The sequence below is a fragment of the Janthinobacterium pasteuri genome (genome assembly GCF_051380775.1).
In the GTDB taxonomy this organism is placed as follows: Bacteria; Pseudomonadota; Gammaproteobacteria; order Burkholderiales; family Burkholderiaceae_D; genus Janthinobacterium.
This window is the reverse complement of record NZ_JBNYXS010000004.1, coordinates 227,526-282,046: the sequence shown is the minus strand read 5'-3', so window position 1 is coordinate 282,046 and position 54,521 is coordinate 227,526. Positions and strand designations below refer to the sequence as shown.

Genomic DNA, 54,521 nt, shown 5'->3' with positions numbered 1-54,521 from the left:
AAGGCAAGTCCATCGACAATCCCTACCAGCGCATGGCCGAGATCGACCGGCGTTTCCGTGAGGATAAGCCGGCACTGGCGCGCTACAACCTCAAGGATTGCGAACTGGTCACGCGCATCTTCGCCAAGACCGAGCTGCTGACCTTCTTGCTGGAACGGGCCAGCGTAACGGGCCTGGCAGCCGACCGCAGCGGCGGCTCCGTGGCCGCGTTCGAACACCTGTACTTGCCGCTGATGCACCGGCAAGGCTACGTTGCGCCCAACCTGGGCGATGTCTCCGGCGACAACAGCCCGGGCGGCTTCGTCATGGATTCCCAGTCGGGCCTGTACGACTCCGTACTGGTGCTCGACTATAAAAGCCTGTACCCGTCCATCATCCGCACCTTCCTCATCGATCCCGTGGGACTGGTGGTGGGCACGCGTGGCGACGAAGCCGATACCGTGCCCGGCTACCGGGGCGCGCAATTTTCGCGCGTGAAACACTGCCTGCCCGCCATCGTGCAACAGGTGTGGCAAGGGCGCGAGGCGGCCAAGCGCGAGCGCAATACGCCGCTGTCGCAAGCGTTAAAGATCATCATGAACGCGTTTTATGGCGTGCTGGGTTCGAGCGGCTGCCGCTTTTTCGACCCGCGACTGGCCTCGTCGATCACCCTGCGCGGCCACGACATCATGCACCGCACGCGCGAACTGATCACCGGGCAGGGCTACCAGGTCATCTATGGCGACACGGATTCCACCTTCGTGTGGCTGAAAACGGCGCATAGCGACGAAGCGGCTGGCAAGATCGGCCGCGCCCTGGTGGCGCACGTCAACGCCTGGTGGGAGCGGCATCTGCGCGAAGAATTCGGCCTCGACAATGCGCTGGAGCTGGAATTCGAGACGCATTACCGGCGTTTCCTGATGCCCACCATCCGCGGCTCGGAAGAAGGCAGCAAGAAGCGCTATGCGGGCCTGGTGGGCAAGCCCGACGGCAGCGAACAGATGGTCTACAAGGGCCTGGAAACGGTGCGCAGCGACTGGACGCCGCTGGCGCAGCAATTCCAGCAAGAGTTATACCGGCGCATCTTTCAGCGCACCGCCTACCAGGACTATGTGCGTGACTACGTGGCGCGTACCGTGCGCGGCGAATGCGATGCCTTATTGGTTTACCGCAAGCGCTTGCGCCGTCCGCTCGGCGACTATCAGCGCAACGTGCCACCCCACGTGCGCGCGGCGCGCACGGCCGACGCCTACAACCTGGCGCAGGGCCGGCCGCTGCAATACCAGAACGGCGGCTGGATCAGCTACGTGATCACGGTGGCGGGGCCGGAACCGCTGGAAACGCAGCGCTCGCCCATCGACTACCACCATTACCTGACGCGCCAGCTGCAACCGGTGGCGGACGCGATATTGCCCTTCCTGGGCGATGATTTTTCGCGCCTCGTGTCGGGGCAGCTTGATTTGTTTTAGATCAATTTTACTGACCTGGGTTGCCAAGCTGAGGTAATATCGGCGCCTGCCAGGCCAGTCTGCGGGCGCTGTGCGCCGTGGCAGCGTAAAATACGCCTTGGCGAAAGAATAAGAGCTGCATGAAGAAGAAGATGGCATTCCAGACGAGAATTATTCGCAACAGGATTTTTCCCGCTGAAATGGCGCATAATTTAACACTATGTTGAACCAGCAGGCAGTAGCACTAGCCATCTGCCCGCTAATTTTTGAATGAATTGACACCATGACCGAGATTACGTCCTTAAGAGACATCCCGCAAAAAAATATCTTCCGCAAAGGCGACACCTTTGTGCTGTTCGGCGAGCTGTTCGGCCGCGGCTATGTGAATGGCTTGCTGGACGAAGCGCGCAAGGCGGGCATGAATATCGTCGGCATGACGGTCGGCCGCCGCGATGAGAACATGGCGCTGCGCCCACTGAACGCGGAAGAGCTGGCGGAAGCCGAAGCCAACCTGGGCGGGCGCATCATCAATGTGCCGCTGATGGCCGGTTTCGACCTCGACGCGCCGGCAGGCGAGCCGACGCCGACAGCCCTGCTGGCCGACATGACCCTGAAAAGCTGGCAAGAAGACAAGCTGGACTGGGCGCAGATCGAACGCTGCCGCGAAGCCGGCATCGCCCGTTTCAGCGCTTCCGTGGCAAAAGCCATGGCCGAGCTGGACAGCCTGATTCCTGATGGCAGCAATGTGTATTTCGCCCACACCATGGCCGGCGGCATTCCGAAAGTCAAAGTCTTCCTGGCGATCGCCAACCGCATCTACAAGGGCCGCGGCGAGCGCTTCATGTCCTCGCGCGCCTTGCTCGACAGCGATCTGGGCAAGCTGATCCTGATGAACTTCGACGAAGTCACGGCCAACACCCTGCAGCACCTGATCGACGGCAGCGCCGCCATCCGCGCCCGCATCGAGCAAACGGGCGGCCAGGTGCGCTACAGCGCCTACGGCTACCACGGCACCGAGATCCTGATCGACGGCAAGTACCAGTGGCAAACGTATAGCAACTACACCCAAGGCCTGGCCAAGATGCGCCTGGAAAACGTGGCCAAGGCCGCGTGGCAAAAAGGCATCAAGGCCACCGTCTTCAACTGCCCGGAAATCCGCACCAACTCGTCCGACATTTTCGTCGGCGTGGAACTGTCCCTGTTCCCCCTGCTCGACGCGCTGAAAAAAGAAGGCGGCGCGGCCTGGTCCGAAGAGCAGTGGAATATCTGCCAGGGCTTGCTGGAAGACGGCGTCTCGCTGCAAGACTTGCTCGACCGTATCGCCGCCTACAACGGCGACGCCACCAGCGTGCAGTTCCGCAACTTCGCCGCCTGGCCGATGGACAACACGCCAGAGCTGGCCGACGTCATGATCGGCACTTCGGACGACATCACCAAGCTGCACAAGGACCGCAAGGAATTGATCACCGACCACCTGAGTTCGCTGGTACTGGAAGGCACGGGCCCGCTGATGTTCCACGCCATGTCGGAGCCGCAAGCACCCGTCGTCTGGCTCAACCACGACATCATCGCGCGCCAGCTGGCCTCGGTGCATAACTGATACTGGCCCAGCCGCAGTGAGAAACGCCGTCCCGCGCTTTCGCTCGGGGCGGCGTTTCTACTTTGGGCTAACAACAGCAAGCGAAAAACTTGCCGAATTGTGACAAATAAGTGATAATGCGTCTCGCGCTGCCCGAGTGATGGAATTGGTAGACGTAGCGGACTCAAAATCCGCCGCCGCAAGGCGTGCCGGTTCAAGTCCGGCCTCGGGCACCAGAATTAAAGTAGAAAAGCACTGACTTCGGTCGGTGCTTTTTTCATTTCCGTCCTATTGTTTTTCCTGAATTTTTTACTGCATGCATTTCAACGCAAAGGCCCACCGCGCAGCCTTTGCGCTACGCACACGATGCATGGGATTCCCCTTGTCGCCAGTTGGCCACGCAAGGCGGCTTGCATCGTTTAAGTTCTTTCAACAACCAAACGGTCGCACCGGCAGGCGCGGCGCCATCACCGCAGATCAACGCTCTTCGCGAGAGTAGTCGCAGCCGGCGAAAGTGGTGCGCACCGCTTGCTGCAACTGGGCGTAGCACTCCGGCGCCAGATTGAAGCGCACATCAATCTGACCATCGTCGTCCATCTGCATGGCCGCCTCGGCATCCATCTGCACAGACCGTCGGTTCTGATGCAGAATCACGGCGTGCATGTGGCCATACCAGGGAAATTGCTGGCCGCAATATTCGATATACGGTTCAGCCATGGCCCCGCGCCACCGTTATCGTTTCCGCTACAACACAGATCACCAAGCACATCAGGCGTGGTTAAACTGCTCAGACTTGATTAATTCGCTTGATTATATGTATCCCAAATAATACATTCGTATGTATGAAAAGCATCCACACTACCGTCACTTTTGATGGGTGGTTCAGTAAACTGAAGGACAGGAAGGCTTTTTTTCGAATCCAGGCGTGCATTGACAGCGCCGAAGACGGCAACTTTGGAGATTGCAAGCCTGTCGGTGGCGGCGTCTCGGAAATGCGAATTGACTGCGGCCCAGGTTACCGCATCTACTTCACTCAACGCGGCATGGAAATCATCATCCAGCTCGCTGGTGGAGATAAGTCAACCCAGGCGAAAGACATCAAAACCGCACAGCAACTCGCACAAGAACTCTAGGAGGTCGTTATGGCAGAGAAACTAAATAAATGGGATAGCGCCCAGTACCTCAAAACTGAAGAGGACATGGTCGCCTACTTCGAAGCCTGCCTTGAAGAGGCTGGCGACGATGGATCCTTCATCGCCAAAGCGCTCGGCAATATTGCCAAGGCGCGCGGCATGACACAACTCGCCAAAGATACCGGACTGGGACGGGAGAGCTTGTACAAAGCCCTGTCCGGCGAAGGCAATCCAAGCTTCGACACAATACTGAAGGTAACGCATGCTCTTGGCCTGCAATTCCGAGCCGCTGCCCTCTCAGCTTAAAGAATCGCACGCAGGTCTGCCATTCCGACACACTCTCAGCCTTGAGCAGCGATGCTCAAGCTGACGACATCTGAGCCAACTCAATATTGATTAGTTGTAATTGCATTAATAGCAACCCCGCTTCCAACCAGGCGCCGTGGTTCATGTCGAGGTCGTGTCCGAATGGCTGACCCCGGCAGCCACTAAAAGAGCCAAAACCGGGTGTTACGCCGCAGCCGAAACTTCCTCCGCATCGACCGCCAGGGTCATCTCAAAAAGGCGCCGCATATAAGCATCCGCGTCATCGACCATGAACAACACATGCTGCTGGGCAAAGGAGTCCAGTGTACTGACGTCCCATTTCAAATTGCGCAATGCTGTCGGCGTGACGATGAAGCTTTCCAGAACGACCTTCTTGCCGGCGCGCTGGACGCGTTGCTCGATTTCCTTGATAGTGCGATGGAACAGAATTTTTTGGCTGGCCGGTCCTTCATGAATCAAGCCATGCGGCTCAACGAAAGCAACGTCAGCGTAGCCTGGGTTATGCATACAGCTATGCCTGACTACGACAGCCCCATGAAACTCCCTGCGTTGGCGATATTTCGATCATCCGATACAACGAATCCTGATATCGTGCTGGCCCGCCTTCTGGCCATGGTGATAGATGAGGGTGCATTTCTTGACGGAGTTTGGTAGCCGCTGGGACAAGGTCATTTCGTTATACCCCCAAGATGATCAGGCCCAGCCCGGCGAACGCCACGAGCGAATACAGCCCCTTCCAGCGTTTTTCGCCGAGGCGCGCCAGTTGGGCGCTGCGCCAGCCGTCGGCGACGATGCGCACCGAGTGCAAGCCCAGGAACAGCAGCAAACCGAGTATCAGCACGGTCATCGTCTTCTCCCCCAGTCAATACCAGCTATCGAGCATAAACGACACCGTGACCGATGCCGTCCGCGCAGATCAACGTTCCTCGCGATAGTAATCGCAGCCTTCAAAAGTGGTGCGCAGCGCCTGCTGCAGCTGGGCATAGCGTTCCGGCGTCAAATTGAAACGCACGTCGATCTGGCCGTCGTCATCCATCTGCATGGCGGCCTCGGCATCCATCTGCACGGACAAGCGGTTCGGATGCAGGATGACGGCGTGCATGTGGCCATACCAGGCAAATTCCTGGCCGCCGTACTCGATGTAGGGCTCGTCCATGCCCATGGCCGCGTCCTGCTCGTCATACTCGTCGGCGCGCTGCAGCATCAGGTAGACGGGCTCGCCTTTGCCGGCTGGCGCGGCGAGGGTGGTGATCAGGGTGTCGTCTTCATTGATAACGGACAACTCGGTGGCGGTAAATCCTGCGGACATGGCGTGCTTTCAACAAATGTATGGATGACGCCACCATAGCGCAAAAGACGCCCGGACAGAATACCCGCGACAAATAAAGCGTGCCGCCCCGTAACGGCATCGCCGCCTATAATTGTCTCTCCAAACTATTTCTACAGGAGACAGCCTTGACCGCAGCATCGCCCTACACCACCCGCCTGGCCATTCCCGCCATCGCCACCTACCAGCACCTGCGCGTTGCCGCCGGCCTGAGCGCGAAAACCACGGAGGCGGCGGCCAGGGGCTTGCCACACTCGCTGTTTGCCGTGCAAGTGCTGCACGGCGACGCCGTGGTGGGCATGGGCAGGGTCATCGGCGATGGCGGCTGTTTCTTCCAGGTGGTCGATATCGCCGTACTGCCGGCCCACCAGGGCAAGGGCCTGGGCAAGCTGATCATGCGCGAAATCCGCCAGTTCATCGACAGCGAGGTGCCGGAAAGCGCGTATGTCAGCCTGATCGCCGATGGCCAGGCGCAAGACCTGTATGCGCAGTTCGGTTTCAAGCACACGGCGCCCGCCTCGGTCGGCATGGCGCTGAAGCGCTAGGCGCCCGATGCCGGCCTGGCTGCTATCCAGCATGGCGCTGGCGCTGCTGTTGAGCGCTGCCGCCTGGCGCGCCGAACGCACGCTGCAGCGGCGCGGGCGCACGACGCGCTGGCTTTGGCTGGCGGCCATCGCCGCCTCCGTGCTGCTGCCGCTGGCATGGCTGCCCGGCGTGCTGGCGGCCATGCCGGCGACACAGTCGCAGCTGAAACTGGGCTGGTTTGTCTTGTCGGTGGGCATGTTGCTGCTGTTGGCGCTGCGCAGCGTCTGGCTGCTGTCGCACCAGCGCCGCTGGCAAAAAACATCGTTGCTGGGCACGCCCGTACTCCTCAGCGGCGGCATTGGCCCCTGCGTGGCAGGGCTGCTGCGGCCGCGCATCGTGATGCCCGTCTGGCTGTCGCTGATTCCGCCCCGACAACAGGCGCTGCTGCTGGCGCACGAGCAATGCCGGCTGGCCGGGCGCGATCCGCTGCTGCTGGCCATGGCGCATGCCTGGATCGTACTCATGCCGTGGAACCTGCCCCTGTGGTGGCAGCTGCACCGGCTGCGCTTTGCCATCGAGGTCGATTGCGACGCGCGCATGCTGGCGCAGGGCCACGCGCTGCGCGACTATGCCATCGTCCTGCGCCGGCACGGCCAGTATTATTCGGGCTTGACGGGCGCCTCGCCCATCGTGCTGAGCGACCCGCTGACGCTGCGGCGCCGGCGCCGGATCATGGGCAGATTTACCCGGGACCAGGCGGCGAACTTGCTATAGTAGCGGCAATGCCGCGCGTCACGCCCGCGCCCCTGGCCCATTCCCCCCAAAGAAATCAGAGAGATACCATGCTTTACCTGCTTGCCATCGTGATCGTCATCGCCCTGCTGTACTACGTCTTCAGTGGCCGCACGCCCGTGAAACCGCTGCACAAGCCGCTCATCTCCGTGCGCCAGTACGTGCCGGCGATACCTGCGGGCGCGCCGGCGCACCACTGGAACGATGAGGGACGCTTTGCGTCGGAAGTGGAAAACGAAGCTATGTACCAGCCCGCCATCGCCAAACTGGCCGGCGAGCATGGCCCGGGCAACGCGGAAGAAAAATGCCTGGCCCTGCTCGTCTGCGACGATGCCAATCCGTTCCAGGACAAGGCCATCGCCGTCTTCATCGATGGCCAGCTGGTTGGCTACCTGTCGCACAACGACGCCCTGCGCCTGCGCCGCAACCTGGGCCGCCAGGACCTGGTGGGCCAGCTGACCTCGTGCGACGCCGTCATCCGCGGCGGCGGCCTGTGGAATGGCAAGCGCCTGTCGTATGCCGTGTGGCTGGACTTACAGCCGTACAATTAAAACTTACGCCGCGCGCGCCAGCCTGACGGCGCGCGTGGCGATAAAGCTGGGCAGGTACTTTTCAATTTCAAAGCGCTGGTGGGGATGCATTTCCTCGTGGTAACCCGCCAGCACGAAGCCCGCCATCAGCTGGCCGCCGATCTGGCTGCCCAGGCCATGACCGAAGACCAGCGCCTCGCCCTTCTCCATGCGCGCCTCCAGCGCATCGGCATCCATATCCTCCAGGTCCGAGTACGGCAGCACGAAACGGGGCCGTATCAAGCCCTGCTGTGCCCATTGCGGGTCGCGGTCGCCGATGAATACGGCCGGGTTGAAGAAACTGCTCAGCAGCACGCCGCCATCGGCCAGCACACGCGCGCATTCGCGCCACACAGGGGCGATGTCGGGCACGTACTGGTTCGACACGGGGTGGACAATGACATCGAAGCTGGCGTCGACAAAACAGGCCAGGTCGCGCATGTCGCCCTGTACCGTGGCCAGCTGCAAGCCGTCTCGCTCAGCCACCATGCGGTCTTGCGCCAGTTGCTGCGCAGACAAATCGAAGACGGTGACATGCGCGCCGGCGGCGGCCAGCACGGGTGCCTGTTGCCCGCCAGCACCGGCCAGGCACAGGATGCGCTTGCCGCTTACCTCGCCCAGCCAGCCAGCCGGCAGGAGACCGGGTGTCAGATGGATCTGCCACTGCCCGGCGCGGGCCGCGGCGATGGTGGCGCTGTCGACGGGCTGCGACCAGGGACAGTTGCGTGCAGCCTGGGCATCCCAGGCTTGCTGATTATGCTGCAAGAAATTGTTACCTAAAGGCATCGTCATCCTTTCAGAAAAACAGGACGCGAATGTAGCATGACTCCAGGTAAGACGTCGCACTGGGCAGCTGGCGGAAAAAGGGATACGGGAAGGTAAGACAACCTGAGAAGTGAACTCCCGCCACGGCCAGCGTTGTTGCGTCACACAAAGAAGTGCCGACACGATGCTGCCGACGCCGATGCAGACCACTGGGAGGGCAAGGAGTTCACAACCATTATCGCTTGCTACGGGATGAGCATATTGATGCATATCAAGTAGGCCGGCATTTTCTGGCAATAGCATTGCAAATGACCATGGCGTGTCTCTTTTTGACCCACATCAAGCCCAGCATAAGAAAACCGCCATCCGGCACGGCAATGCTGGACTTGCCCGTATTGCCGTTCTAGCCTTGTTGTCATCCTGACTACCGAGCGACAACATGGCTTACAAATCCATCCTCGTCCACGCCGACCTGTCGCGCCATGCGCCGCAGCGCATCGCCATCGCGGCGCGGCTGGCGCACGCGCACCAGGCGCACCTGATCGGCGCGGCGATGACGGGCATGTCGCGCTTTACCCTGGAAAACAATCGCGGCATGCGCGGCGGCGCTGTGGCGGCGCAGATTTCAGCACTCCACGGTCAGGCAGAACGGGCGCTCGACCAGTTTGAAACGCTGGCGCGCCAGGCCGGCGCCATCTCGCTCGAGCGACGCCTGATCGAAGACGATGAAGATGGCGGCATGGCCGTCAGCGCCCGCTACAGCGACTTGACGGTGCTGAGCCAGCACGACGACAGCGAAGCCCTGCCCGGCGCCATGAGCGACCTGGTGCCCTACGTGATGCTCAACGCGGCCCGTCCCGTGCTGATCGTGCCGCGCAGCGGACAATACACGCAAGTGGACAAAACCGTCGTGGTGGCCTGGGATGGCAGCATGGAAGCGACGCGCGCCATCGGCCACGCCCTGCCCCTGCTGTGCGGGGCGCGCCTGGTGGTGCTGGCCCTGCTGCACCCGCCCGCCGGCCATGCGCAGCCGGCCCGCCATCCGGGCGCCGACATCGCCGCCTACCTGAGCCGCCATGGCGTGCCCGTCGAAGTGCGGCCGGCCGTCGCCACGGGCGACATCGGCGCGGCGCTGCTGGCCATGACCGCCGAAGTGCATGCCGGCCTGCTGGTGATGGGCGGCTACGGCCACGCGCGCTTCCGCGAAATCCTGCTGGGCGGCGTGACGGAAACCGTGCTGCGCCAGATGACGGTACCCGTGCTGATGGCGCATTGAGGTCAGGCGCGCCATGTCTGTTTGTTAAATAGCTATAATTGCCTGATTACTTACTTCAAGGCAATGTAGATGGAGCAACAACTAGTCAATTGGGGTAGCACCCTGGCGCCGTTTGGCAGCGATCTGCTGTGGACCGTCCTGCCGTGGATGCTGCTGTATGGCGTGATCGGCTTTGTGCTGGCGGTCGGCATCTGCTATCAGCTGGCCAGAAAATGCCTGCTGGTGCGCCGTCCGCCCACCTGGCATGTGGCCTCCAAACTCAGCTATGTGTTGATACTGGTCGCGCTGCCGCTCCTCGGCGGCGGGTTTGGCGCCGTACACAGCGTACACCGCGTGGTCAACCAGGCCCTTGAGCGCGACCTGCAGCCGGTGTTCGAGGCACAGATGCCGGCGCTGCGCGTCTACCTGGAACAGCAGGTCAAGCTGATCGCCCCGGGCCAGCCCATCAGCGTGCGCAGCCTGCTCGAGCCATTCGTGCAAGGCATGTATTACCGCCCCACATCCAGCAGTTACTGGGAACGCAGCAAGGCGCGGTGGATCAATGAATTCATTCTGCGCCGCGGCAGCGTGCTGCTGACGCAAGTGCTGCAGGAACAGCTGATCGCCAGGGTCGGCCTGCTCGGTGAAGCGCTCAAGGGCGCCAACTTTCGTGGCCAGGCGACCAGCGAACTGGCCACGCTGGGCACCGATCTGGCCGTGCGCCTGACCACCGATGTGGCGCGCCAGGCCGACTTCAGCAAACTCGACAAGTCAGTGCCGATGATTTTCATCGACGCCATCAAACGGCAGGCCAGCGCCTATTTCAACTCGCTCAAGATCACACTGGGCCTGTTCGCGCTGCTAGCGCTGCTGCTGGTGTGGGGCGAAATCATGTTATACCGCCACTATTACCTGCGCCGCCATCCGGCCACGGCCCTGCCCGTGGCGCCAATGTAAAAAAGCCACCCCTCCTTACGGATGGGGTGGCTTTCCATGAGCAGCTAACGCTTAGACTTTACGCTGGGCGACGGCGTCGACCACGCACAGGGCCGTCATGTTGACGATGCGGCGCACGGTGGCCGATGGCGTCAGGATGTGCACGGGCTTGGCGCAGCCGAGCAGGATCGGACCCACGGCGATGCCGTTGCCGGCAGCCGTTTTCACCAGGTTGTAGGCGATGTTGGCCGACTCGATATTCGGCATGACGAGCAGGTTGGCGTCGTTCTTCAGTGCCGAATTCGGCATGAGTTTTTGACGCAGCTTGCTGTCGAGTGCCGTATCGCCGTGCATTTCGCCGTCGATTTCCAGGTCCGGCGCACGTTCCTTGATGATGGCCAGGGCGGCGCGCATCTTTTGCGCCGAAGCGCTGTCGCTGGAACCGAAGTTCGAGTGCGACAGCAACGCTGCGCGCGGCGACAAACCGAAACGGGTCATCTCTTCGGCGGCCATGATGGTGATCTCGGCCAATTGCTCGGCATCCGGGTTTTCATTGACGTGCGTGTCGACCATTACCAATTGGCGCTCCGGCATGATCAAGACGTTCATCGCCGCGTAGACATTGCTGCCGGCGCGCTTGCCCAGCACCTGGTCGATGTATTTCAGGTGCAGCTGGGTGGTGCCGAAAGTGCCGCAGATCATGCCGTCGGCGTCGCCCTTGTGGATCATCATCGAACCGATCAGGGTGTGGCGGCGGCGCATTTCCAGCTTCGCGTATTCCTCGGTGACGCCCTTGCGGCTGGTCATGGCGTAATACGTGTTCCAGTAATCGCGATAGCGCTCGTCGAAGTCCGGGTTGATGACGTCGAAGTCGACACCTTGCTTGAGACGCAGGCCGAACTTCTGGATGCGCGCTTCGAGCACGGGTGGACGACCGACCAGGATAGGACGCGCCAGTTTTTCATCGACCACCACTTGCACGGCGCGCAGCACGCGCTCTTCTTCGCCTTCGGCGTAGACGATGCGTTTGAGTTCGGCCGGCGTGGACTTGGCCATCAGGAACAGCGGCTTCATGAAGGTGCCGCTGCGGTAGACGAATTGTTGCAGGCTGTCCGCGTACGCTTGCAGATCCTTGATCGGACGCGTGGCGACGCCCGATTCCTCGGCCGCCTTGGCAACGGCCGGCGCGATCTTGATCAGCAAACGCGGATCGAACGGCATCGGAATCAGGTATTCAGGACCGAACGACAGGTTGCTGATGCCGTAGGTGGTGGCGACGATGTCGGACTGCTCGGCATGCGCCAGGTCGGCGATCGCGTGCACCACGGCGATTTCCATTTCGCGCGTGATCGTCGTCGCGCCGCAATCGAGGGCGCCGCGGAAGATGTACGGGAAGCACAGCACGTTGTTGACCTGGTTCGGATAGTCCGAACGGCCCGTGGCGATGATGGCGTCGCTGCGCACGGCCTTGACTTCTTCCGGCAGGATTTCCGGATTCGGGTTGGCCAGTGCCAGGATCAGCGGGTTCGGCGCCATCTTGCGCACCATGTCCTGTTTCAGCACACCGCCGGCGGACACGCCGAGGAAAATGTCGGCGTCCGGGATCACTTCGCCCAGGGTGCGCAGCGGCGTGTCTTGTGCGAAGCGTTCCTTGTCCGGGTCCATCAGTTCCGCGCGGCCCTTGTAGACGACACCGGCCAGGTCGGTGACGTAGATATTTTTGAGGGGGAAGCCCAGGTCGACGATCAGGTCCAGGCAGGCCAGCGCTGCGGCGCCCGCGCCCGACACGACCAGCTTGCAGTCCTCGATTTTCTTGCCGACGGCTTTCAGGCCGTTCAGGATGGCCGCGCCGACGATGATGGCGGTGCCGTGCTGGTCGTCATGGAAGACGGGAATCTTCATGCGGTCGCGCAGCTGGCGCTCGATGTAGAAACACTCGGGCGCCTTGATGTCTTCCAGGTTCACGCCGCCGAAGGTCGGTTCCAGCGAGGCGATGATGTCAACCAGTTTATCGGGGTCCATCTCGTTGATTTCGATGTCGAAGACGTCGATGCCAGCGAATTTCTTGAACAGCACGCCCTTGCCTTCCATCACCGGCTTGGCGGCCAGCGGGCCGATATTGCCCAGTCCCAGCACGGCCGTGCCGTTGGTGATGACGGCCACCAGGTTGCCGCGCGCCGTATATTTATAGGCATTGGCCGGATCGATGACGATTTCTTCACACGGTGCCGCCACGCCTGGCGAGTAGGCCAGCGCCAGGTCGCGCTGGTTGGTCAGTTGTTTGGTCGGCGTCACGCTGATTTTGCCGGGGCGCGGGCACTCGTGATATTCGAGTGCGGCCAAGCGCAATTGTTGACGCAATTCTTCTTTTTTATCAGATGACGAATCCATGCTGTGCTGCCTTCCTGTTTGGTCGATCGGGTATTCCGGATTTTATCAGACCGATTCTTTCAATTAGCTAGGTATTTTCCGCTAGCCACAGTCTGATATCACGAAAACGCATAACCTAGCATTGTAAGGCCGTCCGGCGGCACAAACGCTCTAAACAGGAAAAACTATCAAATTTTATATTTCAATTAGTTTTTGTGATGATTCACCGGGAGCACGCCACAGCGGCAGCGCGGCGACGGCGCGCTCGATATCATCCATCTCGTCCGCACCCAGAGTCGTGTCGAACGGCGCGGACAGGATGCTGCGCATCAGCGCCAGGCGGCCTGTGGCTTGCTGCGCGTCGATGAAGCGCGTCGTCTCCGCGCAATACTGCGCGCGGCGCAGGGCATCGGCGCCGTCATCGTCGCCGTCGGGATAATAATGACGGCCGATGTGATGCAGCGACTGCAGCAGGAATTCAATTTCGCGCAAGATGCGCAGCGCATCCTCGCCGGACAGCACGATGCGGCGGTTGGCGGGCAACAGGGACGGTGGTGGGGTGATATCGTCAGCCATGGCAGCATCTTTCTTTCGGGGACAATCCGACAGCCTACGCGATTTTCCCTGCAGGCGACACCAGCCTGCCCCCCGGCGCAAAACACACGGCAATCAGCAATAACACCACCACACCGCCCGCCATCACCATCCACGCCTGGGCCAGGCTGGACGAGTGCTGGCGGATCAGGCCGGCAATGAACGGCATGCTGCTGGCGATGATGTAGCCGCCGCCCTGCACAAAGCCCAGCAGCGCGCCGGCGCCGGCCGGGTCACGCACGTGGTCCATGCTGACGATCAGCGACAGGGGAAACAGCGCGCCGATGCCGCAGCCCAGCAGAATCACGGCGGGCAGCGCCAGTTGCGCCGGTGCCACGATCAGGCAAGCCAGTCCCGCCAGCACGGACAGCAAGACGGCCAGCAACAGGATGCGGCGGTCGGGAAAGCGGTGGATGATGCTGGAAATCACCAGTCCCGCCAGCACTTCCACCAGGGTCAGGGCTCCGAGCAGCAAGCCGCTGTCGGCGGCACTCCAGCCCAGTTCCGTGTAAAACGGCGGCAGCCAGGCCAGCACCAGGGTGTAGGCACCCGTGCCGATGCCGAAAAACACCATCAGCAGCCAGGCGCGACCGCTGCCCACGGGCAGGCTGGCACCCGCGCCGCTGGCCACCTCCACGCGCGAAGCGGCAGCGCGACGCCACAGCAGCGCGGCGGCCACGGCAGGCAGGGCCCACAGGGCCAGCAACGCTTGCCAGCCCAGCGACTGCGCCAGCGGCGAGGCGGACGCGGCGGCAATGGCCGCGCCGCCCATGATGCCCGTCGTATAAAACCCCATCAACTGGCCCGCCCGCGCGGGAAAATGGCGCTTGATGAAGGCCGGCAGCAAGGCTTGCACCAGCGCAATGCCCAGGCCGCCCAGGGCTGCCGTGGCGATCAGCCCGCCGCTGCCATGCAAAGGCCAGCGCAGCGCGCAGGCGGCAGCGATGATGGCGATGCCCAGCGAGATGCCGCGCACCACGCCCAGGCGGCGCTGCAGCTGCGCACCCGCCAGCGCACACACGCCCATGGCGAACACGGGCACGGTGGTCAGCAAGCCCGCGTCGGTATTGCTGATGCCCGTGCTGGCCTGGATGCTGTCGAGCAAGGGGCCGATGGCGGCCAGGATGGGCCGCAGGTTCAAGCCCAGCAGGATGATGGCGGCCACCAGCAAGGCGGACGAGGGAGGCGGGGCAGAGATGGGGCGTTGGGATGGCATGGGATAGTAGTCCTTGCCTCGCAGGGAGGCACATGGTTTAATGCGTCATAGAATAACTCGATGAAAAGTATCTTAACATAGAGATAGAAATCTATCTTGATGTCGAGATAAATGCCTACCCATGACAACTACCCCGCAAGAACACACGCGCGCGCAATTTGCCGCAGCACAATGGCAACGCGAACTGCCGCAGATGGATACGAGCGCCATGCAGCTGGTGGGCCAGCTGGGCACGGTGGCGCAGCTGATGGCGCGCGACTGGCTCAATCCGCTGTTTGCCGAACATGGCTTGCAACCGGGCGAATTCGACGTGCTGGCGACCCTGCGCCGCTCGGGCGCGCCCTACAGCCTGACGCCGACGGCCCTGTACGAGGCGGCCATGCTGTCCTCGGGCGGCATGACCAACCGCATCGACCGGCTGGAAGCGGCCTTCCTGATCGAACGCCAGAAGCACCCGACGGACAGGCGCGGCGTGCTGGTGGCCCTGACGCCCCGGGGCCTGGCATTGATTGAACAGCTGGTGCTGCTGCACGTGGAGAACGAGCGCGCCATGCTGTCGCCTTTGAACGCGGACGAACAGCGCCAGCTCGACCAGTTGCTGGCCAAGCTGCTGCAGGGCATGGCGCAGGCAAAGAAAGTTTAGGAAAGCAGGCCCGCCAGCTCGCGCAGCGCCGCATTGCCGCGCCGTGCCAGGCGCTGCAGTTCGGCAGGGTCGCGGCTGTCGTACAGGGCCTGGACATGGCCCACGCTAGCCGCGCGCAAGTCGATATCGCTGTCGCGGTCGGGAACATGGGCGTCGGCCACATGCCCCTCGACCAGGGTCAGGTAGTAATGACGGGGCTTGCCCCACAAGTTGGCGGAAAACTGCAGCACCAGGCCGCTGTCGAACAGCAGGGCGCCGCTGCGGCCACCCTGCTCGAGCAGCACGCGAAACGCCGGCAAGGGCTGCTGCGCCGCGCGCAGAAAACCGGCCAGGTGCACCTGATAGCCGAGGCCCAGGCCATTCGCGCCCAGCTGGCCGCGCTGCAGATACGCCTTGAACGATGCCTGCACCGGCCGCTTGCCCCTGCGGAACAGGCGCTCGTCCTCGTACAGGCACAGCTGGCCGCCGTCGCTGACGGCATCGAAGCCGTGCGCCACCAGCTCCTGCGCCTCGAAAGTGGCCAGGCCAACGGCTTGCGGGTCGCGCAGCCAGCCATGGTCCAGCCAGGATTGCAACAGGAGGTGAATATCGAGGATGGGCATAGTAAGCGGCTCGGCAGTGACAAAGGCCTGTATTGTAGGCCAGCCTATAATAGCCGGGCCACACCACCATTCAACGCACACACTACGCCATGGCCCCACACGACGCGCTTTCCGAATTCGACCTGATCAAACACTATTTTGTGCGCCAGCGCCCCGGCCGCGCCACCCTGGGCATCGGCGACGATTGTGCGCTGCTCACGCCCGGCGCCGGCAAGCAGATCGCCATTTCCTCGGACATGCTGGTCGAGGACCGGCACTTCTTTGCCGGCGCCGATGCCCGCATGCTGGGCCATAAAACCCTGGCCGTGAACCTGTCCGACCTGGCCGCCATGGGGGCGCGCCCTGTGGCCTTTACCCTGGCCCTGGCGCTGCCCCAGGCCGAGCGCAGCTGGCTGGCCGGCTTTGCCGAAGGCCTGTTTACGCTGGCCGACGCCTTTGGCTGCGAATTGATCGGCGGCGACACCACCAAGGGCCCGCTAAACATCTGCATCACCGTGTTCGGCGAACTGGCGCCGGGCCATGCCCTGCGCCGCAGCGCAGCCGTGGTAGGCGACGACATCTGGGTCAGCGGCACGCTAGGCGACGCGCGCCTGGCGCTGGCAGGCTACCGCATGGAACAGGAATTGTCGCCAGCCGACCTGCTGATGGCAGGTGCGCGCATGCACACGCCCACGCCGCGCGTGGCGCTGGGCTGCGCCCTGGCCGAAGCGGGCCTCGCGCATGCAGCCATCGACATCTCGGACGGGCTGGTGGGAGACCTGGGCCATATTCTGAAGGCTTCGCAAGTGGGCGCCACCCTCGACGTCGACGCCCTGCCTGCCGGCCCCGTGCTGGCGCGGCAGGAAACCGGCCTGCGCCGCCGCTACACGGCCGCCGGCGGCGACGACTATGAACTGTGCTTCACGGCGCCCGCCTCGTCGCGTGACGCCATCGCTGCGCTGGCGAGCAGCTGCGGCACACCCGTCACGCGCGTGGGCAGCATCGAGGCGCAATCAGGCTTGCGGCTGGTGGATGCGACAGGCTTGCCGCTCGATTTGCAGTTATCGTCCTTCGACCACTTCAGCGATTAAATAAGCGCTAGCGCACCGCCACCCGCGCCAGCCCCGGCTGGTTCACCATCCAGTAGTGCTGGAAGGCCAGGCGGATGTTGTCGCGCAGCTGGGTGTCATCCCACGGTTTCGTATAAAAACGGTAGATGGCGCCCCGGTTGATCGAGTCGAGCACGGCTTCCAGACCTGTGTAGCCGGACAGGATGATGCGGATCGTTTCCGGGTACAGCTCTTTGACTTTGCTGAGGAATTCCGTGCCGCTCATGCTGGGCATGCGCTGATCGCAGACGATCACGTGCACGCGGTGCAGGGCGAGCATTTCGAACCCTTCGGCAGGCGTGCTGGCCGTGAGAATCTGATAACCCTCGGGACGGAACAGGCGGTGCAGCGACGACAGCACGTTGACGTCGTCGTCGACGATGAGCAGGGTTTGCGCTGGCTGGGCGGCCGGGTCGTGGCCGGGTGGCAGGCCCGCGCCGGCGACGATCATTTGCCCCAGTTCCAGCGCCGGCAGGGCACGGCTGAAATAAAAGCCCTGGATTTCATCGCAGCGGTTGCGCCGCAGGTATTCGAGCTGCGGGCGCGACTCCACGCCTTCGGCCACCACGCTCAGTTTCAGGCTGTGCGCCATGCTGACGATGGCCAGCGCGATGGCCGCATCATTCGGGTTGCTGGTGATGTTGCGCACGAAGGCGATGTCGATTTTGAGCTTGTCGATGGGGAAGCGCTGCAGATACGCCAGGCTCGAGTAGCCGGTGCCGAAATCGTCGATGGCCACCTTCACACCGATTTTCTTCAACTTGCCCAGCACGACGATGGTGCGCTCGGCGTTCGACATCAGCGCCGTTTCCGTCAGTTCCAGCTCCAGCAATTCGGGCGCCACATCGTACTGCGCCAGCGCCCGCGTCACTTCGCCTTCCAGATCGCCTTCGGCAAACTGGCGGCTCGACACGTTCACTGCCACGTGCACGGGCCCCACTTCGCTGTCGCGCCACTCGGCGATCTGGCGGCAGGCAGCCTGGATCACCCAGGCGCCCACCCGCACGATCAGGCCCGTGTCTTCCAGCACGGGCACGAATTCGGCCGGCGCCACCAGGCCGTAGCCGGGACGGCGCCAGCGCAGCAGCGCTTCCACGCCGCTGATGCGGCCCGTGCGCAAATCCACCTTGGGCTGGTAGTACAGAATGAATTGCTCGTGTTCGAGCGCATGGCGCAGCGCCAGTTCCAGGTCCAGGCGCGCCAGCACCTGCACGTTCATGCCGGCGGTGAAAAAGCGGTAGCCGTCGCGGCCCGCCTGCTTGGCGCCGCCCATGGCCGTATTCGCGTATTTAATGAGCGTTTCCGGGTCGGTGGCGTCGTCCGGATACATGGCGATGCCGATGCTGGCCGTCAGGGTGGCCGCGTGGCCGCGCAAGTCGAACGGCGCGCGCAAGGCTTCGCGCACCTGGTTGGCCACTGCCACGGCTTCCTGCTGGTTGCGGCTCATGGTGAGTATCAGCGCGAATTCGTCGTTGCCCAGGCGCCCCACCGTGTCGCGCAGGCGCACGCATTCGACCAGGCGGTTGCTGAACTGGCGCAGCAATTCGTCTCCCAGCGCCGCGCCCAGGGTGTCGTTGATGCTTTTGAAGCGGTCCAGCGCGATGAACAGCACCACGATGCGCCAGCTTTTTTCCTGCGCCAGTTCGACGGCCTGGGCCAGGGTCTGGTAAAACAGGCTGCGGTTCGGCAGTCCCGTCAAGCCATCATAATGGGCCAGGTGCTTCAGGCGCTCCTGCGCCTGACGCCGTTCGCTGATATCGCGCGCCACGGCGATCAGCAGCAGGCCACCCGTGGACTGCCCGCCCGCCACGGGCGCTTGCGCATACCAGTGCCAGCCCAGCTCCACGGGCACCAGGCTCAGGTCGCGCCGCACCAGTTCGCATTCCGTCACTTCCGTGGCCAGGTGGGCCTGGCCGCCCGGCAGCGCGGCCAGGGGCGGGGCCGGCGGCGACGGCAGCAAGGTGCCGGGCGCCAGCGACAGCAGTTCGGTGCGCGCATAGCCGAGCAGGCGGCACGCGCCGTCATTGGCGTCGACCAGCGTCATGCCCAGCACATCGACGAGGAAGATGGCGTCGGTGGTGGCGTCCATGGCGCCGCGAAAGCGCTGCAGTTCAGCCGTGCGCTGGCCCACCGTGCGTTCGAGCAGCGTGTTGTAGTGGCGCGCGGCGCGGTGCAGCAGCCGCACTTCCAGCATGTTGCGGATGCGCGTGAGCACTTCGAGCGCGTCAAACGGCTTGCTGATGAAGTCGCGCGCGCCCGCTTCCAGCGCCGCCAGCTTGGCATCCGGGTCGGCGGCAATCACCAGCACGGGCAAATAGCCTTCCAGTTCCAGCGGGCGCAAGGTATCCATCACGGCATAGCCGCTCATGCCGGGCATCACCAGGTCGAGGATGATCAGGTCAAACTGATGGCGCTGGTGCAGGCTGGCCACGGCGCGCGCGTCGAGGGTGCTGGTGATGGCCGTGTAACCGCCGCTGCCCAGCAGATGCTCGAGCAGGCGCAAATTGACTTCCTGGTCGTCGACGATGAGAATTTTCGCCGCATAGATATCGGCCTGGCTGATCATGGCGCGTCTGCTCCCTTCTGCCGGCGCTGCTGCGCCACATAAGTCAGGGTGCTGTTGATCGCCTCGGTAAATTCATCGAGGTTGATCGGCTTGGTCAGATAGCGGTAAAAGCCCAGCGCCATACTGCGCTCCACATCGCCCGGCATGGCATTGGCCGTCAGGGCGATGACGGGAATGTGCGCCGTACGCGGATCGGCGCGCAGCAGTTTCAACGCATCCGTGCCATTCACATACGGCAGATTGATATCCATCAAGATCAGCTGCGGCAGGTGCGTGCGCGCCATCTCCACGCCCAGGCGGCCATCCGTTGCCGTCAGCAGTTGCAATTGCGGACAGTAGCGCACGATTTCTTCGACCAGGGTCAGGTTGGCGGGATTGTCTTCCACGTACAGCAAGGTGACGGGGGCGCTATTGTCGAGCAGCGCGCAGGCCAGGTCCGGCCGCGGCAAGGCCGGGGCCGCGGGTACGGGCACGGCATCGACCACGCGCAGTTCGATCCAGAACGTGCTGCCTTCGCCGGGCGCACTCGTCACGCCGATACTGCCATCCATCAATTCCACCAGGCGCTTGGTGACCACCAGGCCGATGCCGCTGCCTTCTTCCGTGCCACCTTCCTGCCCCAGCCGGTTGAAGGGCTGGAACAGCAGCGCCAGCTGTTCAGCATCGAGTCCCACGCCCGTGTCGCGCACGCTGACGCGCACCCGCCCGCCCGCCTGCGGCGCGCAATCGATGGCCACCTGCCCCTGCTCCCGGTTGTACTTGAGCGCGTTCGACAGCAGGTTCAACAGAATTTGCTTGAGGCGCGTGCGGTCGGCCAGCACGTTCAGCGGGCAGGCATCGGGAAAGGCCATGCCGATGCCGCGCTGGCTGGCCAGCGGCGCGATCATGTCGCGGCATTCCTGCAAGATGGCGTCCAGGCCCACGGGTTCGAGCGACAGGCTGACCGTGCCCGACTCCACCTTTGCCAGGTCGAGGATTTCATTGATCAAGGTCAGCAAGTGGCGCCCCGATTTCAGGATATGGCCGGCGAACTCCTTCTTTTGCTCCAGGGTCGATGGCAGGCGGTCCGAACTGAGGATTTGCGCGAAGCCCAGGATGGCGTTCAGCGGCGTGCGCAATTCATGGCTCATCGACGACAGGAAGGCCGATTTGGCATAGTTGGCGCTGCGCGCCTCCTCCATCGCCATGGCCAGTTCGCCATTCGTCATTTCCAGTTGCATCGTGCGCTCGTGCACGCGCACTTCCAGTTCCTGGTTCAGGCGCATGACTTCCTGCTGCGCCTGGGTGCGTTGCTCGCCTTCGCGCGCCAGTTCGCCGTTCGAGCGCTCCAGCGCCTGCGTGCGCAGCTCGATTTCGGCCAGCATCTTGTTGAAGGAATCGACCAGCTGCGCCACTTCGTCGTCGCTGAGCTTGCGCGCGCGGCGCGAGTAGTCGCCCGTCTCGATCACTTCACGCGCCACGTCGGCGATATCGAGGATGGGCTGCGTGATGACGAAATCGAGGCGGCGCAGCAGCAGCAAGGCCACCAGCAGCGCCAGCACCGTCACACCCAGCGCGATTGCCAGGTAGTCGACCGTGCGGCCTGCCAGCTCATAATCGGCGCGCAGATACACGGTGCCCAGCAATTCGCCATTGTCGACGATGGGCTTGAACAGTTCCAACGAGCTGCCCTGGATGTTGACACCTTCCTTGCCCACCTTGGCCGGCAGCTCGCCCACGCGTTCATGTGCGCGGTAGCTGGCAAACAGGCTGCCATCGGCCTTGTACAGGGCGCCGGCCGTCACGCGCGGGCGGATGCGCATCAGGTTGAGGTTTTCCAGCGCCAGGCGCTCATCGTCGAAGGCCAGCGCGGCCGAACTCATGTGTCCCAGCAGCTCGGCCTGCGTACTGATATCGGCCACCAGGTTGCGGTGGTAGGCGCGCAAGTCGTAGACGACGATGGTGCCCAGCGAAATGACGAGCGCCACCAGGGTGGTCAGCAAGACCACCGACATCAGCTTGTGGCGGATGGAGCGCAGTCTGATCATCTAGGCTCCCCCCGTCTGCACGCGATAGGCGGCCAGCAGCATGCGCGCGCTGATGCGGATATGCGCCTGCGCCACGGGCTTCAGGGCCACGTCGAAGCGCACCTTGTCCTCGGCCATCACAAAATTGATCATGCTGCCCATCGCGTAGACCTCATCCGAATCGGACACCGTCAACAACGCCAGGCCACGACTGGCGGCCAGCATCTCCTGCAGGGCCGTTTTCTCCAGCGCGCCCAAGTACAGCACGTGCAGTCCGGCCAGCGCTTCGCCGCGGCGCACTTTTTTTACCTGCACGGCGCGGCCGTGGACGCTATGTCCGGCCACGCTCTGTTCGAGCTGTTCGGCCAGCGCATCGGCGCCCGCCACGCCGATCACCAGCGGCGCATCGGGCCGGGCAAAGCTGCCGTCTGGCCACTCGACATAGCCGGCAAATTTGTACAGATACGCGGCCTTGACCTGGCGTTCCAGCTCACCCGGCACCTGCGCTCGCGCATCGGCGCACAGCACGCCCAGGAGCAGCAATAGCCAGCCCCAGCGGGGGGAGCGGCGGCCGGCGCCGCGCACGGGGCGACGCAGGGGGCCAGGATGATGCCACCAGGAGCAGTTCAGAATTGCCATGACAACCGAGTAAAGATAATGCATACGAAGGCGCGGCACCATGCCGCGTGCCTGTTCGGGCGATGCGCACCAGGGCGGCGCAGCAACAGAGCGCCTGCCGGCCCAAAGTGGTAGCAAATGTATAAAAGAGTGTACGCATTTTCGCTGTTACCGGGGAAAGTTTCTTTTGCCGTCAGCCATGCTACAGTCTCGCCACCGTTTCCACCGCATGCAGGAGTCATCCATGAGCAACGCACTTGCCCCCCTCTCCACCGCCGTCGGCCTGGCCTTGCAGGCGAAGGGCCTGCTGCTGGCCACGGCCGAGTCGTGCACGGGCGGCGGCGTGGCGCAGGCCGTCACCGACGTCTCGGGTTCGAGCGCCTGGTTCGAACGGGGCTTCGTCACCTATTCCAACGGGGCCAAGAGCAGCATGCTGGGCGTGCCCGCCGAGCTGATCGCTGAACACGGCGCCGTCAGCGAGGAAGTGGCCGCCGCCATGGCACAAGGCACACTGGCCAAGAGCGAGGCTCAGGTAGCCGTCTCGACCACCGGTATCGCCGGTCCCACGGGCGGCGTGCCCGGCAAGCCCGTCGGCACCGTCTGCTTCGGCTGGGCCATGGACGGGCGCGTGCAGACGCAGCGGCTGGTGTTCGCCGGCGACCGGCAAGCCGTGCGCGAGCAGGCGGTCGCGCATGCCCTGCAGGAACTGCTACGCTTTATTCAATAGGCCCGGCGATGCAGGCGCGGTCGCGGCCCGCCTGCTTGGCCGCATACAGGGCGCTGTCGGCGCGCATCAGCAACTCGTGGCGGCCGGCGCCATGGCGCGGATACTCCGCGATGCCCGCCGAAAAGGTGCAGCCCGTCAAGCTGTGCGGCGCCTGCCGGATCAGCAGCTGACGGTAGCGCGCGGCGATATCGTCGATCTTGTGCGCGGCGATGCTGCTGTCGGCTTCGCGCAACAGCAGGCAGAATTCCTCGCCGCCATAACGGCACACCATGTCGCTGCCGCGCAGCTGGCTCTCCACCAGGCGTGCAAACTGGATCAGCACTTCGTCGCCAAAGTTGTGCCCGTAGGTATCGTTGACGCGCTTGAAGAAATCCAGGTCGATGATGGCGATGGTCACGGGCGCATCTGCATCGGCTTCGTGCAGGATGGCATTGAGGCAGGTTTCAAAATGGCGGCGGTTGTACAAGCCCGTCAGGTGGTCGCGCATGGCCTGCTCCTTCAGGCTGTCCTGCAAGGAATTGACATGCAGTATCTGGTGCGCCAGCTCGCGGTTCAGGTGCTCGAGCTTGACGTTTTCCGTCTCGCGCGCCGCCTGCAGCTCCAGCGCCTTGTCGCGCTCGGCTTTCAGGTTGTGCATTTCCTTTTCCAGGTTGCGCATCAGGCTGCGCGAGGCGCGCGCCGACTTGCTGCCAGCCTCGAAGGCGGCCTGGTATTGCTGCAGGAAACCGTACGCGGCCTGCCATTCGCCCAGCTGGGCATTGATCTCGGCCAGCCCGCGCAGGATCTGCTGCTGGTGAAATGGATTGCGCGTCCAGCTCAGCAGGCTATGTGCCTGCATCAGCGAGGCCAGCGCCTGCGCCGTCTGGCCCGCGTGCAAGTCCAGCTTGCCGCGCACCAGCCACGCATGCATCTGCTCTTCCAGGTCCTGGCCGCGGCGTGCATACTCTTCGGCCCGCAACAGCAGTTGCAAGGCGCTCTCGGGCTGTTGCAGCAGGATGGCAGCGTGCGCGGCGATGCAGAACAAGAAGGCGCGCACGGCCAGGTCTTCTTCCGGCCACTCGTAAAACGGTTCCACCAGCGCCAGCGCTTCGGCCGGCTTGCCCGTGGCTAGCAGGCACATGGCCAGGTTGGCCGAGACGATGGTTTGCTGGTATTTCAGCTTTTGCGTGCCGATGATCTCGAGCGCCTCGACCAGCAGGGGGATGGCGTCTTCGTCGTTGCCCAGGTCATGCTGCGACGACGCCAGGTTCGACAGGCTGTTGACCCGGTGCGCAGGGCTGCCAAAACGTTCGGCGATATCGAGCGCCAGCAAAAAATTGCGCGGGCCGTCCTGCGTATCGCCACGGTTCAGGGCATCGACGCCCAGACGCGCGTACAGCATGAACTTGTGCAGCGAGTCGGGTATCTGCGCGGCCAGGCTGCGCGCCTGCAGGAAATGCTGCTCGGCATCGGCAAAGTCGCCGCGCCGGCTTGCATACGCGCCCTGCAGGGCCGCCACTTCCATGCCCCCTTCCAGGTCGCCGCTATGCTGGAAATACGCGCGCAGGCGCTCGCACGATGGCTCGGCCTCGCCCGCGTAATACGCCAGCCAGCAATGATTGAGTTCCGCATACGCGCCACCGCGCGCATACTGTTGTCGTTGCGCCGCCGCCAGCGCCATCTGCGCCAGCCGGCGGGCCTGACGGCGGTTGCCGACCAGGCAAGACAGGGCTTGCTGATTCAGGCGGTCAATGTCGGCTTTATCGAGACTGGAGATCGGCACTGCGTCCTCGTTCACACTCCGGGGTGGATTTTTCACACAAAACTTGCTTTGTATCAATGGTATCCTGATTAACATCATAACCAGATTCGCTGTTCCGCATGGCATATTTGCAAAGGATTGTGGTAAAAATGCCAGTCGTGGCCTGGACTGGCGCCCGCGCCGCTGTCACGAATCTTTGATTGTCACTGATGCAACAACTTGGAGTAGTCGCAATGCAAAACACGGTACATTTCATCCTGCAGGGCAAGGGCGGCATCGGCAAGACCCTGGTATCGACCCTGCTGGCCCAGTGGATAGGCGGCAAGGACGACACGCCCTTGCGCTGCTATGACACCGATCAGGAAAACGCCACGTTCTCGCGCTACAAGGCGATGAACGTCAAGCATGTGCCCGTGATGACGGATGCGCGCAACATCGACCCGAAACGCTTTGACGCGCTGATGATCGACATCCTCGACACAGACGGCAACTGCGTGGTCGACAATGGCGCGAACACGTTTTCGCCGCTGATGGGCTACCTGCTGGAAAACGACTGCTTTTCGCTGCTGGAAGAATCGGGCCGCAAGGTGTATATCCACACCATCGTCGGCGGCGGCGATACCCTGCACGACACGGCCACGGGCTTTGTCGCCACGGCGCAAGCGACGAAAGTGCCGCTGGTGCTGTGGCAAAACGAACACTTTGGCCTGCTGCAATCGGCATCCGGCAAGCAGTTCATGGAATCGCAGTCGTATGCCGACAACCGCGCGCGCGTCAAGGGCTGCATTACCTTGAGCCAGCGCAATCCCGACACTTTCGGCGCGGACGTCAAGAAAATGAACACGGCGCGCCTGACGATGCAGGAAGTACTGCAGAACGACAAGTTCAACATCATGGAAAAACAGCGCATCAAGGTCGTCTACCGCGACATCTTCGAACAACTCGACAAGGTGCAATGGTAGATGGACCAGCACAAACTGCGCAGCCACGTGTTTGACAAGACGGGCATCAAGATCGACGTTGACGACCCGATATTCGCCCTGGTGGCGCTGAACGAAGCGGTGCTGGCGGAAACCGTCGAGCGCCAGCTGGCCCTGCTGGACTCTGCCACGCAAGCGCTGGCGGCGCAGGCGCGCGCGGCGGGCGGCTTGCCTGCCTTGCCGGCGGCAGCCATGCTCCAGCCGGCGCCGGAAGCGCCAGTAGCGGCGCCATCGCCGGCCGGACCGGCAGGCTTCACGCCGCGCGAATGGCGCCTGCTGGGTGCGGCCGCCATCGTCTCCATCGCCTGCGCGCTGCTGGTGCTGGGCGGCGCGGCCCTGCTGTATAAACTGTAGCTTCGACCGTTGCACCATCGCGCTGCGCCAGCCACGAGCGGGCCGCAGCGTCTTCCCCCCCACCCTAGCCTGGAAGCATGCATGAAACCGATCAAACTATTGGCCATTCCCGCCCTGATGCTGTCGCTGTACGGCGCCCCGCTCACCCTCGCCCACGCCGCCGGTGCAGCCGCTGCGACGGCAGCCACGGCCGTGCCAAATGTTGCCTACGAAAAATACACGCTGCCGAATGGCCTCGACGTGATCCTGGTGGAAGACCATAAATTGCCCGTCACGGCCGTCAATGTCTGGTACCACGTGGGTCCCGCGAATGAAGCGCCGGGGCTGACGGGCTTTGCGCATCTGTTCGAGCACATGATGTTTGCCGCCACCAAGCACGTTCCGCGTGGCATGGCCGACCAGTTGCTGGAAGGCGCGGGCGCCACCGATTCGAACGGCAGCACGGATTTCGACCGCACCAATTATTTCGACACGGTGCCATCGAACCAACTGGAACTGGCCCTGTGGGCCCATTCCGACCGCATGGGCTATCTGCTGGACGTGCTCGACCAGACGGCGCTGACGAACCAGCAGGACGTGGTGCGCAACGAACGCCGCCAGAGCGTGGAAAATGCTCCCTATGGCATCGTGCAGGAAGCCCTGTACCACCAGCTGTTCCCGAAGACCCACCCGTATTACGCCAGCGTCATCGGTTCGCATGCGGACATCCAGAACGCCAAACTGGCCGACATCAAGGAATTCTTTAGCAAATACTATGGTCCCAACAACGCCAGCCTGGTGATCGCCGGCGACATCGACAAGGCGAAGACCAAGCAACTGGTCAAGCAATACTTTGGCAGCTTCAAGAGCGGCCCCGCCGTGGCCAAGCCCGATGTCGTGACGCCGGCCATCACGCAGGAACGCAGAGTCGTGGTGCAGGACCGGGTCGAGTTGCCGCGCGTCTTCATGGCCTGGCTGACGCCGTCCGCCTACGCCAACGATGACGCGGAACTGTCGATGGCCGCGCACATCCTGGCCGGCGGCAAGTCCAGCCGCCTGTACAAGTCCCTGGTGTACGACAAGCAGATAGCGCAGGATGTGGGCGCCAACCAGAGTTCGAACGCCCTCACCTCCGTGTTTACCATCGACGTGACGGCCCGCCCCGGCCACCAGCCCGAGGAAATCGAGCAAGCCATGCAGGCGGAGCTGGAGCAGCTGCGTGCCAAGGGGCCCACCGAGAAGGAAATCGAGCGGGCCCGCAACAGCATCGAGACCGCCATGCTGAGCCAGGTGGAAAAAGTGGGCGGCAACGCCAACATGATGAACCAGTACAACCAGTACCTGGGCGACCCCGGCTACCTGGGCAAAGATATCGAACGCTACCGCCAGGTGACGGCGGCCGGCGTGCAGCGCGCCGTCGACACCTACCTGAAAAACCAGGCGCGCGTGGTGGTGTATGGCGTGCCGGGCACGCCGGACCTGGGCGCGGAAGTGCCGACACCGGCGCCGGGCAAGGTCAAGCCTGCGCCGGGCACGGCCATCAATGCGGACGAGCCGTGGCGTAACAAGGTGCCGGCCGCCGGTCCCGCGCCGAAGATCGTGCTGCCGCAAGCGACGTCCTTCACGCTGAGCAATGGCTTGACGGTGATCCACAATTACAACCCGGCCGTGCCGCTGGTGTCGACCCAGCTGGTGGTGAAAAGTGGTTCGGGCGCCAATCCGCTGGCGCAGCCGGGCTTGGCGGGCTTTACGGCGCAATTGCTGCAGGAAGGCACGGCCACGCGCAGCGCGCCGCAGATCGCCGACGACGTGGCGCAACTGGGTGCTTTTCTGGGCACAGGTTCCGGCGCGGATGCCTCGTTCGCCCAGCTGACGTCGCTGAAAACCACCTTCCCGCAAGCGCTCGACGTGCTGGCCGACGTGGTGCAGCACCCGCAATTCCCCTCGGCCGAGGTGGAACGCCAGCGCGCCAGCCGCATCGGCGAACTGGCGCAGCAGCGCGAAAACGCGGGGGCCGTGGCGGCCCGCGTGGAAGCGGCGGCCCTGTATGGCCCGCAACATCCATACGGCTATATCCAGCTGGGCACGGAAGCGGCCCTGAAAGCCACCAGCCGCGCCGACCTGCAAGCGTTCTGGCAGCAGCATTATGTGCCCAACAATGCGGCCCTGATCGTCTCGGGCGATATCGGCGCCGCGGAATTGAAGGCGCTGGCCGAAGCCAAGTTCGGCAGCTGGAAGGCGGGCACGGTAGCGGCGTCCGTGACAGCGGCGCCGGCCACGACGAAAGCCAGGCTGATCCTGGTCGACAAACCGGGCGCGCCGCAGACGGCCGTGCGCCTGTCGACCATCGCCGTGGCCCGCACGACGCCAGACTATGCGCCGCTGCAGGTGATGAACGCGGCGCTGGGTGGCTTGTTTACGAGCCGGCTGAGCAATAATCTGCGCGAAGAAAAGGGCTACACGTATGGCGTGCGCTCGCAATTCCAGTACCACAGCCAGCCGGGACCGTTCTCCATCGCGGCAGGCGTGCGCACCGACGTGACGGGTCCGGCCGTGTCGGAAACCTTCAAGGAAATCCGCGCCATGATCGCCAAGCCATTGACGGCCAAGGAATTGTCGAATGCGCGCAATTCGCAGGTGCTGTCGCTGCCGGGCCAGTTCGAGACGAATGCCAGCATCAGCGCCAGCATGGCCAACACGTATATCTACGGCCTGGGCCTCGACTACTACGCGACCCTGCCGCAGCGCTTTGCGGGCGTCACGGACAAGCAGGTGCAGCAAGTGGCGAAGAAATACCTGCAGCCGGAAAAGCTGATTGTCATCGGCGTGGGCGACAAGGCGAAGATCGCCCCGCAATTGAGCAAACTCACACTGGCACCCGTGGAATTGCGCGATGCCGAAGGTAACCTCAAGGAGGGTAACGCCAAGTAAGACTAGCGGCGCTTGAACAGCGCCAGCTTGTCGATGAACGCCGCCACGGCCACCCCGGCCGTGTAGGCGATCAAGTCGGCCCAGCCGAAGGTGGAACCCAGCACCAGGTGCCCCAGGGGATGCGCGCGCAGCTCGACGATCCACGGCGCCTGGACCAGCTGGCCACATTCGACGGCAAAACAGATCAGCAGCGAAGTCAGCGCCAGCCGCCACGTGCGCATGCGCGTGGCGATCGCGCCCAGCGCAAAGACGATCATCATGGCCCACAGGGCGTCGCCCGGATACTTGCCGAGCGCGGCGGGAAGGAATTGGGGATAAGCGCGCGAGGCCAGGCCCAGCGCGATGACAGCCACGGTCGCGCCCACCTGCAGCAGGCGGCGGCGTTCAGGTTTTACCAGGAACATATTTCCATTCAAAGGCACAATACGGGCCGAACCATTACGGCCCGTCCGATATTGTACTGCGCCTGCCGTGCCTGCCTGGCGCATATTTCGCCATGGCAACTTCAACCGGCGCCCTTGCGCCGCACCGCTCAGTCGCCCAGGCCCGCGTACAAGGCCGTGCTCAGGTAGCGCTCGCCAAACGACGCAATGATGGTGACGATGGTCTTGCCCGCGTTTTCCGGACGCTGTGCCACTTGCAGGGCAGCCCACAGAGCGGCGCCCGACGAGATGCCGACCAGCAAGCCTTCATCGCTGGCGGCCAGGCGCGCCGTGGCGAACGCGTCGTCGTTCTTGACGCAGATGATTTCGTCGTAGATGGCCGTGTTCAGGATCTGCGGCACGAAACCGGCGCCGATGCCCTGGATCGGGTGCGGTCCTTTCGTGCCTTTCGACAGCATCGGCGACGCTTCCGGTTCCACGGCAATCACTTGCACGCCCGGCTTGCGCTCCTTCAGCACTTCGCCGATGCCGGTGATCGTGCCGCCCGTGCCCACGCCGGCGACGACGATGTCGACTTGCCCATCCGTATCGCGCCAGATTTCCTCGGCCGTCGTGGCACGGTGGATGGCGGGATTGGCGGGATTGTTGAATTGCTGCAGCATCAGGTAGCGCGGGTCGGCCGCCACCAGCTCCTCGGCCTTGCGGATGGCGCCCAGCATGCCCTCGCTGCCGGGCGTGAGCACCAGTTCGGCGCCGTAGGCGCGCAGCAGGATGCGCCGTTCGCGGCTCATGGTGTCGGGCATGACCAGGGTGCAGCGGTAGCCGCGCGCGGCGCACACCATGGCCAGCGCGATGCCCGTGTTGCCGCTGGTGGGCTCGACGATGACGGTATCGGAATGGATCTTGCCCGCTGCTTCAGCAGCGACGATCATGGACAGGCCAATGCGGTCCTTGACACTGTGGGCGGGATTGTAGAATTCGAGTTTGGCCAGGATGGTGGCAGTGCAGCCGGCGGCGATGCGGTTGATGCGCACCAGGGGGGTATTGCCGATCAGTTCAGTGACGTCGTTGGCGATGTTCATGGGAATCTCCACAGCTATATCAGAAAATTCCAGTCTACCGCTTTTTCACGGCAGCGCACGTGGTGCGCTGCCGAAACTGAACAATTACTTAACGTCCAGCAATTCCACGTCGAAGATCAGTGCCGAGTTCGGCGGAATATCCCCATTGCCGGCGCCGCGCGGGCCGTAGGCCAGTTCGCCTGGAATGATCAGGGTGCGCTTGCCGCCCACTTTCATGCCGGCCACGCCCTGGTCCCAGCCCTTGATGACCATGCCCTTGCCGAGCGGGAAGTCGAACGGGCCACGGCCCACGGAGCTGTCGAACTTCTTGCCGCGCGAATCTTTCGCCAGGGGACGGTACAGCCAGCCCGTGTAGTGCACGGTGACGTTGCTGCCGGCGGACGCTTCCTTGCCCGTGCCAACCTTGTTGTCGATCAGAATCAATTTATCGGCGACAGGGCCGGGGCTCAGCGAGACGGCGGCGGCGGGAACAGGCGCTGGCGCCTGTGCCTGCGCCAGCGACGCGGCGACGGAGCAGATCAGGGCAAACAAAACGGAGCTACGCGTCATGATGTAATCTTTCAGTGAGTTTCGGTGAGATGCCTGCAGTCCAGATAGCGCAGGGACGACAATAATAGCAAACCGCTGCCCGAAGTTGAAAACCCTGTCACAAGACTTACACTTTCCACGCCCGCTGCCAACGCGCAAGAAGAACTGGCGCTGCCGGAATGGACTTAGAGGTCCGGCAAGGCTGAGGCCCCAGGCTGGCGCAAGCTTTTCAGCGCATGGGCGGCCGCCACCATGCCGAAACTGGCCGTCACCACCACGCTGGAACCGAAGCCGGCGCAATTCAAGCCTGTGACGCCGGCGGGCGTGCTGCCATCGATGGCGCACGCTTCCGCGCTCTCGGGCGTGCTCAACGGCTCCATGGAAAACACGGCGTCGACGTTGAATTTGTTTTTCACGCCACGGGGGAAACCATATTCGGTACGCAACAGCTTGCGGACACGCTTGAGCAGCGGCTCCTGCTCCGTTTTCGACAGGTCGCGCACGGCGATCAGGGTCGGGTCCGTCTGCCCGCCCGCGCTGCCGATGGTCAGCATGGGCAGATTGCGCGCGCGGCAATACGCGATCACGGCCGCCTTGGCCTTGGCATTGTCGATGGCGTCGACCAGATAGTCGAAATCGCGCCCGCCCAGCAACTGCTCCAGGTTATCGGGGGTAATAAAATCTTCGATCTGCGTGACCTGGCACAAGGGGTTGATCAGTTCGATGCGTTCGGCCAGGGCCGTGATCTTGGCCTTGCCGATGGTGTCGCTCATGGCCTGGATCTGGCGATTGATGTTCGATTCGGCAACATTATCGAGGTCGATCAGGGTCAGGCGGCCGATGGCGCTGCGCGCCAGCGCTTCGACGATCCAGGAACCGACGCCGCCCACGCCGATCACACACACGTGGGCGGCGCGGAAGCGTTCCAGCGCGGGGGCGCCGTACAGGCGGGCAATGCCGCCAAAACGCCGTTCAAAATCGATCTCGGTCAAGTCCATGGAAATTAGTTCATTGGTGGAGGTATGCATGGCGCCATTTTAACGGACACTGCGCTGGCGGATATTCTAAAATAGCCGAATTAGCACAGCGACAAGCTGCACTGTCGCCACGCCCCCACACCGCCCACCACGAGAACTCGCCATGACCTCTCCCCTGTTCGACTCCGTTCCCGGCTTTGACCAGCCCATCGCCGTGCTCAAGCATTGCCACGACAAGATCCGCAAGCAACTGACGACCCTGCAAAACCTGCTGGGTCATCTGGCGCAGCACGGCAACACGGCGGACGCGCAGCAGGCGGCCAAGGCGGTGCTGCAATATTTCAATAAAGCCGCCCATTTGCACCATGACGATGAAGAGCAAGATCTGATGCCCATGCTGCAAGCGACGGCCACGGGCGACGATGCGGCCCTGCTGGCGACCCTGGTGCCGGAAATCCTGGCCGACCACCAGCGCATGGACCAGGCCTGGCTGACCCTGCGCCCGGAACTGGACGCCATCGCGGCCGGCACGGGCACGCAATTGTCCGCCGATGGCGTGCGCGATTACGATGCCGCCTACCAGGCCCACATGACCAAGGAAGAAGGACAACTGGCACCCATGGCCAAGCGCCTGTTCAGCGCGCAACAGATGGCGCAACTGGGCACGGCCATGCAGCGCCGCCGCGGCATCGCACCCGATACGCCAGAAGCCCCCGCAGCGCCGGACGCGGCCGCCGTGCTGGCGGCGATGCGCACCGATTACGTGCAGTCCAGCCTGAACGAGACGGATGTGCTGGCCGATCCCATCGCCATGTTCCAGAAATGGTTTGCCGAAGCCGTCAAGGCGCAGGTGATGGAACCCAACGCCATGAGCCTGGCGACCGTCAGTCCCGACGGCAAGCCCAGCTCGCGCATCGTGCTGATCAAGCAGTTCGACGCGCGCGGCTTTACCTGGTACACGAATTACCACAGCGACAAGGGCCAGCAGCTGGAACACAACCCGCACGCCGCCCTGCTGTTCTTCTGGGGCGAGCTGGAGCGGCAAGTGCGCATCGAAGGTACCGTCGTGAAAACCACGGCGGCCGAGAGCGATGAATATTTCAATGTGCGCCCCGTACAAAGCCGCCTGTCGGCGATAGCCTCGCAGCAAAGCGCCCCCATCGACAGCCGTGCCACGCTGGAAAGCCATTACGCGGCCGTGGCCGCCGCTGTCGGCGACGCCCAGCCACCGCGCCCGGCCCACTGGGGCGGCTACCGTTTGCAGCCAGAGCGCATCGAATTCTGGCAGGGGCGCCGTTCGCGCTTCCACGACCGCATCGTGTTTACCCGCAGTGCTGACGGGCAATGGAGCATGCAGCGTTTGCAACCTTAAGCGCGCAGTCACGGCGACGCAAAGCAGGCTGGGCAATATAGGAGTAGGCTATGAGGGTAGAAGTTACTAAATAATATTGTTTCTCAATTTGCGGCCCCATCTGGAGCCGCTTCATTGGAGGCCATTTTGTTTGTACAAAACCAGCTCAAGACCTGGGTCGCCAGCATCCGCAGCAAGACCGCCTTGCCGCTCCGCATAGAATTGTGGAATGGCCAGCATGTCGACCTGTCCAGCGAAACGCCGCGCGTCACCATCCGGCTGCCGACCATCGCCTCGGCGCGCTATCTGCTGAACCCGTCGCTGGCCAATCTGGGCTCGGCCTATGTGGAAGGCAATATCGAAGTCAGGGGCACGGCCCAGGACATGATTTCCATCTGCAATGCGCTGGCGCACAATACCCTGAAACCGGAAGGCAAGCTGGCCCGCATCGTGCGCAGCTTTACGCACGACAAGAGCAAGGATGCCGAAGCCATCCGCTACCACTACGATGTGTCGAATGCCTTCTACGAGCAATTCCTCGACGCCGGCCTCGTGTATTCCTGCGCTTATTTTGAAGACGGTGATGAAACCCTGGCGCAGGCGCAAGTCAAGAAGATCGAACATATCCTGAAGAAAATCCAGCTGCAGCCGGGCCAGACCCTGCTCGACATCGGCTGTGGCTGGGGCGCGCTCCTCATCCGTGCCGCGCAGCAATATGGCGCCCGCTGCGTGGGCGTGACCCTGTCGGAAAACCAGTACGCGCTGGCGCGCGAGCGCGTGGCGGCGGCCGGACTCTCACACCTGATCGAAATCCGCCTGCAAGACTACCGCGACGTGACGGGGCAGTTCGACCGCATCACCAGCGTGGGCATGTTCGAGCACGTGGGCCTCAAGCATTTACCCGGGTACTTTGCCATCATCAACACGCTGCTGGCGCCCGATGGCATGGCGATGAACCACGGCATTACCTCCACCGACCCGGAGAATGGCGAAACGCCGTATGGCGGCGGGGAATTCATCGAGAAATATGTGTTTCCACACGGCGAGCTGGCGCACATCGGCAATGTGCTCAAGACCATGCAGCAAGGGGGGCTGGAAGTGCTGGACGTAGAAAACCTGCGCCGCCACTATGCGCGCACCTGCGCCCTGTGGACGGAGAACTTCGAAGCCAACGCCGAGAAAATTCGTCCTCTGGCGGGCGAACGGCGCTTCCGCATCTGGCATGTCTACCTGGCCGGCTGCGCCTATGCTTTCGAACAGGATTTGATCAGCCTGTACCAGATCGTCTGCGTGAAGGCGGGACGGCGCTCCACCACCCTGCCCTGGTCGCGCAACTACATGTATGCGCACGATGCCAGGCTCGCGCCCGTGCTCACGACCTGACAGTCGCGCGCGGTGCCGGGGACTGCCTCACTTCAGGCGCCCCGCATACATGGCGCGGAATTTCTCCACCTTGGGCGCGACGACCAGCGCGCAATACCCGTGCAAGGGATGCTGCTCGGCATAATTCTGGTGGTAATCCTCGGCCGTATAAAAAGCTTGCGCCGGCGCCAGTTGCGTGACGATAGGCGCATCCCACACGCCAGCCATTTCAGCAAGCACCTTGCGCGCTACGCTTTCCTGCCCGGCCGACTGGTAATAAATGACGGAACGGAATTGCGTACCGACATCGTTGCCCTGCCGGTTCACGGTGGTGGGATCGTGCAGGGTAAAAAAGATTTCCAGCAAGTCGTGGTAAGGGATGATGGCGGGATCGAATTCCAGGCGCACCACTTCCGCGTGGCCCGTCTCGCCCGTGCAAACTTGTTCATACGTGGGATCGGGCACGCTGCCGCCCGTGTAGCCGGACGCGACGCGCGTCACGCCGCGCACTTCCCCAAACACGGCAGCGTGGCACCAGAAACAGCCACCACCCAGTATCGCCACTTCCGTCTGTTGATGCATGATGTCCTCCCGCAATGCTGCTGTGACTTATCATTTCACTACTGTAACGCAAAGCGCCGTGGCCTGCAGCGCCGCTTGAAACGGCGCGTGGTGCACCGCACATACGGGCATGCCGACGACGATTGCGCTGGCGTGGCCGATTTTTGGCATAATGTCAGCAAATAGACAGGTCACCCATGAACACACGCTCTCCCCGCGCACCAGCGCAAGAATTCGATACGACACATTTCCGTCAGGCACTGTCGCAGTTTGCCACCGGCGTGACGGTCATTACGACGCGCCTGGCCGACGGCAGTTTCCGTGGCTTGACGGCCAGTTCCTTCAATTCCGTCTCGCTGTCGCCGCCCCTGGTGCTGTGGAGCCTCGGTTCCGTGGCGAACAGCATGCCCATCTTCAGCGGCAACTCGCATTACGTGATCAACGTGCTGGGCGCCGACCAGGCGGAACTGGCGACGCGCTTTTCACGCCGGACGCCGAATCCCTTCGACGGCGTCGAATACGAACTGTCGCGCACGGGCCAGCCCATACTGAAAGGCGCATCGGCCTGGTTCGAATGCCACAACCGCAGCCGCTATCCGGAAGGCGACCACGTCATTTTCGTGGGCGAAGTGGAACAATGTGCGTTTGCCGCCCAGCCGCCCTTGATCTACCACAATGGAAAGTTCAACACACCGCCAGCTTGAGCGGGACAAAAAAAATCCGCCGAGGCGGATTTTTTTGTTTTACAGGGTAAAGTTGTACCCGATGCTGACACTCACGGCAACCGGATCGAGCTTGATGTCCTGCGTCTGCCCCGTCGAGAATTTCGCCCTGGTTTTCAGGTAGGTCTTGACCACGGCCACGTCAGCAAACCAGCGCTCGTTGAAGGCCACGGTACTGCCGACCACCAGGCTGCCTGTCAACTTGTTGTCCATGCGGTAGGTGACTGGTTTTCCACCCGGATCCAGCAAGGCCGTCATCTGGCCGGAGCCTGTTTCTTTCTGGAAATAGGCATACGTCAAGCCCGCACCCACGTAAGGGCGGATCATCGCATTGGGCTGGAAGAAACGGTACTGGATGAAGGCCGTTGGCGGCAAGACTTCCGCCGTCCCCAGCTTGCCCGTGCCCTTGATGGCGCCATCGCCAATCAGGTCGTGCTTGTATGGCACGCCCAGGATCATTTCAGCGGAAATATTGTCCGTGAGCATGTAGGCAAAGGTCAGGATGGGCTTGGTATCGGGCTCGACGTTGGCCTTGGTGCCCGGCAGTGCCGGTGCGGAAATGTCGCCACTGTCAACATGCGGCGTGATCTTGTTAATGCCAGCCTTGACCATCCAGGTGCCTGCGCTTTGCGCCGAAGCGCCCGTCGCCATGGCCATTGCGGCGGCGGCGGCCAGCACGCGTACGGCGGTATTCAAATGATTCTTCATCTTGTCTCCTGATTCAGTATGTGCGGAGTGTTCCGCTATCGAGTCTTGTCGCTGGCAGCGCCAGCCACGTCGCGCGGACGCGGCCGATGCTGCCATTTTTTACAGCCAGCCCCGCACGACCATGTCCTTGGCCACATACCGGGCCAGCAACAGGTTGTTGAACGGCGTAGGATGCACATCGTCGGCATACGAGTAGTGGCTGACGTCGCCTGCTTTCAGGTTCGTACCAATGCACACCAGCGAGCTGCCCAGGATATTGCCTGGTGCGCTCAAGTCGCACGCCGTCTCGCTGACGTTGGTCAAGCCATACGGGCCGGGATTGACGCCCTGGTCATGGCTGACTTTAAACACGTCGACCAGCAAGACTTTCGCATTGCCGCTCAGGCCGCCGCTCAGTTCACCATTGAAGGCGCTGACCATGGCATTGATGAGCGCCTTGGTATTGGCATCCTTGCTCAAGCCCGATGGCGTACCGGCCACGTCCGGCAGGTTGTTGACGATGACATAGTTGGCGCCCTTGGCGATGATCTGGTCCTTGACCAGCGCCACCAGTTCGATGCCCGCTTGTTTCATGGCGGCAACCAGCAATGGCCCCTGGGCCGCAGCGTAATCGGCGCCGGCCTTTGCGCCGGCAGCATTGCCCGTCACCGTCGCGTCGGCTTGCGCCTTGGCGACCAGCGGGCCAAACACAGCAGGCGCAGCTACTGCGGAATTACCCGGCTGGACAGCAGCAGCGGCAACAGCGGCCTGCACGATAGATGTCGACGTGGCGCCAGGCGCCACACTGGCGGTCGCTACTGCCGCGCCAATGGCTTGCGCCGCCGTGGCGGGATTGGTCGAGCTGCCCACCAGAGCGGTGACCAGGTTGGTGGCAAAGGCTTTTGCACCCGCATCCCCGCCTGCCTTCGTGCCCGCGGCCGTCGCGCCCGCCTGCAATGCGCCCAGCTGGAACAGCACGTCGTTACCGCCAGCCATCACGAACACGGCTTCCGTGCCGCTGAATTTGCCGCCCGATACAGCCAGGTGGTTCGCGATCTGCGTCACCACGGGTACGGTCAAGGCGCCCAGGGCGCTGCCCGTCAGTTTGTTGTTCGGGCCAACCGGATTGGTCACGCGCGAGCCGCCCATGGCGTAGCCGAAGCAGCCGGCATGCTTCACGCGCGGCACGGCGAAGCCTTGCGCCGCATTGCCTTCCAGGCCAGTCTCGGCGGCGCATGGCGCGGCCAGACCGAATTGCGCGGCCAGGTGCTCGGTCCAGTTCTTGCCCGTCAGTTCAGGATTGATCTTGGTATTGTCACCATTGATGGTGAACTTGCCGCCACCTTTCGCCGCCACCGTGCCCACGGCATACGAGCCGACATCGGACAGGCTGTCGCCGAACGACACCTGCGCCGTGTATTTGACTTTCAAGGCTTGATCACCGCCACTGGCGCCACCGCAACCTGCCAGGACAGCCGCAGCCAGCACGGCAAGTGCGAATTTTGTTTGATGCATTTTGTCTCCTCGGTCTTTTTTCTGGTTTCTAAACGAACGGGCGTGCTATTCGCTACCCAACTAATATGCCATCGTTCCGTAGGCTTGTATAGAAAATATGTTTTAAAAATCAACGAAATAACAACACTGCCAGCGCCCTGTCACGACAGGGCGATCGCATGAATTATGGGGGATTTAAGATGTTTCGTGGCAAGCATCGCTATTGCGCTGCATCAAGAAAAAGCCCCTTTCGGGGCTTTTTATCAGTCGGACAGGAATTGCTGCAAGATACCACTTGAGCCGAACGCGGCACGCCGCAAACGGTCATTCACACCCAGCCACTCGGGGCCGGTGGGAGGTGCTTCGACGAGTATCAGCTCGGCGCCGACCTGGTCCATCGTGCGCAGCGAGGCATACAGCGCGTGTGCGTAATTTTCCGGGCTGGCCGCCAGGCGCACGCTTGCGCTGGCGGGCGGCAGGTCCGAGTAATGGATCAGGGCCACGCGGCGCCCGTCATTGAGCAGGCGGTTCAAGGTGGCGCTCACGTCGTCGCTGTGCTGCATCGCAACAGGCGTGTGTGGTGCGTAATGCGATTCCAGGGTGCCCGAAGCACGCGGCGCGGCTGCATCGGCGATGGCCGGTGCGCGGCCAATGACGGCGGCGATCTGTGCGCTGCTGATATGACCGGGACGCAACAGCACGGGACCGTGCGTGGCCAGGCGCGACAGGTCGATGATGGTCGACTCGATGCCCACGTCGCTCTGGCCGCCATCGAGAACCAGGCCCAGCAAGCCGCTGTCCAGTTCCGCCGCGAATTCATCGCGCACATGCTGCGCCGTGGTGGGGCTGACATTGCCGAATTTGTTTGCCGACGGCGCCGCCAGGCCACCCTTGCCGCCCTTGAAGGTGCGTAGCAATTCGATAGCCACCGGGTGCGACGGGCAGCGCAAGCCCACCGTATCCTGGCCGCCGGAGACGGCGTCGGGAATATGCGCGGCGCGCTTGAGGATCAGGGTCAGCGGACCGGGCCAGAAGGCGGCCACCAGCTGCTGCGCCTCCACCGGAATGTCATCGGACCAGTGCGCCAGGTCGGCACCGGGCGCCACATGCACGATGACGGGGTGATCCGATGGCCGGCCCTTGGCTTCGTAGATGCGCGCCACGGCGACCGGATTTTCAGCATCGGCGCCCAGGCCGTACACCGTTTCTGTCGGGAAAGCGACGAGGCCGCCCGCTTCCAGCACGGCGGCGGCCGCAGCCAGGTCTTGTGCGGGCAAGGTCACGGCGCGATTCCCAGGATCAGACAAGCGTCACGCAGGCGCTGCTGCGCCTCTTGCAAGGTGGCCGCGATGAAGGTCAGGTGGCCCATCTTGCGCCCGCGACGCGGATCGTCCTTGCCATACAGGTGCAAACAGGCGCCCGGCAGCGCCAGCACCTGGTCCCACGCCGGTTCGCTGGCCACATCGCTGCCGTCGGCAAACCAGGCGTCGCCCAGGATGTTGAGCATCACGGCCGGCGAATGCTGGCGCACGTCGCCCAGCGGCAAGCGCGCCATGGCCCGCACCTGCTGCGCGAACTGGCTGGTGACGCAGGCATCCATCGTGTAATGGCCGCTGTTGTGCGGACGCGGCGCCATTTCATTGACCACCAGGCTGCCATCGTCAAGCACGAAAAACTCGATGCACAGCACGCCGACATAGCCGAGTTCCGCGACCATGGCTTGCGCCGCCCGCTGCGCCCTGGCGGCGCAATCGTCCGACACATTCGGGCCCGGCACGGTGGTGGTAAACAGCACGCCGTCGCGGTGCACGTTTTCGGCGATCGGATACACGACCGATTCGCCGTCCACGCCGCGCGCCGTCAGCACCGACACTTCGTACGCCAGCGGCAGCATTTTCTCCAGCAAGCAAGTTACCTCGCCCATTTCGGCAAAGGCGGCCCGCACCTCGTCGCGCGTGCGCACGCGGAACTGGCCCTTGCCGTCATAGCCCATGCGGACGGTTTTCAGTATGCCTGGCAGCAAGTCGTCGGCGATGGCATCGATGTCAAGCTGCGTGGCGATGACCATATGCGGCGCCGGCAGCACGCCGGACTTGGCCGCGCAGGCGACAAAGAAACGCTTTTCCGCGATGCGATCCTGCGCCACCGACACGCCGTGCGCATCCGGCGCCACGAAGACGTGGCCGGCCAGGCGCGACAGGCTGTCGGCCGGCACGTTTTCAAATTCCGTGGTGACGGCCAGGCATTGCGCGGCCAGGGCGTCGAGGCCGGCGACATCGCTGTAGCCGGCATTCACCAGCCGCTGCGCCACCTGCCCCGCAGGGCAGGCGTCCGACGGTTCCAGTACGGCAACCTGATAGCCCATGCTCTGGGCGGCCTGGGCAAACATGCGGCCGAGCTGGCCGCCGCCCATCACGCCCAGCCACGCCGGTGGGTTGGCGGCGGGCAGCAATGGGGAAGTCGATTTACTATTCATTATTTTTCAAACACATTATTCAGGCAAGACCATGGCCTTGGCGGCGGCCGTTTGCGTGGCACGGAAAGCTTCGAGCTGGTCGGCCAGGGCGTCGTCATTGGCGGCAAGCATCGCCACCGCCGTCAGCGCAGCATTCGCCGCGCCCGCTTCGCCGATGGCGAAGGTGGCCACCGGCACGCCCTTGGGCATTTGCAGGATGGACAGCATGGAATCTTCGCCGCGCAGGTATTTCGATGGCACGGGCACGCCCAGCACGGGCACGATGGTCATCGCCGCCACCATGCCAGGCAGGTGGGCCGCGCCGCCGGCGCCGGCGATGATGGCGCGCAAGCCGCGCGCGCGCGCGCTTTTCGCGTACGCATACATCTCGTCGGGCATACGGTGCGCGGAAATGACTTGCGCTTCGTACGGCACGCCAAACTGTTTCAGGATGGCAACCGCATTCTGCATCACGTCCCAGTCCGAGGACGAGCCCATGATGACGCCGACCAGCGGCGTGGGGTTCAACTTTTGCTCACTCATTTCAGGCCTTCAACTTCTCGCCGGTCAGGCGTTCGATGGCTTCGAAGTACTTGGCCTGGGTTTTTTCGATGACGTCGGCCGGCAGCGCTGGCGCCGGTGCGGTCTTGCCCCAGGTCAGCGTTTCCAGGTAGTCGCGCACGAATTGCTTGTCGAACGACGGCGGCGAGATGCCCGGCTGGTAGGAATCGGCAGGCCAGAAGCGCGACGAGTCAGCCGTCAGCACTTCATCCATCAAATGCATGACGCCGTTGTCATCCAGGCCGAATTCGAACTTGGTGTCGGCGATGATGATGCCGCGCGTGGCCGCGTATTCGGCGGCCGTCTTGTACAGTTGAATGGCGACGTCACGCATCTTGGCAGCCAGTTCGGCTCCGATGCGCTCTTCCATTTCAGCAAAGCTGATGTTTTCATCATGCTCGCCCAGCTCGGCCTTGGCTGCCGGGGTGAAGATCGGCTCCGGCAGTTTTTCCGCCTGTTGCAGGCCCGCTGGCAGCGCGATGCCGCAGATGCTGCCTGACTCCTGATAGTCTTTCCAGCCCGAACCGATGATGTAGCCGCGCACGACCGCCTCGACCATGATGGGTTGCAAGCGCTTGGCCACCACGGCGCGACCCTTGACTTGCTCCACTTCCTCTGCTGCCACCACGGATTCCGGCGCCACGCCGGTCAGGTGGTTCGGCACGATGTGGCCCAGTTTCTCGAACCAGAAGTCGCTCATCTGGTTGAGTACCTTGCCCTTGCCGGGGATAGGCTCGTTCATGACGACATCGAAGGCCGACAGGCGGTCCGTGGTGACGATCAGGATCTTGTCGTCGCCAACGGCGTAGTTGTCGCGGACCTTGCCGTGGCCCAGCAATGGCAGGGAGTGGATGGAAGTCTGATAGAGGCTGTTCATAGCGGGGGAATAGTTGGATGAAACGAAACCGGCAGGCAGGGAAGGCGCCCGCCGGTCGAGAAAATCGGGCACGGAGATGCAGCTTCCGGCCCGTTCCAGACAGAATTTTACTTCACAATTTGCGACAGCTCGCCGGCCTTGTAGCGTTCGGCCATTTTTTCCATTGTGATGACCTTGATCTTCGAGGCCTGGCCTTCGCAGCCGAACGCCTGCATGCGGGCACGCACGATCTGCTCGGCAGCAGTGCGGGCTGGCTTCAGGAAGTCGCGCGGGTCAAACTTCGACGGGTTCTCGAACAGGTACTTGCGCACCGCTGCCGTCATCGCCAGGCGGATGTCGGTGTCGATGTTGATCTTGCGCACGCCGTGACGGATGCCTTCCTGGATTTCTTCCACTGGCACGCCATAGGTTTCCTTCATGTCGCCGCCAAATTCGCGGATGATGGCCAGCAATTCCTGCGGCACCGACGAGGAACCGTGCATCACCAGGTGGGTGTTCGGGATGCGCGCGTGGATTTCCCTGATGCGGTCGATGGCCAGGATGTCGCCCGTTGGCTTGCGCGTGAATTTATACGCGCCGTGCGAGGTGCCGATGGCGATCGCCAGGGCGTCGCACTGGGTGCGCTGCACGAAATCGGCCGCTTGCGCCACGTCCGTCAGCAGTTGCTCGCGCGTCATGGTGCCGTCGGCGCCGTGGCCGTCTTCCTTGTCGCCCTTCATGGTTTCCAGCGAACCGAGCACGCCCAGTTCCGCTTCCACCGTCACGCCGATGGCGTGCGAGAATTTCACCACTTCACGCGATACTTCCACGTTGTATTCGTACGAGGCGACCGACTTGCCGTCCGCTTCCAGCGAGCCGTCCATCATCACGGACGTGAAGCCCGAGCGGATGGCGGCCATGCAGACGGCCGGCGACTGGCCATGATCCTGGTGCATGACGACGGGAATATGCGGATACGCTTCGACGGCGGCGTCGATCAGGTGGCGCAGGAAGGCTTCACCGGCGTACTTGCGCGCGCCGGCGGACGCTTGCATGATCACCGGGCTGTTGAGCGCATCGGCGGCAGCCATGATGGCTTGCACTTGCTCCAGGTTGTTGACGTTGAAAGCAGGAATGCCATAACCGTTTTCGGCAGCATGGTCCAGCAGTTGACGCATGGATACGAGAGACATGGTAATACTCCAGAGAACAATAGAAACTGTTGCGGCGCTTCGCGGTCGATAACCGCGCCGGCGCCTGAATTCTTGGGCTTTTATTCAAACTCGCCGACTGTCACAATCTTCAATGCATTCGTGCCGCCCACCTGGCCCATCGGCTCGCCCCAGGTGACGACGATCATGTCACCCTTCCTGACGATGCCCTGCGCCACCAGCAGCTCTTCCGCCTGCTTCAGCACTTGCGCGCTGGGGGCGTTCTGCATCAGATGATACGCCCGAACATTGCGGTACAGCGCGGCTTTGCGCAAAGTGGTGACACTGGGCGTGAGCGCGTAGATCGGCGTGTCGATGCTGTGGCGGCTCATCCACAAGGCGGTGGAACCGGATTCCGTCAGCGCCACGATGGCTTTCACGCGCAAGTGATGGGCCGTAAACAGCGCGCCATACGCGATCGACTGGTCGATGCGGGTAAACGTAACGTTGAGGAAATCGGCATCGAGCTTGTTGTATTCGGACTGTTCCGCTTCGACACAGATGGCGGCCATCATTTCCACCGTCTCGATCGGGTACTTGCCCGAGGCTGTCTCGGCCGACGTCATGACGGCATCCGTGCCATCGAGCACGGCATTGGCCACGTCGGACACTTCGGCGCGGGTCGGCACGGCATTGACGATCATCGATTCCATCATCTGCGTGGCAGTAATGGCCAGTTTGTTCGACGCGCGCGCCATCTTGATCATGCGTTTTTGCAAGGCCGGTACGGCCGCGTTGCCCACCTCGACGGCAAGGTCGCCACGCGCCACCATGATGCCGTCGGAAGCGTCGAGAATTTCTTGCAGCGCAGGAATGGCTTCCGCGCGCTCGATCTTGGCGATCATCATCGGCTTGTGGTGGTACGGTTCGCCCGCGATATTGGCCAGCTGGCGCGCCATTTCCATGTCGGTTGCGCATTTCGGGAAGGAAATGGCCAGATAGTCGGCCTGGAAACTCATGGCCGTCTTGATGTCTTCCATATCCTTGGCCGTCAGCGCAGGCGCTGACAGGCCGCCGCCCTGGCGATTGATGCCCTTGTTGTTCGACAACTCGCCGCCGATCTTGACGGTGGTGTGGATTTCGCTGCCGTGGATGCGCTCGACGATCAGCACGATGAGCCCGTCGTTCAGCAGCAGCACGTCACCCTTGTGCAGGTCGCGCGGCAAGGCCTTGTAGTCGAGGCCAACCCGTTCCTGGTTGCCCAGTTCGCCATTCTCGCCCCACTTGGCGTCGAGGATGAAGCGCTCGCCCGCTTCGAGCTGAATGCGCGTGTTTTCAAACTTGCCGACGCGAATCTTCGGACCCTGCATGTCGGCCATGATGGCCACTTCGCGGCCGCACTCGGCCGCCGCCAGGCGTACCAGCGCGGCGCGATCGATATGGTCTTGCGCCTTGCCGTGGGAAAAATTCAAACGCACCACGTCGACACCCGCACGTATCATCTTCACCAGGATATCGAAGTCAGTGGAGGCGGGGCCAATTGTTGCTACAATTTTTGTACCACGTGGCATAGGAGTCCTTGTGCGCGAGCGAAGGTGAGCAAGGCCGGCTCGATGCTGCATCCGGCAAGGTAAAAGCGCAGCGGTCAGGCTGCGCTTGGTACTAAACTGCTGACTGCAGCGCCTTAAGCGGCGCGTTGCATCAAGATCTCAACTGCTGGGAGGGTCTTGCCTTCCAGGAACTCCAGGAAAGCGCCGCCGCCCGTCGAGATATAGCTGATTTTATCGGTAATGTCGTATTTGGCAATCGCTGCCAGGGTGTCGCCACCGCCAGCGATGGAAAATGCTTTCGACTCGGCAATGGCCAGCGCCAGGGTCTTGGTGCCGTTGCCGAACTGGTCGAATTCGAACACGCCGACTGGGCCATTCCACACGATGGTGCCGGCAGCGGCGATCTGCTGCGCCAGCAGGGCGGCCGTTTTCGGGCCGATATCGAGGATCATGTCGTCGTCCGCCACGTCGGCCACATCCTTGACGGTGGCGGCGGCCGTGGGCGAAAACTCCTTGGCGCACACGACATCGACGGGAATCGGCACTTGCGCGCCGCGCTTGGCCATGATCTCGATGATGGCCTTGGCTTCTTCGACGAGTTCCGCTTCCACCAGGGACTTGCCCACGTTCAAGCCAACGGCCTTCATGAAGGTGTTGGCGATGCCGCCGCCGACGATCAGATTATCGACCTTGTCGGACAGGGCTTTCAAAATGGTCAGCTTGCTCGATACTTTCGAACCGGCAACGATGGCCAGCAAGGGGCGGGCCGGCGCGTGCAAGGCCTTCCCCAGCGCATCGAGTTCGGCGGCCAGCAGCGGACCGGCGCAGGCGATGGGGGCGAACTTGGCGATGCCGTGCGTGGATGCTTCGGCGCGGTGGGCCGTGCCGAACGCGTCATTGACGTAGATATCGCATAGCTTGGCCATTTTTTGCGCCAGCTCATCGCTGTTTTTCTTTTCGCCCTTGTTCACGCGCACGTTTTCCAGCAGGACCACCTGGCCGGCAGCCAGCTTTTCCAGGCCGGCACCATCAATCCAGTTTTGTTTCAGTGCAACTTCCTGGCCCAGCAGCTCGGACAAGCGCGCGGCCACGGGTGCCAGGCTGTCGGCCGGCTTGAACTCGCCTTCCGTCGGACGGCCCAGGTGCGACGTCACCATGACGGCGGCGCCAGCGTCGAGCGCGGCGCGGATGGCCGGCACCGAGGCGCGGATGCGCGTATCTTCGGTGATCTTGCCACTGTCATCTTGCGGGACGTTCAGGTCGGCACGGATAAACACGCGCTTGCCTTGCAGTGCATTTTGGGCGATCAAATCTTGCAGACGGATGAAGTTGAGAACAGCTGACATGGCGATCCAGATGACGAGTGGAAGGAAGTGCGCTATTTTACCGCAATGACCAGACCAAATCCCCGATTTGTCCTGCTTTACTGAAAAACATGCAACAGTCGCAAGCCCGTGAAAACCAGCATGCCAAACACGATGGTTTGCAGCATATTGCGGCGGATCACGAAAAAGAGCGTAGCGGCAATACCCGACAAGAGTTTCAAATTCTGCAATTCGAAGTGCACTTGCTGCCCCTCCATCAGCATGTCGGGCGCGATGATGGCCGCCAGTGCGCAGGCCGGCGCATAGCGCAGCATCTCGTTGATCCTGCGCGGAATGCTGATGTGATGGCCAACCAGCCAGAACGTGCTGCGCGTGGCGGCCGTGGCCACCACCAGCACGGCGATGGCGATCCACACATCGGTCCTGCCCCAGTCCAATCCGTCAAACATGGCGTTTGTTCCATTTCTCGGTCAATTCTTCCACGGCCATGGCCGACAGCATGCCCGCCAGGACGGCCACCAGCAGACCCAGCTTGTATGGCAAGCCAAACGCCAGCACGGCCACCGTGCCCGCCACCAGCACGCCGCACAGGGCCGCGCGGTTGAGGATCAGGGGCACGGTCACGCACAGGATCGCCAGGGTGCCCGCAAAACCCAGCCCCCATTCGGCAGGGACGACGGCCCCCAGCACGATGCCGATCAAGGAACCGGTTTGCCAGGCCATCCAGTTGGGGTAAATCAGCCCCTTGAGGAAGGGCAGCTTGGCCGGATCCGGCGTTTCATGGGGATAGCGCTGCAGGAACAGGCCCACCGTGATATCGCCCGCCACATAGCCGAGCGCAAAGCGCTGGCGCCATGGCAAATGCGCGAAATGGGGCGCCAGCAGCACGGAAAAGATGACAAAACGCAAATTGACGACGAGGGCCGTGGCGAAGATCACCCACACGGGAGCGTGCGCGGCCAGCAGGGGAAGGGATGCGAGCTGGGCCGAGCCAGCAAAGACAAACAGGGTCATCGCCCCCGCCTGCGCCACCGTCAGGCCGCTTTTCACCATGGCCACGCCCACCACCATGCCCCAGGCGGCAATGCCCAGCAGGCTGGGCGCGCCCAGTTTCAGGCCGGCGCGCCAGGCGTCCTTCAGCAGACCGTCGTCCTTGTCGGCCATGACGGCGCTCACGCGGGTGTCGCGGGTGTTCATGCGCCCCCCCGGCAAGCGGAGTGTGGCAACTGCACAACAATGGTGCGCGCAATACGAAAAGTATGAGCGCTACGCAACGGTGATACCGGCAAGGCAAATCCAGTCAGTGTGGCGCTGCAGCTGCCAGTTTGTCGCAAAAACCCGCGCCGCAGCCGCAGATGATCAAGCCGCCATTTTAGCCATGATTTTTGCTGTCTGCCTGAATCCGTTAAAATCGTGCTTTTGGCAGCAGCCGATTTCCTTCCATACAGCCTCACGGAGCATGACAAGATGACAAAAACCACCCAGCCAGCGGTCGAACTCGACAGTAAAGACTTGCCAGCCCACTGCCCTAACCCGGCCATGCCGCTGTGGTCGTCGCATCCGCGCGTGTTTCTGGAATTCAACAAAGACGGCATCGCCAAGTGCCCCTACTGCGGCACGGCGTATACCCTGAAGGAAGGCGCCAGCGCCGGTCATCATTAAACTGCCCAGCGGCGCGCCCCCAGCGCGCCGTTTTTATTTGTATCAACTTAGTTGTAGCGATCAAGCCGGAGTCGTCATGAAACGTCTGAAAGAACTCAATGGCAGTGCCGCCGAAGTCGAAGCGGCGTTCTACGATGCCTTGCACCGCGCCGACCTCGAAGCGCTGATGGCGCTATGGGCCGACGATGAAGAGATCGTCTGCATCCACCCGCGCGGCGCGCGCCTGATCGGCCATGCCGCCATCCGCGCTTCGTGGGAGGCTATCTTGACGGGCGGCGGCCTGCACATCGTGCCGGCACAGCTGCATGAAACGCACAACTTGATGAGCTCGGTGCACACCGTCATCGAAGGCGTCACCGCCGAAGAAGGTGGCCCGGCGCATCTGCTGGCCACGAATGTGTACGTAAAAACGCCGCGCGGCTGGCGCATCGTGCTGCACCACGCCTCCGTCGCTCCCGGCGGTGCGCCGGCCGATGCCACGGGCGCGCAGATCCTGCACTGATGACTTTGCCTCTTATTTACAACGCCCCCTATACCGCGCCACTCTGGCTGCCTGGCGGTCACGCGCAGACGATTTATCCGGCCGTGTGCATCGCCAAGCCGGCCGTGGTCTTCCGTCGCGAACGCTGGCAGTCGCCCGATGGCGACTTCCTCGACGTCGACCTGGTCGACGGCCAGCCGGGCCAGCCCTTCGTGGTGCTGTTCCACGGACTGGAAGGTTCATCAAACAGCCACTACGCGCGCGCCCTGATGGCCGAGGTGGCGGCGCGCGGCTGGTCGGGCGCCGTACCGCATTTTCGCGGCTGCTCGGGCGAAGCCAACCTGGGGCCCCGTTTTTACCATTCGGGCGATGCGCAGGAAGTCGACTGGGTACTACGCCAGTTGCGCCCGCGCGCGACAGGCAAGTTTTACGCGGCCGGTGTTTCGCTGGGCGGCAACGCCCTGCTGTGCTGGCTGGGCCAATCGCAGCACCAGGCCGATTTCATCGATGCGGCCGCCGCCGTGTCGGCCCCGCTGGACCTGGCGCAAGGGGGCAAGGCCCTGTCTTCGGGCGCCAACCGGCTCTACACGCGCATGTTCCTGAACACGCTCAAACCGAAGTGCCTGGCCAAGCTGGAGCAGTTTCCCGGCCTGTTTGCGCGCGATGCCATGCTGGCCGCGCGCGACTTGCACGCCTTCGACAATGTCGTCACGGCGCCGCTGCACGGCTACCGCGACGCCGACGATTACTGGCACCGCGCCAGCGCCAAGCACGTCTTGCCAGACATCACCGTGCCGACGCTGGTACTGAATGCGCAAAATGATCCTTTCCTGCCCGGGCGTTACTTGCCGCGCCGAGCAGCGCCGCAGGTAATGCTCGAGTATCCGCGCCACGGCGGCCATGTCGGCTTTGCCGCTGGCAAGTTGCCGGGAAGCACGCGCTGGCTGCCGCAGCGCCTGATCCACTTTTTTGAAGGCGGCAACACGGCGCCCTCTTCCCCGCAAAGCTGTCACGCTGATAGCTCGCAAACGCACATGGAAAACGCACCACATGGATGAACTCGTCAAGCAGGCGCTGGCCAAATGGCCGAACGTGCCCCACTGCTACGGCTGGCTGGGCCTGGATGCCCGCGGCAATTGGCGCATGCGCGACCAGCAGGCGCAACAGCAACAACTGCCCGGCGACAAGATCGCCCACGCAGCCCTGTTGGGATTTATCAACCGCAATTACGACCATGACGAACGCGGCTGCTGGTTTTTCCAGAATGGCCCGCAGCGCGTCTACCTGAACCTGGAAGCGACGCCGTACATCGCCCGCAGCGATCCGCAGCACGGTTTTGTCTTGCAGACAGGCGCGCCACTGGCGGCCATCGATGCCGCCTGGCTGTGCGACAACGGTGCGCTGATCCTGCGCCAGGGCGATAGCGTGGCGCAAGTCGATGACCGCGACATGGCGCACGTGCTGGCGTCGCTGCGCATCGACGGGCAGGTGGCTGGCGACGAGGCCCTGCTGGCATGGCTGGAAAGTGGTCGGGGAAACTTGGTGTTGTTGCATGACGGCAAGGAGATTGCCGTGCAGCCGCTGGTCTATGCCAGCGTGCCGCACACCTTCGGCTTCCAGCGCGCGCCGCAGGCGGAGTAGCCGCTAGCCCTTCTGGTCCTTGATCTGTTCGCGGCGCTTTTCCTGCAGTTCACGCTCGCGCGCATCGATCACGGCCTGGTCATAGAAAGTCGCGTCCGTCGATTTGCGGGCAATCGTCAGCTGGTCCAGCGCCGCCATCGTGGCGCCCTGCAGCACGTAGGATTCGGCCAGCGCCATGTGCTGCAAGGTCATCTTGCCCTGGTCAGCATAGGATTTCGCCAATAAATCATACAGTTCCGGCTCTTCCTTGTAGAGCTGCACCTGATCGCGCAGGTACAGGGTAGCCTGCTCCAGCTTGCCGGCAGCCATCAACGCTTCCGCATACTGATGGGCAATGCCGCGCGAGAGGGGAAACTGCTGGCGCGCCGCGTCGGCCGCCTTCAGGGCTTGCTGCGCCACCTCCTTCTTCTGCGCCGGCATCAACAGCACTTCCAGCCCCATCGCCGCCAGCAGCGAATTGGGGGCCTGCGTGCCACCCGAGGTAAACACATTCGGCCCGGCCGGCTGGTGCAGGGCGGCATTGGCCGCGTCGAGTTCCTTCTGCGCGTCAGCCGGCTTGCCCTGCTTGACGGCGACAAAAGACAAGCCGTAATGGGCGGCCACCACCTGGAAACGGCTTTGCTGTTCCAGCTGCGTCTTGAAGACCGCCTTGGCATTCAGCAGGCCTTGCACGCTTTCATCCTGCAGCACGCGCGCGCGGGCGCGGGCCAGGTGAAAACTCAGGCTGTCCGGACGCTGCTTGTAGGGCTGCTCGCGGATGCGCGCCTGGATGTCGGCGATGCGCTCCGTCGTCAGCGGGTGGGTCTGCAGATAGGCAGGCATCAGGTCGCTGTACGAACGGCTGGCCGCCTGCATGCGGCCGAAGAAGGCTACCATGCCGGTGGTATCGAAACCGGCTTCGCCCATGATCTGGAAACCGATGCGGTCCGCCTCGCGTTCGGCATCGCGGCCGAAATTGAGCTGGCGCTGGATCGCCAGGCCCTGGCCGGCGGCAAACACGCCCAGCGCCACATCGCCGCCCGCGCGCGATGCCAGTGCCGCCAGCAGCATGGCCGCCAGCGGCATCAGGGCATCCTGGCGCTGCTGGCCCAGCATGCGCGCGATATGGCGCTGCGCCACGTGGCCGATCTCGTGCGACAGCACGGAAGCCAGTTCCGCCTCCGTCTGCGCCGCCAGCACCAGCGCCGAATGCACGCCGATGAAACCGCCGGGCAAGGCAAACGCGTTCAATTGGGGATCGCGCACGGCAAAGAAGAAATAGTCGTAATTCGTTTCACCACGCACGCTGGGGCGCGCCGCCACGAGGGCGTTGCCGAAGGTATTCAGGTATTCCAGCAAGGGAGCGTCGTCCAGATAGTCGCGGTCGCCGCGGATGCCGCGCATGATTTCCTCGCCGATCTTGCGCTCCATCGCCGGCGACAGGTCTTCGCGCGAGGTATCGCCGAGGTTCGGCAGATTCGGCGCCGGCGGCACGGCCAGCGGCGTCCAATTGGCGGCCGGCTTGGCGGGCACGCTGGGGACAGGCGTGGCCGGCGCGGACGTATAGGTTTGCGCCAGCGCAAACGGCGTTGCCAGCCACAATGCAGCCAGCGTGGATGCGCGCCGGGAGCGGCGCAACCATGCAGCACCGGCGTTTTCAAGGTCGATCGAAAGGGTAGTTTTTGAATTCACGGGTGCTATCATACCTTGTTAGCGGCGCCCATTCCCACGCGACAAGCATGTGCCACGCCAGTGGCATGACGTCGTGGCCCGGCGTGCCGCATCTCCACTCCTCACCTATTTTTGACGCCATGACAACAGCAGACAAGCAAGTCCCCACCGGGGAACTGACCCATTTCGACGCCACAGGCCAGGCCCATATGGTGGACGTGGGCGCCAAGGAAGACACGCGCCGCAGCGCCGTGGCCGCCGGCACCATCCGCATGCAGCCCGCCACGCTGGCCTTGATCATGTCCGGCAACGCCAAGAAAGGCGACGTGCTGGGCATCGCCCGCATCGCCGCCATCATGGGCGCCAAGCGCACCAGCGACCTGATACCCCTGTGCCACCCGCTGGCATTGACGCGCGTCACCGTCGACTTTGAAGTGGAGGTAGCGGCCAACAGCGTGCACTGCCGCGCCCAAGTCGACACCACGGGCAAGACGGGCGTCGAGATGGAGGCGCTCACTGCCGTGCAGATCGGTTTATTGACGATCTATGACATGTGCAAAGCCGTCGACCGGGGCATGGTCATGACGAATGTGCGCGTGCTGGAAAAGCATGGCGGAAAAAGCGGGGACTGGACGGCGGCGTTGTAATCATGCTGCCTGGCGCGCAAGATGGACCTTGAGCCGGCGCAAATCGCTCAGCAGCCACGCGGCGCATGCCAGGCACAGCACGATGATGGCGATCGACAGGGGCAAGTGAAATTGCGCCTGTCCCGCCAGCGCGAAACCGGCGTGTATCAGGAAGGTGCCGACGCCCAGCGCGGCGCAGACGCCCGCATACAGGGTCGCCTGCGGGGTGCCCAGCAACACATGCCTGTAACCGGCCAGCACCACGGCAATCGCCGCCAGGTTAAACACCAGGAAACCCTGTATGCCGCCTGGCACATGGAACATTTCCCATTCGCGCCAGTACGCTGCATCGACCTGATGCAGGATTAATGACAGCATCGTCCAGAAGTAGCTGCGCGGCATAAGATTTATATTCGTCAATATTGACGCAATTGTAAAGCCTGACCCGACTGCCGGCACGCGTACATGGCACTTTTCAATGCCAGTATGAATTTCATTGATATAAGTGCTTTTTCATCAAGAAATCATGCATACTGCGAACCGACAATATCAGATGAGTATCGCATGACAAGCAACAATCCCGCCGCAGAAAGCAAGCTCCAGGACTTCGAATTCGAGGCGATGAATCTGCAGGTGGGCGGACGCATCCAGTTCATCACGCACCGCACCATCAAGCCCATCCAGCATTTCTCGACCCTGATCGGCTATGTGAAAGACGAGTATCTGATCGTCAAGATTCCCATGGAAAACGGTGCGTCCATCGTGCTCAACGAGGGCGACAAGCTGACCATCCGCGTGTTTTCCGGCGTCACCGTGTGTTCGTTTGCGTGCAGCGTGCTGCGCATCTTTGGCCGCCCCCTCAATTATGTGCACCTGAGCTTTCCCGACGCCATCCAGGGCACCAGCCTGCGCACGGCCATGCGCGTGAAAGTGGACATTCCGGCGCAGCTGAGCTACCGCGACGTGCCGGCCGTCCCCGTATTCATCGTCAACCTCAGCGTCTCGGGCGCGCTGATCGAGGCGCCCAGCATGCTCACGCCGGACGACGAGGGCGTTGCGCTCAGCTTTACCCTGCTGGTGCAGCCGAACAAGCATCAGATGCGCGTCAATACGCGCGCGCGCATCCAGAACGTCAGCGTGGGCAAGCCGTCGAATCGCAATGCGGCCGACGTCACCGAAATCTATACATATGGCGTGCAATTCATCGACCTGGAACCCACCCACTACACCTTGCTGCAAAACCTCACCTATGAAGCGCTGATCGCGGACCGGCAAAAAATCGTCTGACACGGGCGCGCCAGATGCCGTTCACTGCGTCGCCACCACCTTGGGAATATTGTTCCTGGTAATGGCTTCCTTGACCGCCGCATTCGTCACGCTGGTGCTGTTAAACCAGCTCAGACTGCTGGAGCCGACCTGCAGCTCCATGCTCACCGTCTGGCCACCGATGCCGCTGCCCATGTCGCCCGCCAGGGTCAGCTCGATATTGCCCTTGTCGACTTTGGCGCTGGCTACTTCGCGCGTCGGGCTAAAGATGGGGATGATGCTGGGCACGGCCTGGGTGGGAGTGCTGCAAGCGGTCGCCAGGCCTCCGTTTTCCTGCACGCACAGGGCCACGGCTGTCTTCAGCGGCGCGGCCGCCGCCAGCACGTTGCTGACCTTGGCCCGCATCGTATAGTCGCCGTACTGGGGAATGGCCACGGCCGACAGGATGCCGGCGATGGCCACCACGATCATCAGTTCTATCAGGGTAAATCCGCTCTGCGCGCGCATCGTATCCTCCCATTGTGCATTGTGCGTGCCGTGCACGGTGCAAGCGCCATGCCAGCAGCGCGCCCGGGCAGCGGCGGTACACGTGGAAAGAAAAGTGACACATTTGGGCAGGTTCGGACCAGCGCCGTCGGCCCAGGCCGGGAAGCGGCCTGTCTTGCGGACAAAAAAAAGGAGCCGAAGCTCCTTTTTGTACTGCGTGAACCTGGCTGGAATTACAGCATGGCTTTCAGCAGACGCGCCATTTCCGACGGGTTTTTGGTCACGGTGATGCCGCAAGCTTCCATGATTTCCAGCTTGGCTTGTGCCGTATCGGCACCGCCCGAGATCAGCGCGCCGGCGTGGCCCATGCGCTTGCCTGGAGGAGCGGTCACGCCAGCGATGAAGCCAACGACCGGTTTTTTCATGTTGTCTTTGATCCAATACGCAGCATTGGCTTCGTCCGGACCGCCGATTTCGCCGATCATGATGACCGCGTCGGTATCTGGATCATCATTGAACATCTTCATGATGTCGATGTGCTTCAGACCGTTGATCGGGTCGCCGCCGATGCCGACTGCCGACGATTGGCCCAGGCCCAGTGCGGTCAGCTGACC

57 protein-coding genes, 1 tRNA gene and 1 pseudogene (2 of these 59 cut by a window edge) are annotated in these 54,521 nt (G+C 62.9%); 25 read left to right on the top strand and 34 right to left on the bottom strand.

Annotation, left to right across the window (positions count from 1 at the left end; translation table 11 throughout):
- The 3 genes from ACQ4WN_RS07025 to ACQ4WN_RS07015 all read left to right on the top strand — a co-directional run.
- Positions 1-1,448 carry the 3' portion of a DNA polymerase II gene (locus ACQ4WN_RS07025; RefSeq protein WP_436550863.1) on the top strand. The gene continues 916 nt to the left of window position 1, outside the view, so only the last 1,448 of its 2,364 coding nucleotides appear in the window; its start codon lies off the left edge, out of view; its stop codon occupies positions 1,446-1,448.
- 262 nt (positions 1,449-1,710) lie between these two features.
- On the top strand, positions 1,711-3,027 hold the full coding sequence (locus ACQ4WN_RS07020) for an enoyl ACP reductase FabMG family protein (RefSeq protein WP_436550862.1): 1,317 nt from the start codon (positions 1,711-1,713) through the stop codon (positions 3,025-3,027).
- Between the two features lie 130 nt (positions 3,028-3,157).
- Positions 3,158-3,242, top strand: a tRNA-Leu gene (locus tag ACQ4WN_RS07015).
- A gap of 241 nt (positions 3,243-3,483) precedes the next feature.
- Here the strand turns inward: ACQ4WN_RS07015 and ACQ4WN_RS07010 are convergent.
- Complete coding sequence (locus ACQ4WN_RS07010; protein ID WP_436550861.1) at positions 3,484-3,723, bottom strand: Imm10 family immunity protein; 240 nt, start codon at positions 3,721-3,723, stop codon at positions 3,484-3,486.
- 125 nt (positions 3,724-3,848) lie between these two features.
- Between ACQ4WN_RS07010 and ACQ4WN_RS07005 the strand changes: the two genes are divergently transcribed.
- Positions 3,849-4,139 carry a type II toxin-antitoxin system RelE/ParE family toxin gene (locus tag ACQ4WN_RS07005; protein ID WP_436550860.1) on the top strand — a complete coding sequence of 97 codons (291 nt, stop codon included), beginning with the start codon at positions 3,849-3,851 and terminating at the stop codon, positions 4,137-4,139.
- A gap of 9 nt (positions 4,140-4,148) precedes the next feature.
- Positions 4,149-4,445: an addiction module antidote protein gene (locus ACQ4WN_RS07000; RefSeq protein WP_099401703.1), complete on the top strand. Its 297-nt coding sequence runs from the start codon at positions 4,149-4,151 to the stop codon at positions 4,443-4,445.
- Between the two features lie 204 nt (positions 4,446-4,649).
- Here ACQ4WN_RS07000 and ACQ4WN_RS06995 read toward each other — a convergent pair whose 3' ends face one another.
- The 4 genes and pseudogenes from ACQ4WN_RS06995 to ACQ4WN_RS06980 form a co-directional block, all read right to left on the bottom strand.
- Positions 4,650-4,973 (bottom strand): hypothetical protein, encoded by a 324-nt coding sequence (locus ACQ4WN_RS06995; protein ID WP_436550859.1) that lies wholly within the window; start codon positions 4,971-4,973, stop codon positions 4,650-4,652.
- A gap of 57 nt (positions 4,974-5,030) precedes the next feature.
- Positions 5,031-5,138 (bottom strand): STY0301 family protein, encoded by a 108-nt coding sequence (locus tag ACQ4WN_RS06990; protein ID WP_436550858.1) that lies wholly within the window; start codon positions 5,136-5,138, stop codon positions 5,031-5,033.
- 10 nt (positions 5,139-5,148) lie between these two features.
- A pseudogene (locus ACQ4WN_RS06985) lies at positions 5,149-5,313 on the bottom strand (NnrU family protein); the annotation flags it as partial.
- A 69-nt stretch (positions 5,314-5,382) separates the two neighbouring features.
- Positions 5,383-5,775 carry an Imm10 family immunity protein gene (locus ACQ4WN_RS06980; RefSeq protein ID WP_436550857.1) on the bottom strand — a complete coding sequence of 131 codons (393 nt, stop codon included), beginning with the start codon at positions 5,773-5,775 and terminating at the stop codon, positions 5,383-5,385.
- Positions 5,776-5,921: 146 nt separating this feature from the next.
- Here ACQ4WN_RS06980 and ACQ4WN_RS06975 point away from each other — a divergent pair, with 146 nt between their 5' ends.
- The 3 genes from ACQ4WN_RS06975 to ACQ4WN_RS06965 all read left to right on the top strand — a co-directional run bounded on the left by ACQ4WN_RS06975 (position 5,922) and on the right by ACQ4WN_RS06965 (position 7,661).
- Positions 5,922-6,338, top strand: a complete 417-nt coding sequence (locus ACQ4WN_RS06975) for a GNAT family N-acetyltransferase (RefSeq protein ID WP_436550856.1) — start codon at positions 5,922-5,924, stop codon at positions 6,336-6,338.
- A gap of 7 nt (positions 6,339-6,345) precedes the next feature.
- Entirely contained in the window at positions 6,346-7,092 is a 747-nt protein-coding gene (locus ACQ4WN_RS06970) for a M56 family metallopeptidase (RefSeq protein ID WP_436550855.1), read from the top strand.
- A gap of 68 nt (positions 7,093-7,160) precedes the next feature.
- Entirely contained in the window at positions 7,161-7,661 is a 501-nt protein-coding gene (locus tag ACQ4WN_RS06965) for a hypothetical protein (protein ID WP_436550854.1), read from the top strand.
- A 3-nt stretch (positions 7,662-7,664) separates the two neighbouring features.
- Here ACQ4WN_RS06965 and ACQ4WN_RS06960 read toward each other — a convergent pair whose 3' ends face one another.
- Complete coding sequence (locus ACQ4WN_RS06960) at positions 7,665-8,471, bottom strand: class I SAM-dependent methyltransferase (RefSeq protein WP_436550853.1); 807 nt, start codon at positions 8,469-8,471, stop codon at positions 7,665-7,667.
- 412 nt (positions 8,472-8,883) lie between these two features.
- Between ACQ4WN_RS06960 and ACQ4WN_RS06955 the strand changes: the two genes are divergently transcribed.
- Together ACQ4WN_RS06955 and ACQ4WN_RS06950 are read left to right on the top strand one after the other, a co-directional pair.
- Positions 8,884-9,720 (top strand): universal stress protein, encoded by an 837-nt coding sequence (locus tag ACQ4WN_RS06955; RefSeq protein ID WP_436550852.1) that lies wholly within the window; start codon positions 8,884-8,886, stop codon positions 9,718-9,720.
- A gap of 69 nt (positions 9,721-9,789) precedes the next feature.
- Complete coding sequence (locus tag ACQ4WN_RS06950; RefSeq protein WP_436550851.1) at positions 9,790-10,656, top strand: hypothetical protein; 867 nt, start codon at positions 9,790-9,792, stop codon at positions 10,654-10,656.
- A gap of 51 nt (positions 10,657-10,707) precedes the next feature.
- Here ACQ4WN_RS06950 and ACQ4WN_RS06945 read toward each other — a convergent pair whose 3' ends face one another.
- The 3 genes from ACQ4WN_RS06945 to ACQ4WN_RS06935 form a co-directional block, all read right to left on the bottom strand.
- Positions 10,708-13,026, bottom strand: a complete 2,319-nt coding sequence (locus tag ACQ4WN_RS06945; RefSeq protein ID WP_436550850.1) for an NADP-dependent malic enzyme — start codon at positions 13,024-13,026, stop codon at positions 10,708-10,710.
- A gap of 174 nt (positions 13,027-13,200) precedes the next feature.
- Positions 13,201-13,581, bottom strand: a complete 381-nt coding sequence (locus ACQ4WN_RS06940) for a hypothetical protein (protein ID WP_436550849.1) — start codon at positions 13,579-13,581, stop codon at positions 13,201-13,203.
- 34 nt (positions 13,582-13,615) lie between these two features.
- Positions 13,616-14,815, bottom strand: coding sequence for an MFS transporter (locus ACQ4WN_RS06935; protein WP_436550848.1), 1,200 nt, complete (start codon positions 14,813-14,815; stop codon positions 13,616-13,618).
- Between the two features lie 121 nt (positions 14,816-14,936).
- Between ACQ4WN_RS06935 and ACQ4WN_RS06930 the strand changes: the two genes are divergently transcribed.
- On the top strand, positions 14,937-15,458 hold the full coding sequence (locus ACQ4WN_RS06930) for a MarR family winged helix-turn-helix transcriptional regulator (protein WP_436550847.1): 522 nt from the start codon (positions 14,937-14,939) through the stop codon (positions 15,456-15,458).
- Here ACQ4WN_RS06930 and ACQ4WN_RS06925 read toward each other — a convergent pair.
- The gene (locus tag ACQ4WN_RS06925; RefSeq protein ID WP_436550846.1) at positions 15,455-16,060 is read right to left on the bottom strand and encodes a hypothetical protein; all 606 of its coding nucleotides are present in this window, start codon (positions 16,058-16,060) and stop codon (positions 15,455-15,457) included. The genes ACQ4WN_RS06930 and ACQ4WN_RS06925 overlap by 4 nt on opposite strands.
- 89 nt (positions 16,061-16,149) lie before the next feature.
- On the opposite strand from ACQ4WN_RS06925, the gene thiL reads away from it, so the two are divergent.
- Positions 16,150-17,130 (top strand): thiamine-phosphate kinase, encoded by a 981-nt coding sequence (thiL, locus tag ACQ4WN_RS06920; protein ID WP_436550845.1) that lies wholly within the window; start codon positions 16,150-16,152, stop codon positions 17,128-17,130.
- Between the two features lie 7 nt (positions 17,131-17,137).
- Here the strand turns inward: thiL and ACQ4WN_RS06915 are convergent, their stop codons facing one another.
- Genes ACQ4WN_RS06915 through ACQ4WN_RS06905 form a run of 3 tightly spaced genes read right to left on the bottom strand, consistent with a single transcriptional unit; the run spans position 17,138 to position 22,359 of the window.
- Positions 17,138-19,714, bottom strand: a complete 2,577-nt coding sequence (locus tag ACQ4WN_RS06915) for an EAL domain-containing protein (protein ID WP_436550844.1) — start codon at positions 19,712-19,714, stop codon at positions 17,138-17,140.
- Complete coding sequence (locus ACQ4WN_RS06910) at positions 19,711-21,741, bottom strand: sensor histidine kinase, YfiR-like protein-associated (protein ID WP_436550843.1); 2,031 nt, start codon at positions 21,739-21,741, stop codon at positions 19,711-19,713. The genes ACQ4WN_RS06915 and ACQ4WN_RS06910 overlap by 4 nt, the downstream gene beginning before the upstream one ends.
- On the bottom strand, positions 21,742-22,359 hold the full coding sequence (locus tag ACQ4WN_RS06905; protein ID WP_436550842.1) for a TOL_0243 family YfiR-like periplasmic protein: 618 nt from the start codon (positions 22,357-22,359) through the stop codon (positions 21,742-21,744).
- 223 nt (positions 22,360-22,582) lie between these two features.
- Between ACQ4WN_RS06905 and ACQ4WN_RS06900 the strand changes: the two genes are divergently transcribed.
- A complete protein-coding gene (locus tag ACQ4WN_RS06900) occupies positions 22,583-23,065 on the top strand; it encodes a CinA family protein (RefSeq protein ID WP_436550841.1) in 483 nt (160 codons plus the stop codon).
- Here the strand turns inward: ACQ4WN_RS06900 and ACQ4WN_RS06895 are convergent.
- The gene (locus ACQ4WN_RS06895) at positions 23,055-24,827 is read right to left on the bottom strand and encodes a GGDEF domain-containing protein (RefSeq protein ID WP_436550840.1); all 1,773 of its coding nucleotides are present in this window, start codon (positions 24,825-24,827) and stop codon (positions 23,055-23,057) included. The two genes, ACQ4WN_RS06900 and ACQ4WN_RS06895, sit on opposite strands and share 11 nt — an antisense overlap.
- 212 nt (positions 24,828-25,039) lie before the next feature.
- Here ACQ4WN_RS06895 and ACQ4WN_RS06890 point away from each other — a divergent pair, with 212 nt between their 5' ends.
- The 3 genes from ACQ4WN_RS06890 (at position 25,040) to ACQ4WN_RS06880 (ending at position 29,050) form a co-directional block, all read left to right on the top strand.
- Entirely contained in the window at positions 25,040-25,768 is a 729-nt protein-coding gene (locus ACQ4WN_RS06890; protein WP_436550839.1) for a P-loop NTPase family protein, read from the top strand.
- Positions 25,769-26,140: a conjugal transfer transcriptional regulator TraM gene (gene traM, locus ACQ4WN_RS06885; RefSeq protein WP_436550838.1), complete on the top strand. Its 372-nt coding sequence runs from the start codon at positions 25,769-25,771 to the stop codon at positions 26,138-26,140. It begins immediately after the preceding gene.
- Positions 26,141-26,221: 81 nt separating this feature from the next.
- Positions 26,222-29,050: a M16 family metallopeptidase gene (locus ACQ4WN_RS06880; protein WP_436550837.1), complete on the top strand. Its 2,829-nt coding sequence runs from the start codon at positions 26,222-26,224 to the stop codon at positions 29,048-29,050.
- A 2-nt stretch (positions 29,051-29,052) separates the two neighbouring features.
- Here the strand turns inward: ACQ4WN_RS06880 and ACQ4WN_RS06875 are convergent, their stop codons facing one another.
- From ACQ4WN_RS06875 to tcdA, 4 genes are all read right to left on the bottom strand, one after another.
- Positions 29,053-29,454, bottom strand: a complete 402-nt coding sequence (locus ACQ4WN_RS06875) for a ribosomal maturation YjgA family protein (protein ID WP_436550836.1) — start codon at positions 29,452-29,454, stop codon at positions 29,053-29,055.
- Between the two features lie 128 nt (positions 29,455-29,582).
- Complete coding sequence (gene cysK / locus ACQ4WN_RS06870) at positions 29,583-30,515, bottom strand: cysteine synthase A (protein WP_436550835.1); 933 nt, start codon at positions 30,513-30,515, stop codon at positions 29,583-29,585.
- Between the two features lie 84 nt (positions 30,516-30,599).
- Positions 30,600-31,064, bottom strand: coding sequence for an FKBP-type peptidyl-prolyl cis-trans isomerase (locus ACQ4WN_RS06865; protein WP_436550834.1), 465 nt, complete (start codon positions 31,062-31,064; stop codon positions 30,600-30,602).
- A 164-nt stretch (positions 31,065-31,228) separates the two neighbouring features.
- Positions 31,229-32,071: a tRNA cyclic N6-threonylcarbamoyladenosine(37) synthase TcdA gene (tcdA, locus tag ACQ4WN_RS06860; RefSeq protein ID WP_436550833.1), complete on the bottom strand. Its 843-nt coding sequence runs from the start codon at positions 32,069-32,071 to the stop codon at positions 31,229-31,231.
- 112 nt (positions 32,072-32,183) lie between these two features.
- Here tcdA and pdxH point away from each other — a divergent pair, with 112 nt between their 5' ends.
- Together pdxH and ACQ4WN_RS06850 are read left to right on the top strand one after the other, a co-directional pair.
- Complete coding sequence (gene pdxH / locus ACQ4WN_RS06855; RefSeq protein WP_436550832.1) at positions 32,184-33,392, top strand: pyridoxamine 5'-phosphate oxidase; 1,209 nt, start codon at positions 32,184-32,186, stop codon at positions 33,390-33,392.
- Positions 33,393-33,518: 126 nt separating this feature from the next.
- Positions 33,519-34,754: a class I SAM-dependent methyltransferase gene (locus ACQ4WN_RS06850; RefSeq protein ID WP_436550831.1), complete on the top strand. Its 1,236-nt coding sequence runs from the start codon at positions 33,519-33,521 to the stop codon at positions 34,752-34,754.
- Between the two features lie 27 nt (positions 34,755-34,781).
- Here the strand turns inward: ACQ4WN_RS06850 and msrA are convergent, their stop codons facing one another.
- Positions 34,782-35,315 carry a peptide-methionine (S)-S-oxide reductase MsrA gene (msrA, locus tag ACQ4WN_RS06845; RefSeq protein WP_436550830.1) on the bottom strand — a complete coding sequence of 178 codons (534 nt, stop codon included), beginning with the start codon at positions 35,313-35,315 and terminating at the stop codon, positions 34,782-34,784.
- Between the two features lie 176 nt (positions 35,316-35,491).
- On the opposite strand from msrA, the gene ACQ4WN_RS06840 reads away from it, so the two are divergent.
- A complete protein-coding gene (locus ACQ4WN_RS06840; RefSeq protein ID WP_436550829.1) occupies positions 35,492-35,998 on the top strand; it encodes a flavin reductase family protein in 507 nt (168 codons plus the stop codon).
- A 39-nt stretch (positions 35,999-36,037) separates the two neighbouring features.
- Here ACQ4WN_RS06840 and ACQ4WN_RS06835 read toward each other — a convergent pair whose 3' ends face one another.
- From ACQ4WN_RS06835 to ACQ4WN_RS06785, 11 genes are all read right to left on the bottom strand, one after another.
- Positions 36,038-36,724: an OmpW/AlkL family protein gene (locus ACQ4WN_RS06835; protein WP_436550828.1), complete on the bottom strand. Its 687-nt coding sequence runs from the start codon at positions 36,722-36,724 to the stop codon at positions 36,038-36,040.
- A gap of 99 nt (positions 36,725-36,823) precedes the next feature.
- Entirely contained in the window at positions 36,824-38,218 is a 1,395-nt protein-coding gene (locus ACQ4WN_RS06830) for an SGNH/GDSL hydrolase family protein (RefSeq protein ID WP_436550827.1), read from the bottom strand.
- Positions 38,219-38,460: 242 nt separating this feature from the next.
- Positions 38,461-39,480 (bottom strand): L-threonylcarbamoyladenylate synthase, encoded by a 1,020-nt coding sequence (locus tag ACQ4WN_RS06825; RefSeq protein ID WP_436550826.1) that lies wholly within the window; start codon positions 39,478-39,480, stop codon positions 38,461-38,463.
- Positions 39,477-40,673 (bottom strand): 5-(carboxyamino)imidazole ribonucleotide synthase, encoded by a 1,197-nt coding sequence (locus ACQ4WN_RS06820; RefSeq protein ID WP_436550825.1) that lies wholly within the window; start codon positions 40,671-40,673, stop codon positions 39,477-39,479. Before ACQ4WN_RS06820 ends, ACQ4WN_RS06825 begins: the two co-directional genes overlap by 4 nt.
- A 15-nt stretch (positions 40,674-40,688) precedes the next feature.
- Positions 40,689-41,195, bottom strand: coding sequence for a 5-(carboxyamino)imidazole ribonucleotide mutase (gene purE / locus ACQ4WN_RS06815; protein WP_436550824.1), 507 nt, complete (start codon positions 41,193-41,195; stop codon positions 40,689-40,691).
- Position 41,196: 1 nt separating this feature from the next.
- Complete coding sequence (locus ACQ4WN_RS06810) at positions 41,197-42,090, bottom strand: phosphoribosylaminoimidazolesuccinocarboxamide synthase (RefSeq protein WP_436550823.1); 894 nt, start codon at positions 42,088-42,090, stop codon at positions 41,197-41,199.
- 107 nt (positions 42,091-42,197) lie between these two features.
- Positions 42,198-43,262 carry a class II fructose-bisphosphate aldolase gene (fba, locus tag ACQ4WN_RS06805; RefSeq protein ID WP_436550822.1) on the bottom strand — a complete coding sequence of 355 codons (1,065 nt, stop codon included), beginning with the start codon at positions 43,260-43,262 and terminating at the stop codon, positions 42,198-42,200.
- Positions 43,263-43,342: 80 nt separating this feature from the next.
- A complete protein-coding gene (gene pyk / locus ACQ4WN_RS06800; RefSeq protein WP_034780607.1) occupies positions 43,343-44,791 on the bottom strand; it encodes a pyruvate kinase in 1,449 nt (482 codons plus the stop codon).
- A gap of 113 nt (positions 44,792-44,904) precedes the next feature.
- Complete coding sequence (locus tag ACQ4WN_RS06795; RefSeq protein WP_436550821.1) at positions 44,905-46,116, bottom strand: phosphoglycerate kinase; 1,212 nt, start codon at positions 46,114-46,116, stop codon at positions 44,905-44,907.
- 77 nt (positions 46,117-46,193) lie between these two features.
- Positions 46,194-46,544 (bottom strand): AzlD domain-containing protein, encoded by a 351-nt coding sequence (locus tag ACQ4WN_RS06790; RefSeq protein ID WP_436550820.1) that lies wholly within the window; start codon positions 46,542-46,544, stop codon positions 46,194-46,196.
- Positions 46,537-47,259, bottom strand: a complete 723-nt coding sequence (locus tag ACQ4WN_RS06785) for an AzlC family ABC transporter permease (RefSeq protein ID WP_436550873.1) — start codon at positions 47,257-47,259, stop codon at positions 46,537-46,539. Before ACQ4WN_RS06785 ends, ACQ4WN_RS06790 begins: the two co-directional genes overlap by 8 nt.
- A gap of 303 nt (positions 47,260-47,562) precedes the next feature.
- Here ACQ4WN_RS06785 and ACQ4WN_RS06780 point away from each other — a divergent pair, with 303 nt between their 5' ends.
- The 4 genes from ACQ4WN_RS06780 (at position 47,563) to ACQ4WN_RS06765 (ending at position 49,879) form a co-directional block, all read left to right on the top strand.
- A complete protein-coding gene (locus tag ACQ4WN_RS06780; protein WP_034780619.1) occupies positions 47,563-47,757 on the top strand; it encodes a zinc-finger domain-containing protein in 195 nt (64 codons plus the stop codon).
- 76 nt (positions 47,758-47,833) lie between these two features.
- Complete coding sequence (locus tag ACQ4WN_RS06775) at positions 47,834-48,259, top strand: YybH family protein (protein WP_436550819.1); 426 nt, start codon at positions 47,834-47,836, stop codon at positions 48,257-48,259.
- Entirely contained in the window at positions 48,259-49,296 is a 1,038-nt protein-coding gene (locus ACQ4WN_RS06770) for a YheT family hydrolase (protein WP_436550818.1), read from the top strand. Before ACQ4WN_RS06775 ends, ACQ4WN_RS06770 begins: the two co-directional genes overlap by 1 nt.
- Entirely contained in the window at positions 49,289-49,879 is a 591-nt protein-coding gene (locus ACQ4WN_RS06765; protein WP_436550817.1) for a DUF2946 family protein, read from the top strand. Before ACQ4WN_RS06770 ends, ACQ4WN_RS06765 begins: the two co-directional genes overlap by 8 nt.
- 3 nt (positions 49,880-49,882) lie before the next feature.
- Here ACQ4WN_RS06765 and ACQ4WN_RS06760 read toward each other — a convergent pair whose 3' ends face one another.
- Positions 49,883-51,496, bottom strand: coding sequence for a beta-barrel assembly-enhancing protease (locus ACQ4WN_RS06760; RefSeq protein WP_436550872.1), 1,614 nt, complete (start codon positions 51,494-51,496; stop codon positions 49,883-49,885).
- Between the two features lie 173 nt (positions 51,497-51,669).
- Between ACQ4WN_RS06760 and moaC the strand changes: the two genes are divergently transcribed.
- Positions 51,670-52,176, top strand: coding sequence for a cyclic pyranopterin monophosphate synthase MoaC (moaC, locus tag ACQ4WN_RS06755; protein WP_436550816.1), 507 nt, complete (start codon positions 51,670-51,672; stop codon positions 52,174-52,176).
- Here the strand turns inward: moaC and ACQ4WN_RS06750 are convergent, their stop codons facing one another.
- Entirely contained in the window at positions 52,177-52,557 is a 381-nt protein-coding gene (locus tag ACQ4WN_RS06750) for a DUF6713 family protein (RefSeq protein ID WP_436550815.1), read from the bottom strand.
- 162 nt (positions 52,558-52,719) lie between these two features.
- Here ACQ4WN_RS06750 and ACQ4WN_RS06745 point away from each other — a divergent pair, with 162 nt between their 5' ends.
- On the top strand, positions 52,720-53,442 hold the full coding sequence (locus ACQ4WN_RS06745; RefSeq protein ID WP_436550814.1) for a flagellar brake protein: 723 nt from the start codon (positions 52,720-52,722) through the stop codon (positions 53,440-53,442).
- 21 nt (positions 53,443-53,463) lie between these two features.
- Here the strand turns inward: ACQ4WN_RS06745 and ACQ4WN_RS06740 are convergent, their stop codons facing one another.
- Positions 53,464-53,928, bottom strand: a complete 465-nt coding sequence (locus ACQ4WN_RS06740) for a pilin (protein WP_436550813.1) — start codon at positions 53,926-53,928, stop codon at positions 53,464-53,466.
- 212 nt (positions 53,929-54,140) lie between these two features.
- Positions 54,141-54,521 carry the 3' portion of a succinate--CoA ligase subunit alpha gene (gene sucD, locus ACQ4WN_RS06735; protein ID WP_034746085.1) on the bottom strand. The gene runs 501 nt beyond the window's last position, so the window shows 381 of its 882 coding nt (coding positions 502-882); its start codon lies off the right edge, out of view; it ends in the stop codon at positions 54,141-54,143.

What these genes read in the sequence shown, in the direction of transcription:
- ACQ4WN_RS06965 (WP_436550854.1), top strand. Translation starts at nt 7,161, where the DNA reads ATGCTTTACCTGCTTGCCATCGTGATCGTCATCGCCCTGCTGTACTAC.
- ACQ4WN_RS06830 (WP_436550827.1), bottom strand. Translation starts at nt 38,218, where the DNA reads ATGCATCAAACAAAATTCGCACTTGCCGTGCTGGCTGCGGCTGTCCTG.
- ACQ4WN_RS06790 (WP_436550820.1), bottom strand. Translation starts at nt 46,544, where the DNA reads ATGTTTGACGGATTGGACTGGGGCAGGACCGATGTGTGGATCGCCATC.
- ACQ4WN_RS06840 (WP_436550829.1), top strand. Translation starts at nt 35,492, where the DNA reads ATGAACACACGCTCTCCCCGCGCACCAGCGCAAGAATTCGATACGACA.
- msrA (WP_436550830.1), bottom strand. Translation starts at nt 35,315, where the DNA reads ATGCATCAACAGACGGAAGTGGCGATACTGGGTGGTGGCTGTTTCTGG.
- ACQ4WN_RS06960 (WP_436550853.1), bottom strand. Translation starts at nt 8,471, where the DNA reads ATGACGATGCCTTTAGGTAACAATTTCTTGCAGCATAATCAGCAAGCC.
- cysK (WP_436550835.1), bottom strand. Translation starts at nt 30,515, where the DNA reads ATGAACATCGCCAACGACGTCACTGAACTGATCGGCAATACCCCCCTG.
- thiL (WP_436550845.1), top strand. Translation starts at nt 16,150, where the DNA reads ATGGCCCCACACGACGCGCTTTCCGAATTCGACCTGATCAAACACTAT.
- ACQ4WN_RS06890 (WP_436550839.1), top strand. Translation starts at nt 25,040, where the DNA reads ATGCAAAACACGGTACATTTCATCCTGCAGGGCAAGGGCGGCATCGGC.
- ACQ4WN_RS07000 (WP_099401703.1), top strand. Translation starts at nt 4,149, where the DNA reads ATGGCAGAGAAACTAAATAAATGGGATAGCGCCCAGTACCTCAAAACT.
- ACQ4WN_RS06905 (WP_436550842.1), bottom strand. Translation starts at nt 22,359, where the DNA reads ATGGCAATTCTGAACTGCTCCTGGTGGCATCATCCTGGCCCCCTGCGT.
- ACQ4WN_RS06785 (WP_436550873.1), bottom strand. Translation starts at nt 47,259, where the DNA reads ATGGCCGACAAGGACGACGGTCTGCTGAAGGACGCCTGGCGCGCCGGC.
- pdxH (WP_436550832.1), top strand. Translation starts at nt 32,184, where the DNA reads ATGACCTCTCCCCTGTTCGACTCCGTTCCCGGCTTTGACCAGCCCATC.
- pyk (WP_034780607.1), bottom strand. Translation starts at nt 44,791, where the DNA reads ATGCCACGTGGTACAAAAATTGTAGCAACAATTGGCCCCGCCTCCACT.
- ACQ4WN_RS06810 (WP_436550823.1), bottom strand. Translation starts at nt 42,090, where the DNA reads ATGAACAGCCTCTATCAGACTTCCATCCACTCCCTGCCATTGCTGGGC.
- ACQ4WN_RS06980 (WP_436550857.1), bottom strand. Translation starts at nt 5,775, where the DNA reads ATGTCCGCAGGATTTACCGCCACCGAGTTGTCCGTTATCAATGAAGAC.
- ACQ4WN_RS07010 (WP_436550861.1), bottom strand. Translation starts at nt 3,723, where the DNA reads ATGGCTGAACCGTATATCGAATATTGCGGCCAGCAATTTCCCTGGTAT.
- ACQ4WN_RS06945 (WP_436550850.1), bottom strand. Translation starts at nt 13,026, where the DNA reads ATGGATTCGTCATCTGATAAAAAAGAAGAATTGCGTCAACAATTGCGC.
- ACQ4WN_RS06990 (WP_436550858.1), bottom strand. Translation starts at nt 5,138, where the DNA reads ATGACCTTGTCCCAGCGGCTACCAAACTCCGTCAAGAAATGCACCCTC.
- ACQ4WN_RS07020 (WP_436550862.1), top strand. Translation starts at nt 1,711, where the DNA reads ATGACCGAGATTACGTCCTTAAGAGACATCCCGCAAAAAAATATCTTC.
- ACQ4WN_RS06875 (WP_436550836.1), bottom strand. Translation starts at nt 29,454, where the DNA reads ATGTTCCTGGTAAAACCTGAACGCCGCCGCCTGCTGCAGGTGGGCGCG.
- fba (WP_436550822.1), bottom strand. Translation starts at nt 43,262, where the DNA reads ATGTCTCTCGTATCCATGCGTCAACTGCTGGACCATGCTGCCGAAAAC.
- ACQ4WN_RS06775 (WP_436550819.1), top strand. Translation starts at nt 47,834, where the DNA reads ATGAAACGTCTGAAAGAACTCAATGGCAGTGCCGCCGAAGTCGAAGCG.
- ACQ4WN_RS07005 (WP_436550860.1), top strand. Translation starts at nt 3,849, where the DNA reads ATGAAAAGCATCCACACTACCGTCACTTTTGATGGGTGGTTCAGTAAA.
- ACQ4WN_RS06955 (WP_436550852.1), top strand. Translation starts at nt 8,884, where the DNA reads ATGGCTTACAAATCCATCCTCGTCCACGCCGACCTGTCGCGCCATGCG.
- tcdA (WP_436550833.1), bottom strand. Translation starts at nt 32,071, where the DNA reads ATGCATACCTCCACCAATGAACTAATTTCCATGGACTTGACCGAGATC.
- ACQ4WN_RS06765 (WP_436550817.1), top strand. Translation starts at nt 49,289, where the DNA reads ATGGATGAACTCGTCAAGCAGGCGCTGGCCAAATGGCCGAACGTGCCC.
- ACQ4WN_RS06900 (WP_436550841.1), top strand. Translation starts at nt 22,583, where the DNA reads ATGAGCAACGCACTTGCCCCCCTCTCCACCGCCGTCGGCCTGGCCTTG.
- ACQ4WN_RS06745 (WP_436550814.1), top strand. Translation starts at nt 52,720, where the DNA reads ATGACAAGCAACAATCCCGCCGCAGAAAGCAAGCTCCAGGACTTCGAA.
- ACQ4WN_RS06835 (WP_436550828.1), bottom strand. Translation starts at nt 36,724, where the DNA reads ATGAAGAATCATTTGAATACCGCCGTACGCGTGCTGGCCGCCGCCGCC.
- ACQ4WN_RS06935 (WP_436550848.1), bottom strand. Translation starts at nt 14,815, where the DNA reads ATGCCATCCCAACGCCCCATCTCTGCCCCGCCTCCCTCGTCCGCCTTG.
- ACQ4WN_RS06740 (WP_436550813.1), bottom strand. Translation starts at nt 53,928, where the DNA reads ATGCGCGCGCAGAGCGGATTTACCCTGATAGAACTGATGATCGTGGTG.
- ACQ4WN_RS06750 (WP_436550815.1), bottom strand. Translation starts at nt 52,557, where the DNA reads ATGCCGCGCAGCTACTTCTGGACGATGCTGTCATTAATCCTGCATCAG.
- ACQ4WN_RS06970 (WP_436550855.1), top strand. Translation starts at nt 6,346, where the DNA reads ATGCCGGCCTGGCTGCTATCCAGCATGGCGCTGGCGCTGCTGTTGAGC.
- ACQ4WN_RS06770 (WP_436550818.1), top strand. Translation starts at nt 48,259, where the DNA reads ATGACTTTGCCTCTTATTTACAACGCCCCCTATACCGCGCCACTCTGG.
- ACQ4WN_RS06795 (WP_436550821.1), bottom strand. Translation starts at nt 46,116, where the DNA reads ATGTCAGCTGTTCTCAACTTCATCCGTCTGCAAGATTTGATCGCCCAA.
- ACQ4WN_RS06865 (WP_436550834.1), bottom strand. Translation starts at nt 31,064, where the DNA reads ATGACGCGTAGCTCCGTTTTGTTTGCCCTGATCTGCTCCGTCGCCGCG.
- moaC (WP_436550816.1), top strand. Translation starts at nt 51,670, where the DNA reads ATGACAACAGCAGACAAGCAAGTCCCCACCGGGGAACTGACCCATTTC.
- ACQ4WN_RS06925 (WP_436550846.1), bottom strand. Translation starts at nt 16,060, where the DNA reads ATGCCCATCCTCGATATTCACCTCCTGTTGCAATCCTGGCTGGACCAT.
- purE (WP_436550824.1), bottom strand. Translation starts at nt 41,195, where the DNA reads ATGAGTGAGCAAAAGTTGAACCCCACGCCGCTGGTCGGCGTCATCATG.
- traM (WP_436550838.1), top strand. Translation starts at nt 25,769, where the DNA reads ATGGACCAGCACAAACTGCGCAGCCACGTGTTTGACAAGACGGGCATC.
- ACQ4WN_RS06910 (WP_436550843.1), bottom strand. Translation starts at nt 21,741, where the DNA reads ATGATCAGACTGCGCTCCATCCGCCACAAGCTGATGTCGGTGGTCTTG.
- ACQ4WN_RS06915 (WP_436550844.1), bottom strand. Translation starts at nt 19,714, where the DNA reads ATGATCAGCCAGGCCGATATCTATGCGGCGAAAATTCTCATCGTCGAC.
- ACQ4WN_RS06995 (WP_436550859.1), bottom strand. Translation starts at nt 4,973, where the DNA reads ATGCATAACCCAGGCTACGCTGACGTTGCTTTCGTTGAGCCGCATGGC.
- ACQ4WN_RS06930 (WP_436550847.1), top strand. Translation starts at nt 14,937, where the DNA reads ATGACAACTACCCCGCAAGAACACACGCGCGCGCAATTTGCCGCAGCA.
- ACQ4WN_RS06950 (WP_436550851.1), top strand. Translation starts at nt 9,790, where the DNA reads ATGGAGCAACAACTAGTCAATTGGGGTAGCACCCTGGCGCCGTTTGGC.
- ACQ4WN_RS06820 (WP_436550825.1), bottom strand. Translation starts at nt 40,673, where the DNA reads ATGAATAGTAAATCGACTTCCCCATTGCTGCCCGCCGCCAACCCACCG.
- ACQ4WN_RS06880 (WP_436550837.1), top strand. Translation starts at nt 26,222, where the DNA reads ATGAAACCGATCAAACTATTGGCCATTCCCGCCCTGATGCTGTCGCTG.
- ACQ4WN_RS06940 (WP_436550849.1), bottom strand. Translation starts at nt 13,581, where the DNA reads ATGGCTGACGATATCACCCCACCACCGTCCCTGTTGCCCGCCAACCGC.
- ACQ4WN_RS06780 (WP_034780619.1), top strand. Translation starts at nt 47,563, where the DNA reads ATGACAAAAACCACCCAGCCAGCGGTCGAACTCGACAGTAAAGACTTG.